Annotated in this window: 45 protein-coding genes and 1 pseudogene (1 of these 46 running past the window's edge); 23 read left to right on the plus strand and 23 right to left on the minus strand. The window is 70.3% G+C overall.

The window, feature by feature from the left end:
- From ACGFYQ_RS37285 to ACGFYQ_RS37295, 3 genes and pseudogenes are all read left to right on the plus strand, one after another.
- Window positions 1–84 (plus strand): annotated as a pseudogene (locus ACGFYQ_RS37285) (transposase); the annotation flags it as partial.
- A gap of 20 nt (window positions 85–104) precedes the next feature.
- Window positions 105–1,070 carry a pirin family protein gene (locus ACGFYQ_RS37290; RefSeq protein WP_393751004.1) on the plus strand — a complete coding sequence of 322 codons (966 nt, stop codon included), beginning with the start codon at window positions 105–107 and terminating at the stop codon, window positions 1,068–1,070.
- A 596-nt stretch (window positions 1,071–1,666) separates the two neighbouring features.
- Window positions 1,667–1,828 carry a hypothetical protein gene (locus ACGFYQ_RS37295; RefSeq protein WP_393751006.1) on the plus strand — a complete coding sequence of 54 codons (162 nt, stop codon included), beginning with the start codon at window positions 1,667–1,669 and terminating at the stop codon, window positions 1,826–1,828.
- A gap of 67 nt (window positions 1,829–1,895) precedes the next feature.
- Here the strand turns inward: ACGFYQ_RS37295 and ACGFYQ_RS37300 are convergent, their stop codons facing one another.
- The 3 genes from ACGFYQ_RS37300 to ACGFYQ_RS37310 all read right to left on the minus strand — a co-directional run bounded on the left by ACGFYQ_RS37300 (window position 1,896) and on the right by ACGFYQ_RS37310 (window position 4,281).
- The gene (locus ACGFYQ_RS37300; RefSeq protein WP_393751008.1) at window positions 1,896–2,714 is read right to left on the minus strand and encodes a hypothetical protein; all 819 of its coding nucleotides are present in this window, start codon (window positions 2,712–2,714) and stop codon (window positions 1,896–1,898) included.
- Window positions 2,711–3,244: a SigE family RNA polymerase sigma factor gene (locus tag ACGFYQ_RS37305; RefSeq protein WP_393751010.1), complete on the minus strand. Its 534-nt coding sequence runs from the start codon at window positions 3,242–3,244 to the stop codon at window positions 2,711–2,713. The genes ACGFYQ_RS37300 and ACGFYQ_RS37305 overlap by 4 nt, the downstream gene beginning before the upstream one ends.
- 125 nt (window positions 3,245–3,369) lie before the next feature.
- On the minus strand, window positions 3,370–4,281 hold the full coding sequence (locus ACGFYQ_RS37310) for an expansin EXLX1 family cellulose-binding protein (protein WP_393751012.1): 912 nt from the start codon (window positions 4,279–4,281) through the stop codon (window positions 3,370–3,372).
- Window positions 4,282–5,096: 815 nt separating this feature from the next.
- Here ACGFYQ_RS37310 and ACGFYQ_RS37315 point away from each other — a divergent pair.
- Window positions 5,097–5,327 (plus strand): hypothetical protein, encoded by a 231-nt coding sequence (locus tag ACGFYQ_RS37315; protein ID WP_393751014.1) that lies wholly within the window; start codon window positions 5,097–5,099, stop codon window positions 5,325–5,327.
- Between the two features lie 64 nt (window positions 5,328–5,391).
- Here the strand turns inward: ACGFYQ_RS37315 and mmsB are convergent, their stop codons facing one another.
- The 3 genes from mmsB to chvE form a co-directional block, all read right to left on the minus strand.
- Window positions 5,392–6,627, minus strand: coding sequence for a multiple monosaccharide ABC transporter permease (gene mmsB, locus ACGFYQ_RS37320; RefSeq protein ID WP_251063969.1), 1,236 nt, complete (start codon window positions 6,625–6,627; stop codon window positions 5,392–5,394).
- A 3-nt stretch (window positions 6,628–6,630) separates the two neighbouring features.
- Entirely contained in the window at window positions 6,631–8,178 is a 1,548-nt protein-coding gene (mmsA, locus tag ACGFYQ_RS37325) for a multiple monosaccharide ABC transporter ATP-binding protein (protein ID WP_393751016.1), read from the minus strand.
- A gap of 101 nt (window positions 8,179–8,279) precedes the next feature.
- Window positions 8,280–9,374 (minus strand): multiple monosaccharide ABC transporter substrate-binding protein, encoded by a 1,095-nt coding sequence (gene chvE, locus ACGFYQ_RS37330; RefSeq protein ID WP_393751018.1) that lies wholly within the window; start codon window positions 9,372–9,374, stop codon window positions 8,280–8,282.
- Between the two features lie 535 nt (window positions 9,375–9,909).
- On the opposite strand from chvE, the gene ACGFYQ_RS37335 reads away from it, so the two are divergent.
- The 3 genes from ACGFYQ_RS37335 to ACGFYQ_RS37345 all read left to right on the plus strand — a co-directional run bounded on the left by ACGFYQ_RS37335 (window position 9,910) and on the right by ACGFYQ_RS37345 (window position 12,744).
- Window positions 9,910–10,353: a transposase gene (locus tag ACGFYQ_RS37335; RefSeq protein ID WP_393751020.1), complete on the plus strand. Its 444-nt coding sequence runs from the start codon at window positions 9,910–9,912 to the stop codon at window positions 10,351–10,353.
- The gene (locus tag ACGFYQ_RS37340; protein ID WP_393751022.1) at window positions 10,319–10,795 is read left to right on the plus strand and encodes a transposase; all 477 of its coding nucleotides are present in this window, start codon (window positions 10,319–10,321) and stop codon (window positions 10,793–10,795) included. The genes ACGFYQ_RS37335 and ACGFYQ_RS37340 overlap by 35 nt, the downstream gene beginning before the upstream one ends.
- Before the next feature lie 518 nt (window positions 10,796–11,313).
- A complete protein-coding gene (locus ACGFYQ_RS37345) occupies window positions 11,314–12,744 on the plus strand; it encodes a non-reducing end alpha-L-arabinofuranosidase family hydrolase (protein ID WP_393751024.1) in 1,431 nt (476 codons plus the stop codon).
- A 213-nt stretch (window positions 12,745–12,957) separates the two neighbouring features.
- Here ACGFYQ_RS37345 and xylA read toward each other — a convergent pair whose 3' ends face one another.
- Window positions 12,958–14,130: a xylose isomerase gene (gene xylA, locus ACGFYQ_RS37350; RefSeq protein WP_393751027.1), complete on the minus strand. Its 1,173-nt coding sequence runs from the start codon at window positions 14,128–14,130 to the stop codon at window positions 12,958–12,960.
- A 93-nt stretch (window positions 14,131–14,223) separates the two neighbouring features.
- On the opposite strand from xylA, the gene xylB reads away from it, so the two are divergent.
- The 3 genes from xylB (at window position 14,224) to ACGFYQ_RS37365 (ending at window position 17,685) form a co-directional block, all read left to right on the plus strand.
- Window positions 14,224–15,654: a xylulokinase gene (xylB, locus tag ACGFYQ_RS37355; protein WP_393751029.1), complete on the plus strand. Its 1,431-nt coding sequence runs from the start codon at window positions 14,224–14,226 to the stop codon at window positions 15,652–15,654.
- Between the two features lie 13 nt (window positions 15,655–15,667).
- Complete coding sequence (locus ACGFYQ_RS37360; protein ID WP_393751031.1) at window positions 15,668–16,879, plus strand: ROK family protein; 1,212 nt, start codon at window positions 15,668–15,670, stop codon at window positions 16,877–16,879.
- A 344-nt stretch (window positions 16,880–17,223) separates the two neighbouring features.
- A complete protein-coding gene (locus ACGFYQ_RS37365; RefSeq protein ID WP_393751033.1) occupies window positions 17,224–17,685 on the plus strand; it encodes a hypothetical protein in 462 nt (153 codons plus the stop codon).
- A gap of 15 nt (window positions 17,686–17,700) precedes the next feature.
- Here the strand turns inward: ACGFYQ_RS37365 and ACGFYQ_RS37370 are convergent, their stop codons facing one another.
- The 9 genes from ACGFYQ_RS37370 to ACGFYQ_RS37410 all read right to left on the minus strand — a co-directional run bounded on the left by ACGFYQ_RS37370 (window position 17,701) and on the right by ACGFYQ_RS37410 (window position 30,057).
- On the minus strand, window positions 17,701–19,776 hold the full coding sequence (locus ACGFYQ_RS37370; protein ID WP_393751035.1) for an ATP-binding protein: 2,076 nt from the start codon (window positions 19,774–19,776) through the stop codon (window positions 17,701–17,703).
- A gap of 539 nt (window positions 19,777–20,315) precedes the next feature.
- On the minus strand, window positions 20,316–20,891 hold the full coding sequence (locus ACGFYQ_RS37375; protein ID WP_365951839.1) for a hypothetical protein: 576 nt from the start codon (window positions 20,889–20,891) through the stop codon (window positions 20,316–20,318).
- Complete coding sequence (locus ACGFYQ_RS37380) at window positions 20,888–22,249, minus strand: hypothetical protein (protein ID WP_393751038.1); 1,362 nt, start codon at window positions 22,247–22,249, stop codon at window positions 20,888–20,890. Before ACGFYQ_RS37380 ends, ACGFYQ_RS37375 begins: the two co-directional genes overlap by 4 nt.
- Entirely contained in the window at window positions 22,246–23,055 is an 810-nt protein-coding gene (locus ACGFYQ_RS37385) for an ABC transporter ATP-binding protein (protein ID WP_393751040.1), read from the minus strand. The genes ACGFYQ_RS37380 and ACGFYQ_RS37385 overlap by 4 nt, the downstream gene beginning before the upstream one ends.
- Window positions 23,056–23,205: 150 nt before the next feature.
- Window positions 23,206–24,024 (minus strand): zf-HC2 domain-containing protein, encoded by an 819-nt coding sequence (locus ACGFYQ_RS37390; RefSeq protein WP_365951840.1) that lies wholly within the window; start codon window positions 24,022–24,024, stop codon window positions 23,206–23,208.
- Window positions 24,021–24,581: an RNA polymerase sigma factor gene (locus ACGFYQ_RS37395; protein ID WP_365951841.1), complete on the minus strand. Its 561-nt coding sequence runs from the start codon at window positions 24,579–24,581 to the stop codon at window positions 24,021–24,023. Before ACGFYQ_RS37395 ends, ACGFYQ_RS37390 begins: the two co-directional genes overlap by 4 nt.
- Window positions 24,582–25,058: 477 nt before the next feature.
- Window positions 25,059–25,970, minus strand: a complete 912-nt coding sequence (locus tag ACGFYQ_RS37400) for a MerR family transcriptional regulator (protein ID WP_393751043.1) — start codon at window positions 25,968–25,970, stop codon at window positions 25,059–25,061.
- Between the two features lie 798 nt (window positions 25,971–26,768).
- Window positions 26,769–28,280, minus strand: coding sequence for an L-arabinose isomerase (gene araA / locus ACGFYQ_RS37405; protein WP_393751045.1), 1,512 nt, complete (start codon window positions 28,278–28,280; stop codon window positions 26,769–26,771).
- An 82-nt stretch (window positions 28,281–28,362) separates the two neighbouring features.
- Entirely contained in the window at window positions 28,363–30,057 is a 1,695-nt protein-coding gene (locus ACGFYQ_RS37410; RefSeq protein WP_393751047.1) for a ribulokinase, read from the minus strand.
- 514 nt (window positions 30,058–30,571) lie between these two features.
- Here ACGFYQ_RS37410 and ACGFYQ_RS37415 point away from each other — a divergent pair.
- From ACGFYQ_RS37415 to ACGFYQ_RS37435, 5 genes are all read left to right on the plus strand, one after another.
- The gene (locus ACGFYQ_RS37415) at window positions 30,572–31,570 is read left to right on the plus strand and encodes an ABC transporter substrate-binding protein (protein ID WP_112447263.1); all 999 of its coding nucleotides are present in this window, start codon (window positions 30,572–30,574) and stop codon (window positions 31,568–31,570) included.
- A gap of 94 nt (window positions 31,571–31,664) precedes the next feature.
- Window positions 31,665–33,224 (plus strand): sugar ABC transporter ATP-binding protein, encoded by a 1,560-nt coding sequence (locus tag ACGFYQ_RS37420; protein ID WP_393751050.1) that lies wholly within the window; start codon window positions 31,665–31,667, stop codon window positions 33,222–33,224.
- On the plus strand, window positions 33,221–34,321 hold the full coding sequence (locus ACGFYQ_RS37425; protein WP_393751052.1) for an ABC transporter permease: 1,101 nt from the start codon (window positions 33,221–33,223) through the stop codon (window positions 34,319–34,321). The genes ACGFYQ_RS37420 and ACGFYQ_RS37425 overlap by 4 nt, the downstream gene beginning before the upstream one ends.
- Window positions 34,318–35,340 (plus strand): galactofuranose ABC transporter, permease protein YjfF, encoded by a 1,023-nt coding sequence (gene yjfF / locus ACGFYQ_RS37430; RefSeq protein WP_393751054.1) that lies wholly within the window; start codon window positions 34,318–34,320, stop codon window positions 35,338–35,340. The genes ACGFYQ_RS37425 and yjfF overlap by 4 nt, the downstream gene beginning before the upstream one ends.
- 104 nt (window positions 35,341–35,444) lie before the next feature.
- Window positions 35,445–36,569 (plus strand): aldose epimerase family protein, encoded by a 1,125-nt coding sequence (locus ACGFYQ_RS37435; RefSeq protein ID WP_393751056.1) that lies wholly within the window; start codon window positions 35,445–35,447, stop codon window positions 36,567–36,569.
- Between the two features lie 145 nt (window positions 36,570–36,714).
- Here the strand turns inward: ACGFYQ_RS37435 and ACGFYQ_RS37440 are convergent, their stop codons facing one another.
- A complete protein-coding gene (locus tag ACGFYQ_RS37440) occupies window positions 36,715–37,791 on the minus strand; it encodes a LacI family DNA-binding transcriptional regulator (protein WP_374777184.1) in 1,077 nt (358 codons plus the stop codon).
- Between the two features lie 321 nt (window positions 37,792–38,112).
- Here ACGFYQ_RS37440 and araD point away from each other — a divergent pair, with 321 nt between their 5' ends.
- Window positions 38,113–38,850, plus strand: a complete 738-nt coding sequence (gene araD, locus ACGFYQ_RS37445) for an L-ribulose-5-phosphate 4-epimerase AraD (RefSeq protein ID WP_308296938.1) — start codon at window positions 38,113–38,115, stop codon at window positions 38,848–38,850.
- A 291-nt stretch (window positions 38,851–39,141) separates the two neighbouring features.
- Window positions 39,142–41,613: a glycoside hydrolase family 9 protein gene (locus ACGFYQ_RS37450; RefSeq protein WP_393751059.1), complete on the plus strand. Its 2,472-nt coding sequence runs from the start codon at window positions 39,142–39,144 to the stop codon at window positions 41,611–41,613.
- A gap of 81 nt (window positions 41,614–41,694) precedes the next feature.
- On the opposite strand, the gene ACGFYQ_RS37455 is transcribed toward ACGFYQ_RS37450, so the two are convergent.
- The 3 genes from ACGFYQ_RS37455 to ACGFYQ_RS37465 all read right to left on the minus strand — a co-directional run bounded on the left by ACGFYQ_RS37455 (window position 41,695) and on the right by ACGFYQ_RS37465 (window position 45,834).
- The gene (locus tag ACGFYQ_RS37455) at window positions 41,695–43,137 is read right to left on the minus strand and encodes an endo-1,4-beta-xylanase (RefSeq protein WP_393751061.1); all 1,443 of its coding nucleotides are present in this window, start codon (window positions 43,135–43,137) and stop codon (window positions 41,695–41,697) included.
- 378 nt (window positions 43,138–43,515) lie between these two features.
- Complete coding sequence (locus ACGFYQ_RS37460) at window positions 43,516–44,760, minus strand: glycoside hydrolase family 6 protein (RefSeq protein WP_393751063.1); 1,245 nt, start codon at window positions 44,758–44,760, stop codon at window positions 43,516–43,518.
- A 102-nt stretch (window positions 44,761–44,862) separates the two neighbouring features.
- Window positions 44,863–45,834 (minus strand): glycoside hydrolase family 6 protein, encoded by a 972-nt coding sequence (locus ACGFYQ_RS37465; protein ID WP_393751065.1) that lies wholly within the window; start codon window positions 45,832–45,834, stop codon window positions 44,863–44,865.
- Window positions 45,835–46,102: 268 nt separating this feature from the next.
- On the opposite strand from ACGFYQ_RS37465, the gene ACGFYQ_RS37470 reads away from it, so the two are divergent.
- Complete coding sequence (locus ACGFYQ_RS37470) at window positions 46,103–47,131, plus strand: LacI family DNA-binding transcriptional regulator (RefSeq protein ID WP_393751067.1); 1,029 nt, start codon at window positions 46,103–46,105, stop codon at window positions 47,129–47,131.
- On the opposite strand, the gene ACGFYQ_RS37475 is transcribed toward ACGFYQ_RS37470, so the two are convergent.
- The 3 genes from ACGFYQ_RS37475 to ACGFYQ_RS37485 are packed head-to-tail and all read right to left on the minus strand — an operon-like array spanning window position 47,128 to window position 51,878.
- A complete protein-coding gene (locus ACGFYQ_RS37475) occupies window positions 47,128–48,639 on the minus strand; it encodes a glycoside hydrolase family 43 protein (RefSeq protein WP_393751069.1) in 1,512 nt (503 codons plus the stop codon). The two genes, ACGFYQ_RS37470 and ACGFYQ_RS37475, sit on opposite strands and share 4 nt — an antisense overlap.
- Window positions 48,636–50,855, minus strand: a complete 2,220-nt coding sequence (locus ACGFYQ_RS37480; protein WP_393751071.1) for a glycoside hydrolase family 3 N-terminal domain-containing protein — start codon at window positions 50,853–50,855, stop codon at window positions 48,636–48,638. The genes ACGFYQ_RS37475 and ACGFYQ_RS37480 overlap by 4 nt, the downstream gene beginning before the upstream one ends.
- A 9-nt stretch (window positions 50,856–50,864) precedes the next feature.
- Window positions 50,865–51,878: a LacI family DNA-binding transcriptional regulator gene (locus ACGFYQ_RS37485; RefSeq protein ID WP_215150146.1), complete on the minus strand. Its 1,014-nt coding sequence runs from the start codon at window positions 51,876–51,878 to the stop codon at window positions 50,865–50,867.
- A 230-nt stretch (window positions 51,879–52,108) separates the two neighbouring features.
- Between ACGFYQ_RS37485 and ACGFYQ_RS37490 the strand changes: the two genes are divergently transcribed.
- The 5 genes in view from ACGFYQ_RS37490 to ACGFYQ_RS37510 are tightly spaced (at most 36 nt apart) and all read left to right on the plus strand, a layout consistent with a single transcriptional unit that may run on beyond the window.
- Complete coding sequence (locus ACGFYQ_RS37490; protein ID WP_393751074.1) at window positions 52,109–53,401, plus strand: extracellular solute-binding protein; 1,293 nt, start codon at window positions 52,109–52,111, stop codon at window positions 53,399–53,401.
- Window positions 53,394–54,383 (plus strand): carbohydrate ABC transporter permease, encoded by a 990-nt coding sequence (locus ACGFYQ_RS37495; RefSeq protein WP_393751076.1) that lies wholly within the window; start codon window positions 53,394–53,396, stop codon window positions 54,381–54,383. Before ACGFYQ_RS37490 ends, ACGFYQ_RS37495 begins: the two co-directional genes overlap by 8 nt.
- On the plus strand, window positions 54,380–55,210 hold the full coding sequence (locus ACGFYQ_RS37500) for a carbohydrate ABC transporter permease (protein WP_393751078.1): 831 nt from the start codon (window positions 54,380–54,382) through the stop codon (window positions 55,208–55,210). The genes ACGFYQ_RS37495 and ACGFYQ_RS37500 overlap by 4 nt, the downstream gene beginning before the upstream one ends.
- Before the next feature lie 36 nt (window positions 55,211–55,246).
- On the plus strand, window positions 55,247–56,620 hold the full coding sequence (locus ACGFYQ_RS37505; RefSeq protein ID WP_393751080.1) for a glycoside hydrolase: 1,374 nt from the start codon (window positions 55,247–55,249) through the stop codon (window positions 56,618–56,620).
- 29 nt (window positions 56,621–56,649) lie between these two features.
- Window positions 56,650–57,671, plus strand: the 5' portion of a protein-coding gene (locus tag ACGFYQ_RS37510; RefSeq protein ID WP_393751082.1) for an endo-1,4-beta-xylanase. The gene runs 31 nt beyond the window's last position; the window shows 1,022 of its 1,053 coding nt (coding positions 1–1,022); it begins with the start codon at window positions 56,650–56,652; its stop codon lies beyond the right edge, outside the window.

Genomic DNA, 57,671 nt, shown 5'->3' on the forward strand with positions numbered 1-57,671 from the left:
ATCCGCCGCTACATCATCTGGCGGAACAAGCACGCCGCCGACGAACGCCTCCAAGAGGTGGTGAACAGGGCGAACGTTGCCTGACGCGGCACTAGGTTGTCCCCATGAGCAATCTCGATCGCCAGCCCGCTCTCTCCGCCTGCGGAGGCCGCGGCTTCGTCGTGGCCGAACCGGTGCGCGAACTCCTCAGCCCGCGCACGGTCAAGCTCGGGGAGTCCACCGAGGTGCGCCGGCTCCTGCCGAACCTGGGCCGCCGCATGGTGGGCGCCTGGTGCTTCGTGGACCACTACGGCCCGGACGACATCGCCGACGAGCCCGGCATGCAGGTCGCCCCGCATCCGCACTCCGGGCTGCAGACCGTGAGCTGGCTCCACGAGGGCGAGGTACTGCACCGCGACAGCGTGGGGAGCCTGGCGACGGTGCGCCCGCGCGAGCTGGGCCTGATGACCTCGGGCCGCGGCATCAGCCACTCGGAGGAGAGCCCGCGCCCGCACGCCCGCTTCCTGCACGGCGCCCAGCTGTGGGTGGCCCTGCCGGACGCCCACCGCGACGTGGAGCCGCACTTCCAGCACCACCCCGAACTCCCGCGGGTGAGCGCCCCGGGCCTGACCGCGACGGTCATCCTGGGCACCCTGGACACGGCGACCTCGCCCGGATCCACGTACTCCCCGATCGTCGGCGCGGACCTGGCCCTCGCGGCGGGCGCCGAGGCCCGTCTGCCACTCGACCCGGACTTCGAGTACGCGGTCCTGTCGATGTCGGGCGAGGCCCACGTCGACGGCGTCCCGGTCCTCCCGGGCTCGATGCTCTACCTCGGCTGCGGCCGCACCGAACTCCCCCTGCGGGCGTCGTCGGACGCGGGCCTGATGCTCCTGGGCGGCGAGCCGTTCGAGGAGGAGATCGTCATGTTCTGGAACTGGATCGGACGGTCCCAAGAGGATATCGCAGGCTTCCGCGAAGACTGGGTGAACGGCACCCGCTACGGCGAGGTCAAGGGCTACGACGGCCCTCCGATTCCGGCCCCCGAACTTCCCCCAACTCGTCTGAAGCCTAGGGGAAGGGTGCGCTGAACTGGGCTGATGACATCAAGGGTACGCCCCGTGTGATGGCTGTCGTTTCGTTCCGCTTCCGAGCTCCGGCGGAAGTCGACGCCATCCAAGGGAAGGATTCTTGATCTTGTTGTCGAGTCTCGTATGGATCAGGGTGTGGTCAGGTCTAGTCGGACCAATGCTGACCCTTTGCTGACTCTACTGACGGGTAGTTAGATTTGGGGGAGGGTCCAGGGCCCTCCTCCTGGCGGGCGCTCGTCACGGCGAGGTGGTCAGACCCAGGCCCCTCGGCTGCTGAGAACGGCTCCAGTTGAGCTCTCCTGAGGGCAAGGGGCGGCTGTCGAAGTGACAGCCGCTGTTTCCGCAGAGCCCTTTGTTTCCTGTCGACAACCTCACGCGCCAAACCTCCCGTGCCGGACCGCCGCGCCGAGGTCCAAGGCAGACCCGCACCGGTGCTGTCCCCAACGGCCCGCGCGGCGGTCGAGGAGCTCGCCCTGGCGGCCGGGGCGAGGTTCACTGCGCGGGCGTGCGTTGACTAGGACGGTACGCGGAGGCCCCCGGCCGGTCGCCGGACTGTCCGGGCTGGGCAGGCCGGATGGCAGGGCTAGGGCAGTTCTGTGTTGGCGGATGCGCCCTCTGCGACCCGCGCCGCCAGGGACGACGACCAGCACCAGTTCGGCGGGATCGCCGTCAATGTCATCAGCGGCGACCCCGACGTGTACGGGCGGGCCTACCTGGACGCCTACGGCCGTGGCGTGGTGTACGGCGACCCGTCCTGATGCTCCAGGCCCGTGGGCGGGCGGCGGTCCGCGCCGTCCACCCACGGGCCCGCGAAGCGGCACGGCCTCATCGTGCCGGGGTGAAGCCGCCCCAGACCGAGAGGGCGCCGCGGGGACCGTCGGCGTCGACGCGGTAGCCGTCGTGCTCGACCTCGCGTGCGCCGGCGGCGTGGTTGTACTGGCCGGCGAAGACATGCTGTCCGGCCGGTACCGTGCGGCCCGGCTTGAGGATCCAGCGGTAGACCACTGCTCCGCCCTCGTTCTGCACGGTGAGGGTGAAATCCTCGGCGGGCAGCGTCCGCCAGCTGCCGGTGCTCTGCACTCCGCCGGTCTGCGTGATGCGCAGTTCCACGGTGAGTGCGGTAAGCGGTTGGGTGGACTTGAGGGTGATGTTGCTCTGAGCCCAGAAGCTGTTGCTGTTCGTCCCCAAGGAGCCGGCCGACGACAGAGGCCCGTCCTGGACGTGCGCGTTGCCTGGCCGGGCCGAGCCCGTGGCGCCTGACGCCGAAGGGCTGGGGCCCGTCGGGGACGAACGGTCCGGCGTGGTCGGGCGGCCGGTGGCGGGCGCCGATGTGGTCGACGGGGTCGGCCGGGGAGTCCCGGACGGCGCGGACGGCGCGGACGGCGCGGCGGGGGTGGCCGGGACATCCGGCCGAACCGGCGGGGACTGGACGATGGCGGCGACGGCGAAGCCGCCGACCGCCAGAGTGCCGGCCGCGGCCAGGGATGCGAGCGCGATCCTGGGCCAGGGCCTCGCGCCCGAAGACTCGCGGTGGCGGACGGCGGCGCCGGACATGCCGCGTTCCACGCGTGCCAGGATCCGGGCACGGTCGGGCTGGTGGGCCTCGGCGGCCGCGCGCAGCCGCCCGGTGAGTTCCTCGTTCAACGGCTCCTCCTCCCCGCCAACAGTTCCCCGGCTGCTCCTGTGCTGCCCAGCATCCGTTCCAGTTCGGCCATCCCCTTCGAGGTCTGGCTCTTCACCGTACCGACCGATATTCCGAGCGCCAGAGCGGTGTCCTTCTCCGACAGGTCGAAGGCGTGCCGCAGGACCACGCATGCCCGCTTCCGGAACGGCAACCGGTCGAGAGCAGTACGCACGTCCACCACGGCGGCCACGTCCGGACCGTCCAACGGCTCCGCACCGCGGGACCAGAACAGGGCGATCCGGCGGCGCTCGCGAACCGCGCTGCGGATCCGTGACCGTGCCAGGTTGGCGACCACGCCACGGGCGTAGGCGAGTGGGTATTCGGCCTGGCGCAGCCGGTCCCAGCGCTGCCACAGTGCGATAAGGGCGTCCGCGGCCAGATCGTCGGCGCCGTCCGCCTCGCCCGTCAGGAGACGGGCGAACCGGGCGAGTTCGGCGTAGTGGCGTTCGAAGAAGTCGTGGAACTCAGCGGACGCGTCATCGAGGACCATGTCCGTTGCCCGCCCCCTCCGCAAATGTGTGCGCTAACATCCGGGCGGCAGCGTACCAGCGCCCGGTTTGACCAGGGCGCGCCGATGCGGCGTACCCGGCTCCGCCACCCCGCCGCGGTGAGGATTCAGTGCGCGGCGAACTGGACCCGGGTCGGTTGTGCGACGTTCGGCAGGAGCGCGGTCCCGTCGACCGTCAACTGCTCTCCGTAGATGTCGGTGATCCTTATCGCGCCGCCGCACCCACCGCCGTCGGCGGAGAGGAAGTAGTTGTAGTCGGTACGGGGCAGTCTCCGCCAGCCCTTGCTGGTGCGTACCTCCAGCCGTGCGACCGGATTCCGGTGGTCGATCACCTGGATGCCGCACCAGTGGGCGCTGGACCCGGTCTTGTACCGGAGGGAGAGGGCGTCGGACGTGCGGGGGCTCAGCAGGCTCCAGGTGATCGGGATACGGCCGACCTTGGGATCGGCCAGTTTCGCGAAGGCCTGTTCGCTGAGGTCCAGTTGCCCGGGTGCGCAGGGCAGTGGGCATTCGTTGGTGATCCGGACGGTGATCGAGGCGCCGCTCGCCGTGCGGACGCGCACGTATGCGCCGCACGCCCTGGACGACTCGTAGTCCGTGGTGTTCATCGCTGCGATCATGAGGTCGTCGGTCGGGCCGAACAAGCAGGCGCCGTTGCCGTCGGCGGCGGCGTAGGAGGTGGCGACGCCCCTGTAGGTGATATCCGGCTGGATACGTCCTGCCGGCGGTGCCGGGGTGGATGCCACCGGTGGGGTTTCCTTCGCCGAAGGCGGTGGCGTCGCCGCGGTGGTCGCCGCGGCGGCCGCGCTCGGGGTTGCCGCGGCCTGCGAGCCGGCCGCCGGGGGTGCTGGGCTCGTCGGGGCCGAGGACGTGGCTCCCGTTTGGGTGGCGGCGGGGGCGGCCACGTCGGCCCCGGCGCCGGCCCCAGCGTCGGCCCCGGCCTTGGGGCCGGGGAGCATGGCTGTTACCAGGCAGAAGAGGACGCCCGCGGCGGTCAGTATCACTGCCGTCCCCAGCATCAGCCTGTGTCTACGCCTGCGCTGCCGCGCGGCCTGCCGTGCAGTCTGCATGTCCGTCCGTTTCGAAGATCTGAGTCGAGGTGCACTGCCTGGTCGCCGCAGGACGCGAAAAGGTTGCCGACGGTGGGAAGCAGGCGCGCGGCGGGTCCTTCAGGGCGGCCGGACAGCGGTGTCCCGAATCGGTCCGCTCACTGAGCAAGGGAGTACGGGGAAACGGGCTGGCGGCGCGGATGCCGCGGGGAGGCTCCGAACGCGCGGCGACAAGCCTTGTTGAACGCCTGGAGGTCGGGAATGCCGACCGACGCGGCGACGGCGGGGACGGAGAGGGTGGTGGCCTGCAGGAAGTGGCGCGGCCGTGACCGCCGGATGAGCGGCTTGCGTGTTCCGCTCCCTCGCGGGCGCGAGCTGGGTGACCCGCCACAAGGCGGCCCACGCCTCCGCCGCGGCCCGTGCCGGGCTATGTGGCCAGGCGGCCAGTGCATGCCGCAACTGGACAGTCAGCCAAGTGAGTTCGGGGCCCGAGTCCTGGATCGCCGGGACGCTGTGCGGAGTTCCACCTGAACCCAGACGGAGGTGGACGTAGAGGTGTGAGGACCGGCCCCGGCAGCGATAGCGGACCTCGGCGCCGGGCGGTACGAGGCTGACCCGGCCGGGGCGGATCGCGTACTCCGTGCCGTCCACCGTCAAATCGGCCTCGTAGTCGTACAGATGGAGCTGCCAGAGATCCGGCAGGGAGAACACGTCCACGTGGCCGGCCGGGCCGTGCACGCCGATGCCGACGGCGGCGAGAGCGGGGGGCTCGTCAAGGTGGGCGAGTGCCGTACGACGGCACGGGCCGCACCTCGCCCACCACGGGCGACAGCGACGAGCCGCCGTACGAGTCGGGGGTGGCGGCGCTCCGGGCGGGCCGGCGGCTGATTCAGGCCGCTCAGCTGATCCCGCCGCACCCGGGTCATGAGTACGACGTCTCCTTCCTCAAGCACGAGTTCTTCTTCGAGCGGATCGTCGACGCGCGAGCGGAGCCGCGGGAGGCGTGCTCCAGGTAGGCGAGGCACTCCCTCCTCGTGCGGGCGGTGGCACCGAGGAGGGGCAGGGCAGGGCAGGGCCGGGTCAGGCTCCGGCCTTGCGCTTGTTGTAGACGTCGAAGCCGACGGCCGCCAGCAGTACCAGGCCCTTGATCACCTGCTGGTAGTCGGTACCCACGCCGACCAGCGACATGCCGTTGTTCAGTACGCCCAGCACCAGACCGCCCGTGAGCGCGCCGATGACGGTTCCCACACCGCCGCTCGCGGAGGCGCCGCCGATGAAGGCGGCGGCGATCGCCTCCAGCTCGAAGTTGATGCCGGCCTGCGGGGTACCCGCGTTGAGTCGCGCGGCGAAGACCATCCCGGCCAGGGCCGCGAGGACGCCCATGTTCACGAAGGCCAGGAAGACGACCCGCTTGCTCTTCACCCCGGACAGCCTCGCCGCCGCCTCGTTTCCGCCGATGGCGTAGGTGTGCCGGCCGAGGATCGAGTTGCGCATCACGTATCCGAAGCCGACCAGCAGGACGCCGAGGATCAGCAGAACGATCGGCACCCCGTGGTAGCTGGCCAGCAGCAGCGTGAAGGCCACCACGGCCGCGGTGATCGCGCCGAGCTTCACCAGGAAGAGCCCGGCCGGGAGGGGTTCCAGCCCGTACGAGGCGGCCCGCCGCCGTCCGCGCACCTCCTGCAGGATCGCGACGGCCAGCACCACGAAGCCCAGCAGCAGGGTGAGGTTGTGGTAATTGGTGTGGGGGCCGACCGCGGGGAGGAAGCCGCTGCTGATGTTCTGGAAGCCCTTGGGGAACGGCGCCACCGACTGTCCCTGCAGGAGGATCTGGGTCCCACCGCGGAACAGCAGCATGCCGGCCAGCGTGACGATGAACGAGGGGATTCCGAGATAGGCGATCCAGAAGCCCTGCCAGGCTCCGGCGAGAGCCCCGATCAGCAGCGCGGCCACCAGCGCCACGGGCCACGGCGCGTGGTGTTTGACCATCATCACCGCGGCGGCCGCCCCGACGAAGGCGGCGAGCGACCCGACCGACAGGTCGATGTGCCCGGCGATGATGACGATCATCATGCCGATGGCCAGGATGAGGATGTAGCCGTTCTGCTGGATCAGGTTGGTGATGTTGAGCGGCTGGAGCAGGATGCCGTCCGTCCAGAACTGGAACAGCAGCACGATCAGCGCCAGCGCGAGCAGCATCCCGTACTGGCGCAGGTTGCCGCGCAGGGCTCGGGCCAGTACGGCACCGGCTGACGGTCGTTGGCCGCTCTGCGGTGTGCGGGGCGTGGTGTCTGGGGTGGTCTTGGTCTGGGCCATGCCTCACACCTGCTTGTCGGGGTATGCCGCGCTCATGGTCATGAGCCGCATGAGGGATTCCTGGGTGGCTTCCGCGCGGTTGACCTCACCGGTGATCCGGCCTTCCGCCATGGTGTAGATCCGGTCGCACAGGCCCAGGAGTTCGGGGAGTTCGGAGGAGATGACGAGTACCGTCTTGCCCTGGGCGGCGAGTTCGGCGATGACGGTGTAGATCTCCGCCTTTGCGCCGATGTCGATGCCCCGGGTGGGTTCGTCGAGTATCAGCACGTCCGGCTCGGCGAAGATCCACTTGCTGAGGACGACCTTCTGCTGGTTGCCGCCGCTGAGTTTGCCGGTCTCCGCGAACACCGAGGGGGCCTTGATGTTCATGGTCCGCCGGAACGATTCGGCGATCCGCGCCTCCTCGTGCCTGTCGACCCAGCCCCGCCGGGCGACCTTGCCGAGGGCGCTCAGCGAGATGTTCCGGCTGATGTCGTCGTTGAGGTTGAGGCCGAGCTGCTTGCGGTCCTCGGTCACGTACGCAATGCCGTGCCCGATCGCCTCCGGCACCGTCCGGGTACGGATCTCCCGGCCGTCCAGCCGCACCCGGCCGCCGGTCCACCGCCCGTACGAGCGGCCGAAGACGCTCATGGCCAGTTCGGTGCGGCCGGCGCCCATGAGGCCGGCGATGCCGACGATCTCGCCTCGACGGACGTTGAGCGAGACGCCGTCGACCACCTTGCGCCGGTGGTCGATCGGGTGCTGGACGCTCCAGTCCTCGATCTCGAAGGCGACCTCGCCGATCTCGGGGGCGCGCTCGGGGTAGCGGTGTTCCAGGTCGCGGCCGACCATGCTGCGGATGATCCGCTCCTCGGAGATGCCCTCGGGGCCGATCGCGATGGTCTCGATGGTCCGTCCGTCGCGCAGGATGGTGACGGCATCGGCGACCCGGGCGATCTCGTTCAGTTTGTGCGAGATGAGGACGCAGGAGATGCCCTGTGCCTTGAGTTCGAGGATCAGGTCGAGCAGCTGGCGGCTGTCCTCGTCGTTCAGGGCGGCCGTCGGCTCGTCCAGGATGAGCAGCTTCACCTTCTTGGCGAGCGCCTTGGCGATCTCGACCAACTGCTGTTTGCCCACGCCGAGATCGGCGATCCTGGTGTGCGGGCTCTCGTCGAGTCCGACCTGCCGGATCAGTGCGGCGGCGTGGGTCAGCGTCTTGTGCCAGCTGATGACGCCCCGGGTGGCGTGCTCGTTGCCGAGGAAGATGTTCTCGGCGATGGACAGGTAGGGCACCAGCGCGAGTTCCTGGTGGATGATCACGATGCCGCGCTGCTCGCTGGCCCGGATGTCCCGGAACCGGCAGGGCTCGCCCTCGAAGTAGATCTCGCCCTCGTAGCCGCCGTGGGGGTGGACCCCGCTGAGCACCTTCATCAGCGTGGACTTGCCGGCGCCGTTCTCGCCGCAGACGGCGTGCACCTCACCGGCGGCGACGGTCAGGTTGACCTCGGAGAGGGCCTTGACACCGGGAAACGTCTTGCTGATCGACCGCATCTCGAGAACGGGTCGGGCCATGGTTGTGCATCCGTATCGTCGGGGCGGTGCGGCGGCGGCCGGTCTCCCGGGCGTCGCACCGCCGTTTCGTCGTCGCCGACCCGTCGGTCGGGCTCCGCGGGCTACTTCAGCTGGTCCGCGGTGTACTGGCCGCTGTCCACCAGGACCTTCTGGTAGTTCTCCTTGTCGACGCTGACGGGCTGGAGCAGCTGCGCCGGTACGGTCTTGACGCCGTTGTTGTACTGGCCGGTGTCGTTGACCTCGGGCTTGCCGCCCGTCAGTAGCGCGTCGCCCATCTGGACTGCTGCCTTGGCCAGTTGGCGGGTGTCCTTGTAGACGGTCTGGGTCTGCTCGCCCGCGATGATCGACTTCACCGAGGCCAGCTCGCCGTCCTGGCCCGTGACGACGGGAAGGGGCTGGCCGGCGCCGTAGCCGACGCCCTTGAGCGAGGAGATGATGCCGATCGAGATGCCGTCGTACGGCGAGAGCACGGCGTCGACGCGTGCGGCGGTGTACGACTTGCTCAGCAGGTTGTCCATCCGGGACTGGGCGAGGCCGCCGTCCCAGCGCAGTGTGGCGATCTGATTGAAGGAGGTCTGGCCGCTCTGCACGACCAGCTTCTTGTCGTCGATGTACGGCTTCAGGACGCTCATCGCACCGTTGAAGAAGAAGGTGGCGTTGTTGTCGTCCGGTGAGCCGGCGAACAGCTCGATGTTGAACGGGCCCTTGCCGTCCTTGAGGCCGAGCTTGTCGACGATGTAACTGCCCTGGAGGACGCCGACCTTGTGGTTGTCGAAGGTCGCGTAGTAGTCGACGTTCTCGGTGCCGCGGATCAGCCGGTCGTAGGAGATGACGGGGACGTGGGCGTCGGCGGCCTTCTGCAGCACGTTGGTGAGCGAGGAACCGTCGATGGCGGCGATCACCAGCAGCTTGGCGCCCTTTGTGATCATGTTCTCCACCTGGGAGACCTGGTTCTCCACGACGTTGTCGCCGTACTGGAGATCGGTCTTGTAACCCTTGGCCTGGAACTCCTTGACCATGTTGTTGCCGTCATTGATCCAGCGCTCCGACGACTTGGTCGGCATCGCGATGCCGACGAGGCCGCCTTTGGCCTCCCCGCCACCCCCGCCCTCGCCTGCTCCGTTGGCGCTCTGGCCGCAGGCTGCCAGCGACAGCGTCAGGCCCAGGGTGACAAGGCCGGCTGAAAGCTTCCGCACAGTTCCTCCAGTGATGTTCCGCGACCGGCACGGTGCGACCCGGTTGGGAGAAGCCGGAAGCGGTCGAGCGGGGCCGGCCGGGAGTCGTTTCCTCGCACTGTGTGAAGTCCGGGTTCGCGGCGGCTCCGGCCTGGCGATACCTGAGTGTTAACGCTCACAAGTGGTCCGTCAAGGGTCTGTTCGGATCGCTGTCGGGGCATACGTCCGGCGTGCGGGAGCGGATGCGCGCGGAAATTCCGGGAGCTGGACCACCGGCCCGACCCCGCTGCCCGTGTTCTGGTCACCCGCAGCTCGCACACCCTCGGCGTGGTCGGCTTCGACTCGACCCCGCCGTTCGACCAGGGCCTGGAAGACGTCGACGTGATCGCGTACCGGATCTCCGCCGTCAGTGCGGCGGCCCGGCGCGCCAGTTCTGTGCCCCACGCCGCGGTCGGTTCCAGCAGCCGGCCGAGGGTCCCATGGCGTCGCGACTCGGTCGCTTGTAAGACGACGTCGGCTGCGGGAAGAGTGTGACGACGAGCTGGCGGAGGGAATCGTGCCCGAGCTGTCCCGCCGCGTCATGAACGACGAGACAGAACTGCCCGGTCTCCTCCTCAACCACGGCCAGCCCGTCGCATACCTCACAGGCCGGGCCGACCACCAGGCGCCCACCACCTACCGGGGCGAGGACGAGACCGACGCCCGCGACGCCTTCATCATCGCGGACCAGGCCCGCGTTCGCCGCGGCGTGAGCATGTTCCGGCCCGGCGACGACATTGCTCTCGACCTGCGGGTTCTCACTGCACGGCGTCTGGGCGTGGTCCACGACCGGAGCCGCCGGATCAACCGCCTGCGGGCCCAGCTCCTGGAGTTCTTCCCTGTACTGGAACGGGCCCTGGACCTGACGAAGAAGGGCCCCCGCCATCTTGCTGACCGCCTACCGGACCCCGGCCGCGATCCGCCGCATGGGTGTCAGGCGGCTGGAGGCATGGCTCCGTAACCGTAAGGTCGGCGGGGCGGCCGCGCTCGCAGCCCGGGCCGTGGAAGCTGCCCAGAACCAGATGACCGCCCTGCGAGGCGAAGAGCTGGGCACCGAGCTCGTCGCCCGCTCGGTAGCCGCCCACAGCGACGAAGTGGCCGAACTCGACGGCCGAATCGAAACCCGGTTCCGCCGGCACCAGGACGCCGAGGTCATCCTCGCGATGCCCGGCATGGGACGCACTCTTGGAGCGGAGTTCGTCGCCGCGACCGGCGGTGAACTCACCGCCTTCGCCGGCCCCGACCGCCTGACCGCGTTTGCCCGCCTGGCACCCGTCCCCTGGGACTCCGGGACGGTCGGCGGGAACCTGCGCGGACGCCGCCGCTACCACCGCGGCCTCCAGCGGGACCTCTACCTCTCCGCGCAGGTCAGCGTATTCTTCTGCCCGGTCTCCAAGGCGTAATGCGACCGGAAGGGGAAGGAAGGCAAGGGGCACAGCGAGCAGTTCTCACCCTCGCTCGGCGCCGCGGCAATGTCCTCTGGGTCATGATCCGCGACCACGCGCCCTTCCAGGCCGCCCCAGTCCGCGGCCAGAGCCGTTTGGCTTCAGGTGGGCAGTGCGGTCCCGTTACGGATCGAGGTCGACTTGCTGGGCCTCGACTTCATCAGGTCCCCTTGCGGTTGACCGTCCTGATGTTGTTTCAGTGATCCGACGGATTCTTGCAGAAGATCTTGACAGTCGCTCAGGCCCCTGGTCTCCTGCCTCCAACGCCCATGTGCGAGCTGCAAATTGTTAGCGCTAACAATCCTCCGGCGTCCCCCACCACCCTCAGGGGCCACACCTTGTCGCCGCTCCGCCGCTCCGCCGCTCCGCCGCTCCGCCGCTCCGCCGCGCCGTGCGGCCGGATCCGCAGGTGCCGAGGGCAGGTCGCCCCTGCCCAAACCGTGTGACAGCTCATCCGGTCACAAAGGAGATCTCAAATGCGCAGACAAAGTTCCAGCCGCAGCCGCCTGTCCGCGGTGCTCGCCGCCGCGGTCGCGGCCCTGGCCGCGCTGGCGGCGCTGCTCGTCGCCGGCCCGGCTCAGGCGGCCACCACCAGCGACTTGCGCGGTGTTGCTTCCGGCCGCTGTCTCGATGTGGCGGGCTTCAGTCAGTCCGACGGCGCAAACGTGCACATCTGGGACTGCCACGGTGGAATCAACCAGCAGTGGACGTTGACGGACAGCAGCCAGCTGACCGTGTACGGCAACAAGTGCCTGGATGTCCGGGGCGGCGCCACCACGTCCGGGACCCCGGTGCAGATCTGGACGTGCAACGGCAGTGAGAACCAGCAGTGGCGGGTGAACTCCGACGGCACGATCGTCGGCGTGCGGTCCGGGCTGTGTCTAGAGGTCTCGGGCTGGGGCACGGCCAACGGCACGGGGGTGCAGACCTGGTCGTGCCACGGTGGCAGCAACCAGAAGTGGACCGGCCTGTCCGGGGTGAGCAACGCGTGTGCTCTTCCGTCGGCCTACCGGTGGACCTCGACGGGTCCGCTGGCGCAGCCGGCGAACGGGCAGCTGGCGCTGAAGGACTTCTCCACCACCACGTACAACGGCAAGCACCTGGTCTACGCGACCACCTCCAACGGAACGGCGTGGGGCTCGACGGCGTTCAGCCCCTTCACGAACTGGTCGGACATGGGGGCGGCCACCCAGACCAGGATGAACGAACCCGCGGTGGCGCCCGAACTGTTCTACTTCGCGCCCAAGGACGTCTGGGTGATGGTGTCCCAGTGGAGTCAGTGGCCGCTCTACTACCGCACCTCCAGCGACCCCACCAACCCCAACGGCTGGTCCGCCGCGCAGCCGCTGTTCACCGGCAGCCTGCCCGTGGGACCCGGGGACCGGAGGGACGCCCCGATCGACCCGACCATGATCGCCGATGACCAGAACATGTACCTGTTCTTCGCCGCCGACAACGGCAAGATCTACCGGGCGAGCATGCCGATCGGGAACTTCCCGGGCAACTTCGGCTCCTCGTACACGACGGTCATGAGCGACGCGACGGACCTTCTGTTCGAAGCGCCGGAGGTCTACAAGGTCCAGGGCCGGAACCAGTACCTCATGATCGTTGAGGCGCAGGGTTCGAACCGCTACTTCCGCTCGTTCACCGCCTCCAGCCTGAACGGTCCGTGGACCGTCCAGGCCGGCAGCGAGAGCAGCCCCTTCGCGGGTCAGGCCAACAGCGGTTCCACCTGGGCCAAGGGCGTCAGCCACGGTGACCTGGTCCGCAACAACCCCGACCAGACCATGACCATCGATCCCTGCAACCTGCAGTTCCTCTATCAGGGCCTCCCCACCACCACACCGGAGAACACCGACTACCTGAAGCTGCCGTACCGGCCGGGTCTGCTCACCCTGCAGCGCTGACCCGCCTGAACCACGGCGCTCGCGATGTGGTGCGTTCCGCCGACGTGCAGCCGAGCGGTTCATGGCGTGGGCAGCTCCACCTGCTGACCCATGCTCACCGCACCGAGGAACCCCAGCCGCGCATCGGCTGGGGTTCCTCATCCTGTACCGGCGGCCAAGGCGTAGCGGAGCCGGGCCGTGGAACGCCACGGCCCGGCTCCGGGGCGCTGCGGCTCAGCGGGCGCCGAGGAGGTGTTCGAGGGCGAGCTGGTCCAGCTGCTCGAAGGCCATGCCGCGGCGGGCGGCGGCGTCGACGTCGAACTCGTCGAAGGCGGACGGGTCGGCCAGCAGCCCGGCCAGGCCGTCCGCGGCGGTCGGGAGGGCCAGTTCGGGCAGCCGGGAGGCGGCGAGCGCGGCCCGGACCTCCGGATCGGACCGGAAGGCGCGGGCACGCTCCGCCAGGAGCAGGTAGTTGCGCATGCAGCCGGCCGCCGAAGCCCAGACGCCGGCGGAGTCCTCGGTGCGCGGCGGCTTGAAGTCGAAGTGACGGGGGCCGTCGTAGCCGGCCGACTCCAGCAGGTCGACCAGCCAGAAGGCCTGGCGCAGGTCGCCCGCACCGAAGCGCAGGTCCTGGTCGTACTTGATGCCCGTCTGGCCGTTGAGGTCGATGTGGAACAGCTTGTCGTGCCACAGGGCCTGGGCGATGCCGTGCGGGAAGTTCAGCCCGGCCATCTGCTCGTGGCCGACCTCCGGGTTGAGGCCGACCCGCTCGGGCCGCTCCAGCTCGTTGATGAACGCCAGGGCGTGGCCGATGGTGGGCAGCAGGATGTCGCCGCGCGGCTCGTTGGGCTTGGGTTCGATCGCGAAGCGCAGGTCGTATCCCTGGTTCTCGACGTACTCGCCCAGCAGGTCGAAGGCCTCCTTCAGTCGGTCGAGGGCGGAGCGCACGTCCTTGGCCGCGCCCGACTCCGCGCCTTCGCGGCCGCCCCAGGCGACGTAGACCGAGGCGCCGAGTTCCACGGCCAGGTCGATGTTGCGGATCGTCTTGCGGAGCGCGTACCGACGCACGTCCCGGTCGTTGGCGGTGAAGGCGCCGTCCTTGAACACCGGGTGGGTGAAGAGGTTCGTCGTAGCCATCGGCACCTTCAGCCCGGCCGTGTCGAGTGCGGTGCGGAAGCGCTTGACCGCCTGCTCGCGGGCGGCCTCGCCGGCGCCGAAGGGGATCAGGTCGTCGTCGTGGAACGTGACGCCGTAGGCGCCGAGCCCGGCCAGCCGCTCCACGCTCTCGACGGGGTCGAGGGCGGGTCGGGTGGCGTCGCCGAAGGGGTCCCGGCCCTGCCAGCCGACGGTCCACAGGCCGAAGGTGAACCTGTGCGCGGGGGTGGGGACGAGCGGGTCGCTGGTCATGAGGCGCTCCGGATCTGGGCCGAGGGCTATTTGTAATGGCGAAAAACAAATTAGTATGCGGACACGCCAGAAGGAACCCCACCGGAGGAACGCATGTCTGCTCAGCGTGTCGTGATCGGTGTCGACAGCTCGACCCAGGCCACCAAGGCCCTCGCCGTCGACCTGGACACCGGCGCCGTCCTGGGCGAGGGCCGCGCCGCTCACGCCGTCAGCGCGGGCGCCGGACGCGAGAGCGACCCCGAACAGTGGTGGCGGGCGCTCGGCGAGGCCATGGCGGGCACCGGCTGGGCGGATCGCGCCGCCGCCTGCTCGATCGCCGGCCAGCAGCACGGCCTGGTCACCCTCGACGCGGCCGGACGGCCGGTGCGCCCGGCGCTGCTCTGGAACGACGTCCGCTCCGCCCCGCAGGCCGCCGAACTCGCAGCCGCGTTCGGTGCGGCAGAGCTCGCCCGCCGCACCGGAAGCGTCCCCACGGCCGCCTTCACGGCCGCCAAGTGGGCCTGGCTGCACACGAACGAGCGCGCCGCCGCCGACCGCGTCGCGGCCGTCCGGCTTCCCCACGACTTCCTGACGGAGCGCCTGACCGGTGAGGCGGTGACGGACCGCGGAGACGCGTCGGGAACCGGCTGGTGGGGCCCGGACGGCTACGACACCGACGTCCTCGGCCGGATCGGCCTCGACCCCGGGCTGCTGCCGCAGGTCCTCCCGCCGGGAGCCCGGGCGGGCGTCGTCCGAGCCGGGATGCCGCTGCGCAGGGGCGCACTGGTGGCGACCGGGACCGGTGACAACATGGCCGCCGCCCTCGGCCTGGGCCTGACCCCCGGACGTCCGGTGCTGAGCCTCGGTACCTCCGGCACCGTCTACGCCGTCGGCCGGACCCGGCCCACCGACCCGGGCGGAACCGTCGCAGGCTTCGCCGATGCCCTCGACGGCTGGCTGCCGCTCGCCTGCACGCTCAACTGCACCCTCGCCGTCGACCGCTTCGCCGCCCTCGTCGGCCGCGACCGGGAGGACGTCGAGGGAGGCGGCACGGCGGTGGTGCTTCCCTACCTGGACGGCGAGCGCACCCCCGACCTCCCGGGTGCTTCCGGCCTGGTCCACGGCCTGCGCCACGACACGACGCCGGGCCAGCTGCTCCAGGCCGCCTACGACGGCGCCGCCCACGCCCTGCTCGCGGCCCTGGACGACGTGCTGCGCGCCGGAGGCGAGAGCCCCGCCCCCGGCGAACCACTCCTGCTGATCGGCGGCGGAGCCCGCGGCAGGGCCTGGCAGAGGACCGTCCTGCGACTGTCCGGGCGAGCGGTCCAGGTGCCCGAGGCCCGGGAACTGGTCGCGCTCGGGGCCGCCGCCCAGGCCGCCGCACTGCTCACCGGTGAGCCTGCCGATGCCGTCGCCCGGCGCTGGCGGACCGCCGAGGGCCGGGTACTGGAGCCCGTACCCCGTGACGAAGGCACGCTCGAACGGATCACCAGTACGCTGCGGCGGGCGCGGGCCTTGCAGGAGGTCCCGCCGGGAGAGCGATAGGAGGGTCGGGCCGATGACGGGGACCGGCAGGGGGAGCGGGGGCGCGGAGGCCGCGCCCGCCTCGCAGCAGGGGATGCGCCGGCGGAACCTCGCGGTGGTGATCGGCGTGGTCGCCGCGCACGGCCCGCTCTCCCGGGCGGACGTGGCCGGGCACACGGGCCTGACCAGGCCGGCCGTCTCCTCCATGGCCGACGAGCTCATCGGTCGAGGAGCGCTGACCGAGACGGAGACCGCGCCCAGCGGACGGGTCGGCCGCCCCGGACGGGCGCTGGCCCTGAACGATCGGGGTCCCGCGGGCCTCGGCCTGGAGATCGGCGTCACCCATCTCGCCGCGTGCGTCGTGGACCTGCGCGGTGAACCCCGGGTCTGGCGTCGCGTGGAGCGGGCCAACGCGGGCCGGCCGGCCGGAGAGGTGCTGGCGGAGGCCGCCGCGCTGGGCGCCGAGGCGGAGTCCGAGGCCGCGGCCCTCGGCCTGCGCGTCGAGGGCCGCGTCCTGGCCGTGCCGGGGGTGGTGCCGAACGAGCCGGGCGGACTGGTCGCGAACGCTCCCAACCTCGGCTGGCAAGCCGTCCGCCCCGCCGACCACTGGCCCGACCCCGACACCGCGCCCGAGCCGGAGAACGAAGCCAACCTCGGGGCGCTGGCAGAGCAGTGGTACCGGGGAAACCCCGCCGAGACCTTCGTACACGTCTCCGCCGAGGCCGGAATCGGTGCCGCACTGGTCATCGGCGGGCAGCTGTTCCGGGGCGCCCGCGGCTTCGCGGGCGAACTCGGCCACCTGCCCGTCCACCCGGAGGGCGCCCGTTGCGCCTGCGGGGCGCGCGGTTGCCTGGAGCAGTACGCGGGCGAAGCGGCCGTGCTGCGCGAGGCCGGGCTGGGGCGCGTCGGCGACCCGGTGGCCCTGCTGGCCGAGCGGGCGGGAGCCGGGGACGCGGCGACCCTGCGCGCCCTGGACCGCGCAGGACGGGCCCTGGGCCTCGCCCTCACCTCGGCGGTGAACCTGATCGACCCGGACGGCCTCGTTCTGGGCGGCGCCTACGCCGAACTCGCCGACTGGCTCCTCCCGTCCATACGCGCCGAACTGGCCGCCCGGATCACCGTCCGGCCCTGGACCCCGGAGGCGGTACGACCCTCCGCCCTGGGGCGCCGCGGACCGGTGCTGGGCGCGGCCTGGTCGACCGTCCGACAGATCATCGCCGATCCCACCCGCCTGCCTGCCCGCTAGTGCTCTGACCGCATGGGTTCGCAACGACGACCAGTACCGGTGGGGCTGGACCGGCACGGCCATCTCCGGCGATCCGCGCGTCCACGGCTGCTCAGGGGTGGCGCGGAGCGACTTCCTGCTCGTGGACCTGTTCCGGGCGCCGCTGGGCGTGCAGGCCCCGGGACCGTGACGGTCCGGGGCCTCGTGCGGTGCACTGCCTCCCGGCCGTGCCCGGCGTGACGGGTCCGGGCATGAGTGGGCCGCAGTGGACTCCCCTTGGGCCCTCGGATGGACACGTTCCCCGACCATGATCGGGAACACGCGGTGCGCATCAGGTGCACCGACATGTCTGCCTTGGAGGTCCGATGGCAAGCAAGGCGATACGCAGGTCCGGCAACACGGTGTTGGCGCTGCTGATGGCGGCCGGGGCCGTCGCGGTGATGCCGGGTACCGCGGCAGCAACCAGCGGCGGCGGGTGTGGGACGAGCCGGCTGGTCGGCTCCGTGCCGGATCCGAGCAGCCCCGTCCCGCGCCAGCTGCGTACCATCCTCGACGTCCGCACCTGCATCAGTGCCCGTGGGGCCAGCGTGTACCCGGACGCTTACGTCACCCCGGTCATGCAGCAGGCTCCGTGCTCTCTGCAGATCTCGTACGTCGGACCGAACGGCAACAGCAACCGGGAGACACCCCGCTACGCCTCGGGCCGCATCGTGTACCAGCAGCCGGCCGGCGGGGTACGCGGCACGTACCGCACGGTGCTCCACCTGAACTGCATGTTCGCCGACAAGGACAGGGCGGAGAGCCCGGATTTGCACCTGGCCTGGTAGGCCGGGCACGCGGCTTCAGGGATGGGCCCTGCGGCAGAGCTCGCGAACCCACAGGTGGTCGCTCACCTGGTGCAGGGCTTTCGTCAGGTGGCGCCGGTAGGTTCCGAACGGCAGTCCCAGACGCAGCGCGGCGGACTGTCTGGTGCGTGCCGAGTCGATGAACGTCGTCGTCAGCAGGGCGTGGAAGGGCTCGGTGCCCGGGTTCTCGCGCAGTGCGTCGACGGCGTCCATCAGCCCGTGCCGCACCCGGGCCGCGGGGTCTGCTTCCTCGTATCCGGCGAGCAGTGCGCTGCGGGTGAGCGGGTTGGCTTGGAGCGCCGCCGGTCGGTGCCAGTTCCTGAAGGCGTCGTGGAGGGCACGCTCGAACTCGGTGCGGCTCAGTGCAGCCGGCTCACCGGTGTCGGGCGTGTCCCGTCCCGCGTGCGGATCCGTCCCGTCGAGTTCGAGCCGTCCGATGACGGTGAGCCATTGCCGCAGGGGCATGGCGCGCCAGTCGTGGGCGTACAGGATGGGTACGCGGTCGTCGGTGCGGGGTGCAGAAGCAAGCGGATGCTGGTCGAGGTGGGTGAAGAACGGGCGCCACCACTGCGTACCGGCCAGGGCGACGTAGGACCAGGCCAGGTTCTTCGAGTGCAGGATCTGGGCGAGCACCCGGTGCAGCAGCATGTCCGTGATCGGCGACGGCCCCTGCTGACCATCGGGTGGGACGAGGAAGCGCGCGACGGCGAGGTGCTCGCCGTCGCGCAGCGGTGCGGTCGCGCGGCAGTGCTCCCACACCGTCGCGAGGACCGGGTCGGCGGACGTCTCCGGCCCATCGGGCTTCCGCAGCTCCAGCCATGCTGCGAAAGCCACGGGCTCGCCGGTGTCGGTCCGGCGCAGCACCCGGAAGGCGTGTGGGCGGCGGGCGAGCCAGAACCCGGCCGCAGCCGCCGCCTGAGAGCCTTCGGCGCGCTCGGTGAGCCCGAGCAGTGCTTCGCGATCCCGGGAGTGGTAGTGGTCCTCATGGACGGAATCCGCTTCCTGCCACGTCACAAAGCGCCCCATGAAGCCACCCGGCCGGTGAAGGTGTGTCAGAGCCATGGCTGCGGGGAGGGCGGAAGGGCCCCTGGCTGTGAGGGCGCGGGAGACCACATGGGTGCGTACCCGCTCATGCATGTCCGCGTACCCCTGCGGGTCTCGCCACCTCATGTCGGCGTCGAGGACCGCGCGCACCGCGTCGTGCGGAGACAGCCCGCTCGGACCGGAGTCGATGTAGGGCTGTCGGCGAAGCCAGTCGAAGAGCGGCGCCGGCGCCGTGCCGGGCAGGACCTCCCTCAGCAAATCCTCCGTGGTCGCCCGCGTGTGGGCGCACACCTGAAGGGCCCGGAGGTGATCCGGACAGGGCACGTCGCCGACGAGGTGATCGCGCAGTCTCCGGACGAGATCGTGGGGCGGGTGCCACATCGCCGGGTGTGTCGGGCCGTAGGCGGCGGTCGCAGCGGCCAGCCGCAGTGCCAGGGGGTGCCCGCCGGCGAAGTCGAGCACTTTCTCGTGCAGTTCCGGCCGCACTCCTTCGGAGTGCAGCAGCTCTGCGGCAGAGTCCGCGGCCAGTTCCGCAAGCCGGACGACGCGCAGGGCCCGCCGCCAGCCGGAGTCGGCGGCCCACCGGTCGGCCGGTGCGCGCCGGGCCGTCATGACGACGAGAGTGCCCCTCGGAAGCAGCGGGAGGAAGCGGTGGGGAAACTCTTCCTCCCATGCCTCGCACTGGTCGGCGTCGTCCACCAGCAGGACGGCTCGCTCGTGCATGCGGACCTGGTCCGCCCACACCCCCCAGAGCACGGGCCAGCAGGTGGTCCTTCGCAGACCGACGCGGACCACAGGCCTTTCCGCCGCCTCGGCCTCGTCCTCGAACCGCTGCAGCAACGTCGACTTCCCGATCCCGCCCGGGCCGTGCAGGCACAGAACCGCCAGCGTGTCGGCATCGTCGGGACGGCCGCCAAGAGCCTCTCGGAACAACCCGATCTCTGCCTCGCGTCCCACGAACAGTCCCCGACGTGCGGCACGCAGCCGGCCGTACAGCTGCGCCCCTTCGAGGCTCGGGTCGTCGGACATCTGTATCTCCCATGCCTGTGTATCGGTTGGTCAGTGGAGGGGAAAGCGAGGGGAAAGGTTCACGTGGCGGTTGCGGTCTGTGGGCGTTGCCTTGGCTCTCCCTCGGCACGGCGGCTCCATGGCGATCACTGGGCGCTGAGCGGGTTCGAGGGCGACTGGTGGTATGGCAGCCTGGTGCGGCCTCTGAGCGTCGTGGGCCCGGCCAGGCGGCGCCTTGGCTCTCGGCCCGGATCCGTACACCGGTACGGCTGGGTGGTTGGAGGATTCCTCGGCCTCGCCGGTGACGAGAAGTACCTGCCGTGTCGCGCCGCGGATCCGGGCCAGGTTTCGGGGCCCGCCAGTTGCCCGGGCACCACCGCGCCGGTCGCCTACCTTCGGGTGGATGACTGCAGACACCGCACCTGTGCGGTGCCCGGCGTGGCGGACGCGGGCGCGGGCACGTTGTCTCCCGCACGGCGGCTGCCGTACGGGCATCGACGGCACCGCTGGCGGATCCGCACACGATCACGGCCGTGCCCCGATCCGGTGGCCCGGTCCGGCTACCGTCTCGGTCCCGCGACAGCGTAGGCCGCGGTGCCGGCAACCGTGAGGACCAGGGCCGTCCAGGTGCCCGCCGCCGTGCCGGGCGGCAGCAGCATCCAGGTCGCCACCTGCATCGGCACACCTGTCGGGGGCGGGGCGAAGAACGAGAACGAGAGCCAGGTGAACGGCAGCGTCCAGGCGTACTGGCCGCCCAAGAGCGCCGCGCCCAGGGCGACCAGTCCCATCATGCCCGCGCTGTCCCGGACGACGAACGCGGTGGTGGCCATGTCCTCGCCCATTGTCTGCACGGTCAGCAGCACCGTGCCGACGACCGCGCCGATGAGCAGCACGTGTGCTGCTCTTCGGGGCACCCAGCGGATCGCGGCCGTCCGGTCCAGCGCGAGGTCCTGCCCGCTGAGCCCGATCGAGGCTGCCATCGCCCCCGTAGCGAGGATGAGCACGGGCAGGCGCGGATCACCGGGTCCCTCGCCCCCGTCCCGGAGCAGTGCCCACACCGCCACCGCGCTGATCACCACTGCGGCGAGTGACGCGGGTACCTGACGCGAGCGTGCGTACAGCGTCAGCCATCTCATCGGGACGCACCGCCGTTCAGTGCATCGAACGCGTCGCCCTTGCAGGAGAGCGCGGCGGCGCGCATCGCGTTGATCCGCGAGAGCTGCTCGGCCCGCGGCAGCGCCTTGAGTTCCGTCCACACCGGGCGGGCCGCGGCGTCGACCTCGCGGCGCAAACTTGCTGACCCTGTGCCGGGCAGCGACCTGAGGTCCCCGAGGACCCAGCCCACGGCGACGGTCTGCGCGAATTCATCATTCCCGAAGCTGCTCCAGCCGACGGGGGTGCACCCTGGCACCATGCCCTTGGCGATCAGGGCCCAGGTCAGCTCCTCGCCCTTCGCTGCGGCGATGATGTTGTCGTCGAAGTCGAAGAGCACGGTCTTGCCGGACCACTGCGGCGTGGAGCCGTCCGGCAGTACGGCGGTGTTCTCCCGGACCGAGACCGGCGCCTGCCCGCCCAGGGCGCCGTGCAGCAGGCGCAGCGCCTCCTTACCGGGACCCGCGAGGTCGGCGAGTCGCGCCTGGTGCGTCTTGGTCACGCACACCGGACCGTCGCACACCAGCTCCGCGGCGGCCTTGTCGAGGACATACATCCGGCGCGGGTCGGAGGGGAGGACGAGCAGGGCGATCGCCGCGCCGGCCAGGACGGGCGTCAGGGCGATCAGCCGGGCGCGCGGGGTCGCGGCGACCAGCAGCGCGAAGCCGGTCGCGGCCATGCCGAGCAGCCAGATCGTCTGCCCGACGTGCACGGAGGCGGAGAGCGTGACGAGTACCTCGCGCACCTCCTGCACCGCCGGTGACAGCAGCGAGACCCGGTTCGGCTCCGTGCCCAACGACATGTGCATGAGGGCCGTGAACACGAAGGCGCCCATGGCCAGCGCGGGCGGGGTGAGCGCGGACGGCAGGGCGCGCCCGGCCCCCATGCCCAGCACGGCTCCCGCGACGAGAGAGAGTGCCCCCACCAGCGAGATCGGCAGCCATCCGACGTGCGTGTACTCGGTGTTGGGGAGCACCTGGACCGCGCCCACGAGGACGAGGAGCGCAAAGGCCGAGGCCAGCGTGATCGCCGTCGCGCCCGCCAGCGTGGCCGCGCGGTGCCAGGCGGGACGCGATGTGGTCGTCAGCAGCTCGGACACCTTCGAGCGGTGGTCGCGCAGGCCCTGCAGCGCCCCGAGCCCCACGGCCAGCGGCCACAGGTAGCCCAGCAGGGCGCGGGTCCACAGGGCCATGGACGTCCACTGGGCCGTCCACGCCGTGGTGCCCCTCCACCACGCGGCGTCCACCAGGTACAGGAACGCCAGCGCCGTCGCCAGGACCACGACGCCGGCCCACGGCGCGATGGAGCGCTTCAGCTCGATACGCAGGACGCGGACGTTCACCAGGTGCCCCTTGTCTGCTCGGGGGTCAGGAGCAGCGCCGAGTAGCCGCGCTCCAGGGGGCTGTCGCCCACGTGCTCGGGGCCGCCCGCCGCGGCCAGCTCGTCCGGGGTGCCCTGGAAGACCAGCCGGCCCTCGGCGAAGAGCACCACGTCGGTGCAGGCGGCGGCTACGTCCTCCACCAGATGGGTGGAGACCACCACGCACGTGTCCGTGCCGAGCTGCTGAAGCAGCTCGCGGAAGCGCAGCCGCTGCGCCGGGTCCAGGCCGACCGTCGGCTCGTCCAGCAGCAGGATCGTCGGGTCGTTGACGATGGCCTGTGCGATGCCGACCCTGCGCACCATGCCGCCCGACAGGGCCTTCATTTTCTCGTCGGCGCGGTCCGCCAGACCCACCCGCTCCACGGCGCGCTGCACCGCCCCGGGGATGTCCGCCTTGGGCACCTCCTTCAGCCACGCCATGTACTCGACGAACTCGCGCACCGTGAAGCGCTTGTAGTAGCCGAACTCCTGCGGCAGGTATCCGATCCGGCGGCGCAGCGCACGGTGCTCGCCCATGCCGCCCGCGGACTCGCCGAGCAGCTCCAGGGTGCCCTCGGTGGGGCTCAGCACGGTGGCCAGCGTCCGGATGAGGGTGGTCTTGCCCGCCCCGTTGGGGCCGAGCAGACCGTGTACGCCGATGCCGAGCTTCAGGTCGAGCCCGTCGACCGCCATCCGGTTCCTGCCGACTCTGACCTTCAGCCCGATGGCCTGGATCTCCCAGGCGTAGGCCGTCGGTGCGATGTCAGCCGCGCTCACCGCGGTCATCATGTGGTGTTCCTTACGTTGTTGGTGGGTTGATTCCGGTCACTCGTAGGACCGGGAGATCCAGGCATGCCGGTGTGGCTGTGGTGTTTCAGCCACTCATTGGGATGCGCGCGACAAGATCGCCAGGTAAGGACACACTGGCGAGGCCGATGGTCATCGATGGGCTCCCAGCACGGAGTACGCGCCCCTGCGGGCGATCACGACACCGATGCCGAGCGCGAGGATCAGCCCCCACACGGGCAGACCGTCCGTCTGCAGGGCGAAGGTCGTACGGCTGGCGGCCAGGGTGGGCGCCACGACTACGGCGGCCCACACCGCCACCAGCGCAACGGCCGCACGGGTCACGCCGACGACACCGCCGAGCGCCAGGGTCGTCGAGGTGAAGGCCAGACAGGGCAGCAGCCACTGCGCGGCCGTCATCCCCGTCACCCAGCCGGCCGCCAGCAGCGCGGGGACGACCACGGCGAGCACGGAGGCGGTGCGCCGCAGCACCAGGTACAGCCCGGCCCTGGGCGCCGAGGCCGTCAGCTCGTACGCCGGGTCGAGCCCGCGCGACCACGACGCCGCGACGCCGAGCACGGGCAGGACCGGGGAGAGCAGAAGTACCAGTGACACCTCGCTGGATCCGGTGCCGACCAGGTCGAGCAGGAGAGCGAGCAGTGTCACGCTCACGACCATGGCCAGCCACGGCACCATCACCGGCGTCATCCACGCCGACAGCCACGCCGACCAGCGCCGCCGGCGCGGCATCGTGGCGGTGGCGGCCAACTGGGGGCCGAGGCCGGACCACACCGTGTCGACCAGTGCCGCCACGGCGGACGCCTGCGCCGTAACGGCGGCCGACAGCCGGTCACGGCACACCCGGCACGCCTCCAGGTGGGCCTCCAGAGCCCACAACTCGTCGGCGGCGATGTCCGTGTCGCCGCGCGCGTAACCGTCGATGATCCGCATCGACGCATGCTCCACGCTCATACCAGCGCCCTCCGCATCGCAATCCTGGCCCGGCGGGCACGGGTCTTGACCGTGCCCTCCGGCAGCCCGAGCAGGACCGCGGTCTCCCGGACGGACAGCCCGTCGAGCACCATGGCCTGCAGTACCTGCCTGAGCTCCGGCGCGAGGCGCCGCAGCGCGTCGCCGACGTCACCGCCGACGGTTGGTCCGAGCGCCTCCTCCTCGGCGGCAGGCGCCGCGTCGGGGAGAGCGGCGGCCAGCGGCGGCTCCGCGTGGTGGGCCCTACGCCGGAAGGCGTCGACGAGGCGCCGCGCCGCGATCGTCCACAGCCAGCCGACGGCCGTCCCGCCCACCGACGCCCCCGCGAACGCACCCGCCGCGCGCCACACCGCCAGATACGTCTCCTGCATGACCTCGGCGACGATCTGCTCGTCCGCGCAGCGGCGGCGCAGCCGCACCGCCATCCACGGCGACGTACGCCGGTACAACTCCTCGAACGCGGCACGGTCGCCCTTGGCCACCAGCCGGACGAGACGCTCCTCGTCCAACTCGTGCAGCACTGCTCTGACTGATCTCACACCTCCTAGACGCCCGAGCCGGGCCGCAGGTTTTCCCACCGACGTGATCCCGGCCACATGTGGGAAAACCCGTGGGTTCCACTCACCTGAAGTTTCGCCGCTATGCAGCGGTAGCTTCGCTGGTCTGGACGGTCTCGCGGAATAGGGCGGGGGGAGAGCTCGGAGTACCGGATCGACTCGCCCTCGCAGTGGCCGGACAGCATGATGACCAGGGCCCGGTCGCTGCCGTGCTCGAAGATGCCGTCTCTGGTGATCCAGCGGCTCCAGCCGCGGGCCTCGCCCAGGGCTCGGGCCGTCTGCGGGGCCCGGACAAGCCAAGGGTTGGCCAGGTCAGCGTGCCGTTCCCGGTCGAACCGGTGAAAGTCCCGGACCGTGGTGAAGAGCGGCAGCTGCACCCAGCCCGTGATCACACGAGGCGGATCGGGAACCGGTGGTCGCTTCGCTTCAACCCACGCGGGGCAGGGGCGGTACGGCCGGTCAGGCTTGATCCGCGGCACGCAGGGCTCGCGCCAGCCACTCCAGCTCCTCGGACGCGTCGGGAGACGAATACTGTCCGCGCACGCGGGCAACGAGCCTGCGGTAACGCTCCGCCCCTGCCTCGATCCCGGCTTCCAGGCACAACAGCACGGCGGCCCGATCGGCGTCGCCGAACAGCTCGGACAGCACTTCGGCCGCTGCCGGTCCCTCGGGGGCGATCCCGCGCTTTCTCACCTCCGCGACGGTCTGCACGACCTGCCTGGCCCACCAGATGGACGCCCCGGGGGCACGACTCTGCCCGGGGACGGGGGTACTCAGCTCCAGCATGGTGCGCATCCGGGCTCGGAAGCCGGGGTCCCGCACCAGCTCGGCCAGTTCGATCCAGGCGTCGACCTGCTCGGGTGTGGGGTCGTCGGGCAGTTCGATGCTGAAGGTGCGCATGCGGTCACGCAGGCGCGGGCCGACGTCGAGACCGCCGAACACCTCCTCCTTGAACTCGTCGATGATCTGCTTGCGTTCGGCGGCGGAAAGCCGTGCCAACCGGTTCATCAGTGCTGTCTCCTCAGCGGTCGAACCACGTTTCGATACGGTGGACAGGACGGCCCGGCTCACCTTGAGGGAGCGGATCTGCGCGTCGAGCGCGGCCACGTGCGCGTCGGCGACCTCGGCGACCGTGGTGCGGCCGCTCAGGACGCGGCACACGTCCTCGAGCCCGAGGCCCAGCTCCCGCAGGGTGCGGACCAGCTCGACGCGGGCCACGGACTCGGCGTCGTACAGCCGGTAGCCGCTCGCGGAGCGGCCCACGGGCGGCACCGCTCCCTCGTCCGACCAGAAGCGCAGGGTGCGCACCGGAAGGCCGGTGCGGTGCGCGAGCTGGCCGATGGTGAGCACGTCGGGGCGTTCGTCTTCCATGGGCGAGATCCTGGACCCTCCAGCCGCTGGAGACTCAAGCGCCCGGGCGCGCGAGCCGGTGGATCTTGACGTCGAGGGGCTTTCCGCCGCTTGCCGTGGCGGTCATGCAGGTCCACAGGAGCTCGTGAGGACCTGGCACACGACGGGGCTCAGCGAAGGCGCATCAGCCCCGAGCCGCGGCTTGAGATCGCCACTCGAACGGTCCACCGCATACGTGCTGAGCAGGGCCTTCAGCCGGTCTCGGGCTGTCGAAGATCTCCACCCCATGTAGCTGGGCGGACACCGACCAGTCCCGCAGGATGCGCGTGTACGTACCCCATGACGAGGGCGCCGGGCAGTTTTCCGTCGGCCGCAGGCGAAGCCACTGGTTCGCGGCCGCTGTCGCCCGCAGCCCTTGCTCGTCCTCGAAGAGCAGGTCGTCGTCGACGAGGAAGGCCACGAGCCACGACAGTTAAGCGTGAAAAACGGCTGCCTCTCCTCCGCGCGGGTGCATCCGACGGAATCGGCCGGTCACGTCGTGCGCGTGTCCGGGCAAGCGGCGACACCCGTTCGACGAGACCGGCCTGACGGTGCACAAGTTGCGCGCCGGGGGAATCCCTCGTTGGCGCGCTTGATGCGGCGCCACTGGTTCTGGAGGTACATCGACTGCGCCTGAAGGATCAGTACGGGCCCGGGCCTGTGCTCAGGTGGTGGAAGACGCCCGCTGAGGCTCGGCGGCTCAAGGCAGGGGCGGGGATCGATCGTCGAGGCCGGTCGGCCGGCGCCCGGCTGCGCGGACCGGGCTGGCCTTCAACTGGTTCACAGTCCCAGTGCCAGCCGGTAGTACGCCTGGTTCCAGCGGAGATCGCGCCGGAACTGCTTCGGGGTGGTGGTCTCGTCGATGAGGACGAGTTCCAGGCGGAGCATTTCCGCCAGGTCGTCGAGGTGGTCGGAGGCCAGGGCGGTGCTGAGGACGGTGTGGTGCGGTCCTCCGGCCGTCAGCCAGGATTCTGTGGAGGTCCGCAGGTCGGGGCGGGGCCGCCAGACCGCGCGGGCGACGGGCAGTGCGGGCAGCGGGTGAGGGGATGCCACCACGTCGATGTCATTGGCGATCAGGCGGAAGCGGTCGCCGAGGTCGGCGAGCCCGACCACCACGGCCGGGCCGGGTGCCGCGTCGAACACCAGCCGCACCGGGTCCTCCCGCCCGCCGATGCCGAGGGGGTGGATCTCGCAGCTGGGCCTGGCGGCCGCGATGGTGGGGCAGACTTCCAGCATGTGTGCGCCGAGGATGAGCTCGTTGCCGGGTGTCAGGTCGTAGGTGTAGTCCTCCATGAAGGAGGTGCCGCCCGGGAGGCCGGCGGCAGCCACCTTGAGGGCGCGCAGCAGGACGGCGGTCTTCCAGTCGCCCTCTCCTCCGAAGCCGTACCCCTGGGCCATGAGCCGCTGGACCGCGAGGCCGGGCAGCTGGCGCAGTCCGCCCAGGTCCTCGAAGTTGGTGGTGAAGGCCCCGAAGCCGCCCGTTTGGAGGAAGGTGCGCAGGCCGGCTTCGATGCGGGCCGCGTAACGCAGCGCGTCGTGCCGTTCGCCGCCCGGTCGCAGTTCCGGCGCCAGGTCGTACAGGTCGGCGTACTCCTCGACGAGGGAAGCCACGTCGGTCTCGTCCGCGCTGTCGACGACCTTCACCAGGTCGTTGACGCCGTAGGTGTTGACGGAGACGCCCAAGCGCAGCTGGGCCTCGACCTTGTCGCCCTCGGTGACGGCCACGTCGCGCATGTTGTCGCCGAAGCGGGCGACCTTGAGGGTGGCCAGTTCGGATCGTGCGGCGGCCGCCCGCGCCCAGATCGCGACGCGTGCGCTCGTCTCGGGATCGGTGACATGGCCGGCCACCGTTTTGCGGGGTACGCCCAGACGGGTCTGGATGTGCCCGAACTCGCGGTCTCCGTGGGCGGCTTGGTTGAGGTTCATGAAGTCCATGTCGATGGTGTCCCAGGGCAGGGCCACGTTCGACTGGGTGTGGAGGTGCAGCAACGGCTTGCGCAGCGCGTCCAGTCCGGCGATCCACATCTTGGCCGGCGAGAAGGTGTGCATCCAGGCGATCAGCCCGATGCACCGGTCGTCGGCGTTCGCGTCGAGGCACACCCGGCGGATGGCGTCGGCGTCGGTCAGTACCGGCTTCCACACCACGCGCGCGGGAATGCCGGAGGCGTCGGCCAGCGCGGCGGCGATCTGCAGCGACTGTTCGGCGACCTGCTTCAGCGTCTCCTCCCCGTACAGGCCTTGGCTGCCGGTGAGGAACCAGATTTCCTGGGCGGGGAATGTTCGGCTGGGCACATGGACTCCTGAAGGTGACGTCCCGCAACGGTGGTGAGGGCGGCGGGCGGGTGGAATGCGGGAACGGACAACGGGGCGGGGGTCAGCCCGCGGTGTGGGTCGTGTCGCGGATGTGCCTGAGGCGGTGCAGCAGGCCACCCGTGGCGAAGTGGTCGTGCAGGAGCCGGTATTCGGCGAAGAGGGCGTCGTACGCCTCGGCCCGGGTGGCGTCGGGCAGGTAGACGGCCGGCAGCCGGCGGCCCATGGCGGCGGTGGCCGTCCGTACGTCGCCGTGCGCGCCGGCGGCTACGGCGGCGTGGATGGCCGACCCGAGGGCGGGGCCCTGGTCGGACGCGGCCAGGGAGACGGGGCGGCGCAGCACGTCGGAGTAGATCTGCATCAGCAGTTCGTTCTTGGCCAGTCCGCCGGCGACGATGAACTCGTGGACCGGTACGCCGCCTGCTTCCAGGGCCTCCACGATGACGCGGGTGCCGAACGCGGTGGCTTCGAGCAGTGCGCGGTAGACGTCCTCGGGGCGGGTCGCGAGGGTGAGACCCACGATGACTCCGGAGAGGTGGTGGTCGACGAGGACCGAACGGTTGCCGTTGAGCCAGTCGAGGGCGACCAGTCCGTGTCCGCCGACCGGCTGGCCGGCGGCCTTCCGGGTCAGCAGGGTGTGCAGGGCCTCGCCGCGCTCGGCGGACTCGGCGAGGTAGTCCGACGGGACGCCTTGGTCCAGCACCCAGGCGAAGATGTCGCCGACCGCACTCTGGCCGGCCTCGTAGCCGTAGGTTCCCTCGACGATCCCGCCGGCCACGACACCGCAGATGCCGGGGACGTCGGCGAGGACGGGGGAGTTCACGACGTGGCAGGTGGAGGTCCCCATGATGGCGAGCAGTTGTCCGTCCTCGACTGCCTGGGCCGCCGCCGCGGTGACATGGGCGTCGACGTTGCCCGCGGCCACGGCGATGCCGGGGCGCAGCCCTGTCCACGCTGCCGCCTCCGTACTGAGCGAGCCCACTCGTGATCCCAGAGCGGAGAGGGGGAATTCGAGACGGGTGCGTGCGAAGTCGGCGAACCGGGGGTTCAGCGCGGCCAGGTACTCCTCGCTCGGGTAGGCGCCGTCCTGGTGGATGCCCTTGTATCCGGCGGTGCAGGCGTTGCGGGACTCGGTTCCGGTGAGCTGCCACACGATCCAGTCGGCGGCCTCGATCCACCGCGCGCAGCAGTCGTAGACGAGCGGGTCTTCTTCCAGGACCTGGAGCGCCTTCGCGAACTGCCACTCGGCGGAGATCCGGCCGCCGTAGCGGGCGATCCACTTCTCCCCGCGGGCGTGGGCGAGTTCGTTGATGCGGTCGGCATGGGACTGGGCGGCGTGGTGCTTCCACAGCTTGGGCCACGCGTGGGGCCGTCCGGCGAGCTCGGTCTCGGCGAGGGGAGTCCCGTCGGCCAGCGTGGGCAGGACGGTGCAGGCGGTGAAGTCGGTGGCGATGCCGATCACCGCGGCGGGATCGATCCCGGCCGCCGCCAGGGCCTGCGGGACGGCGCGACGCAGTACGTCCCGCCAGTCCTGGGGGTGTTGCAGGGCCCAGTCCGGAGGCAGCGGCGCACCGCCTTGCGGCAGGTACCGGTCGATGACGCCGTGCCGGTAGGGGTGGACCGCCGCGGCCAGCTCCTGACCGTCGCGAACCCGCACCACCACGGCGCGGCCCGACAGGGTGCCGAAGTCGACACCGACCGTGTACTGCTCCGATTCCTCGGAAGGAGGGGCGGGCGCGAGGAGATGGGGTGACGTCAACAGAGTGCCTTTCGAAGGAGCCGTGGGCGGCACGCGGCGCGGCCCGGCAGCCGGAGATGCCGTCCCGACCATCCTGGCGGTCGGCGGAGGATCCGATGAGCTTGCAGTGTGAGCGCTAACAATGTCGATAGGCAAGGGGTCTGCGTGGATCATGTGGGAGACCCTCATGGTGCGGCGGCCTTCGTATACGGGGCCGCGGCTCGATATGCCTTTGGTGCGAGGCGGGTTGAGGACTCCGATTCGGGTAGGCGGGGTCGATGGTCGCGCGAACGGATGGAGTCAGCGTTGTTGTCGCACGTGACGGGGTAACGGACAGGTAACGCGCGCAAAGGGGTTGAGAACCCGGCTTGTTAGCGCTCACAATGCGACGGCGCCCCCTCAAGGGCATCCCGCTCCTGTCGCCCCGCCCCCGCCCCCGCCCCCGGCCCCCGCCCCGGCCCCGCCACGCCCATGACCACGGGCGCAGCCCGGCACCGGCCGAGCCTCATCCGTAGCCCCCGAAAGGACACCCGTCATGGCTCGCAGAGCAGCCCTCGTCCTCACCGTCGCCCTTCTCGCCTCCTCGGCGCTGACCGCCTGCTCGACCGAGGGTCCCGCCTCCGCCCCGGCCTCCGGGGCCAAGACGGGCTCCGGCGGCACGATCACCATGGGCTTCGCCCAGGTCGGCGCCGAGAGCGGTTGGCGTACCGCCAACACCAAGTCCGTCCAGGAGGCGGCGAAGAAGGCCGGGATCGAACTCAAGTTCTCCGACGCGCAGCAGAAGCAGGAGAACCAGATCAAGGCGATCCGCACCTTCATCCAGCAGAAGGTCGATGTGATCGCCTTCTCGCCGGTCGTGGAGTCCGGCTGGGACACGGTGCTCAAGGAGGCCAAGGACGCGGGCATCCCGGTCATCCTCACCGACCGGGCCGTGGACACCAAGGACACCTCCCTCTACAAGACCTTCCTGGGCTCGGACTTCGTCAAGGAGGGCAAGTCCGCGGGCGAGTGGCTGACCGGCGCGTACGCGAACGAACAGGGCCCGGTCAACATCGTCGAGCTCCAGGGCACCACGGGCTCAGCACCCGCCAACGACCGCAAGGCCGGCTTCGCCGATGCCATCCGTGCCGACGGCAAGTTCAAGATCGTCGCCTCGCAGACGGGCGACTTCACCCGCGCCAAGGGCAAGGAGGTCATGCAGGCGTTCCTGAAGTCCCAGAAGGACATCGACGTCCTCTACGCCCACAACGACGACATGGCCCTCGGCGCCATCCAGGCCATCGAGGAGTCCGGCAAGAAGCCCGGTACGGACATCAAGGTGATCTCGGTGGACGGAATCAAGGACGCCTTCGTCGCCATGACCGAGGGCAAGATCAACGTCGTGGTGGAGTGCAACCCGATGCTCGGCGACCAGCTGATGGAGCTGGCCAAGAAGGTCGTGGCGGGGGAGAGCGTGCCGACCCGGGTCGAGACCCAGGAGGGCGTCTTCCCGCAGGACAAGGCCGCGGCCGCCCTGCCGTCCCGGAACTACTGACGCGACAGGTTTTGGTGCCGGAGGAGGCCCGGCTCCGGTGCCTCCTTCACCCTCCGGAGCCCGCTCCACCACCCCACACATGAGAGGAGGGCGGATGATGCATCCGTCCACCCCGCCGGCCACGGGCGCCGGCGGCCCGCGGCCGGTCCTGGAAGCCCACGACATCCGCAAGCGGTTCCCGGGCGTGCTCGCCCTCGACGGAGTCGCCCTGCGGCTCTTCCCCGGTGAGGTGCACGCCCTGATGGGCGAGAACGGCGCCGGGAAGTCCACCTTGATCAAGGTGCTCACCGGTGTCCACCCCGCCGACGGCGGCGCCATCCTCGTGGGCGGCCGGCCCCACGCGTTCACGGACCCCCTCCAGGCGCAACAGGCCGGAATCAGCACCGTTTACCAGGAGGTCAACCTCTGCCCGAACATCTCGGTAGCCGAGAACATCCTCATCGGGCGCGAACCGCGCCGGTTCGGTCTCATCCACTGGTCCGCGATGCGGCAGCGGGCGGCAGAGCTGCTGACGGAACTCGACCTTGATCTGGACGTCACCAGTCTGCTCGATTCGCACTCCCTGGCGGTGCAGCAACTGGTCGCCATCGTCCGGGCGGTGGACGTCTCGGCGAAGGTGCTCGTGCTGGACGAACCCACCTCCAGCCTGGATCGCGAGGAGGTCGCCCAGCTCTTCACCCTGGTGCGGCGCCTGCGGGACCGCGGTGTGGCCATCCTGTTCGTCACGCACTTCCTCGACCAGGTGTTCGATCTCTGCGACCGCGTCACGATCCTGCGCAACGGGCGCCTGGAGGGCGAGTACCCCATCGGCGATCTCACCCCGGTGACGCTGGTGCAGCGCATGATCGGCGGAGAACTGGCCACCCTCGACCAGTTGTCCGGTCGTGCCCACGAGGAGGCGGCCGAACGGGCGGCCGGCGAGCCGTTCCTCCAGGCCCGACAGCTGACCCGTACGGGCTCGATCGAACCGTACGACCTTGACATCCATCCCGGCGAGGTCATCGGACTGGCCGGCCTCCTGGGCTCGGGCCGCACCGAGGTGGCGCGCCTCCTGTTCGGCGCGGACAGCGCGGACGCCGGAGAAGTGAGCATCGAGGGCGAGAAGGTGGTCCTGCGCAGCCCCCGCCACGCCATCGCCCGGGGCATCGCGTTCTGTTCCGAGAACCGCAAGTCCGAGGGACTGGTGGGCGAGCTCACGGTCCGCGAGAACATCGTCCTCGCCCTGCAGGCCGCCCGCGGCTGGACCAGGCCGCTGGCCCGTGCGAAGCAGGACGAACTGGCGCGGCACTGGACAGAGGCCCTGGACATCCGCCCCGCCGACCCCGAAGCGCAGGTGCGCCACCTCAGCGGAGGCAACCAGCAGAAGGTCCTCCTCGCCCGCTGGCTGCTGACCGCACCCCGGCTCCTGATCCTCGACGAACCCACCCGGGGCATCGACATCGGGGCCAAGGCGGAGATCCAGAAACTCGTGGCCCGCCTGGCGGGCGAAGGCACCGCCGTGCTGTTCATCTCGGCGGAACTCGAAGAGGTCCTGCGCCTGAGCCACCGCATCGCCGTGCTCCGCGACCACCGCATGGTGGCCACCCTCGCGAACGACGACACCGTCACGCCCGAACGCCTCCTCACCACCATCGCCACCGGAACGGACTCATGACCACCCAGCCCGCCAAGTCCGAGGCGGCCGCCGCGATCGGGAGACGGCTGGCCGGCCACCGCCTGCTGTGGCCCGCGCTCATCCTGCTCGCCCTGCTCCTCGGCAACCTCGCGTTCCACCACGACTTCTTCTCCGTCCGCGTACGCGACGGCCATCTCTACGGCAGCCTCATCGACATCCTCCAGTTCGGTGCGCCACTCATCCTGGTGGCGCTCGGCATGACCCTGGTCATCGCCACCCGCGGGATCGACCTCTCGGTGGGTTCCACCGTCGCCATCGCCGGCGCCCTCGCCTGCGGGCACATCTCCACCGCCGCGCATGCCGGCAGCGTCGCCACTCTGCTCACGGCCGTCGCCCTCGCGCTCGGCGTCGCCCTCGTGCTGGGCCTGGCCAACGGCTTCCTGGTGTCCGGGCTGGGGGTGCAGCCCATCGTGGCCACCTTGATCCTCATGGTCGCGGGCCGCGGCGTCGCCCAGCTGATCACGGACGGCCAGATCGTCACGGTGACCAGCGCCCCCTACAAAATGATCGGCGGGGGCTACTGGCTGACCTTCCCGTTCGCCGTCCTCCTGGCGGCCGCCCTCGTCGCGCTCACCGCCCTCGTCACCCGCCGCAGCGCACTCGGCATGCTGATCGAGTCCGTCGGCGGCAACCCCGCCGCCAGCCGCCTGGTCGGCATCCGCGCCGGCGGCCTGCTCGCCCTGGTCTACGTCTTCAGCGCCCTGTGCGCCGCCGTCGCCGGACTGATGATCAGCTCCAACGTCTCCAGCGCCGACGGCAACAACGCCGGCCTGTGGATCGAGCTCGACGCGATCCTCGCCGTCGTCGTCGGCGGCACCGCACTGACCGGAGGACGCTTCTCCCTCGGCGGCACCGTCCTGGGCGCCCTGATCATCCAGACCCTGTCGACCACCGTCTACACCCTCGGCGTCCCACCCGAGACCACCCTCGTCTTCAAGGCCTTCGTCGTCATCGTCGTCTGCCTCGTGCAGGCCCCGGTCTTCCGGGCGAAGGTCCTGCGCCGCCGCAGGACGACCACTCCCCGATCCCACACCACGGCGGGCGCCGCCCCGCTGCAGCAGGAGGTACGCGCATGAGTACCGGCATCGCGAGCGCCGCCGCGCACCTCACCCGCCCCTTCGCGACCGCGTCCCCGCGCACCCGCACCCGTATCCCACTGATCGTCACGGCCGTCCTGCTGGCCGTCATGTTCAGCGTCGGATCGGTGCGCTACGAGGGCTTCCTCTCGGCGCAAGTCGTACTGAACCTGCTGATCGACAACGGATTCCTCCTGGTCGTCGCGGTCGGGGCGACCTTCGTCATCCTCACCGGCGGCATCGATCTGTCCGTCGGCTCCATGGTGGCCCTGTCGACCATGCTCACCGCCTGGCTGGTCGAGTCGCACGGCTGGCCCCTGGCCACCGTCATCCCCCTGGTCCTGCTCGTCGGCGCCGGGAGCGGGACGCTCATGGGCTGGATCATCCACACCTTCGAGATCCAGCCGTTCATCGTCACCCTGGCCGGCATGTTCCTCGCCCGCGGGCTCTGCTACACGATCAGCACCGAATCCATCACGATCAGCGACCCCACGACGGCGGGAATCGCGCAGACCCGGCTGTACGGCCCGGGAGGACTGTTCGTCTCGATCCCGGTGGTCATCGCCCTGGCCGTGCTGGTGATCGCCTTCGTCGTCCTGCACCACACGCGCTTCGGCCGCAACGTGTACGCGCTGGGCGGCAACGAGTCCTCCGCTCGGCTGATGGGTCTTCCGACGGGCTCCACCAAGATCGCCGCATACGCCGTCAGCGGCCTGTGCTCCGCACTCGGCGGCCTGTTGCTGACCTTCTACATGCTCTCCGGCTACGCCCTCCACGCCATGGGCATGGAACTCGACGCGATCGCCGCCACCGTGATCGGCGGCACGCTGCTGACCGGAGGCTCCGGCTTCGTCCTGGGCACCGCCCTCGGCGTGCTCGTCCTCGGCACGATCCAGACGGTGGTCAACTTCCAGGGCACGCTCAGCTCCTGGTGGACCCGGATCGTCATCGGTGCCCTGCTGCTCGTGTTCATCGTGCTGCAACGCCTGATGAGCGGCCGCCGCCCCGCCGCCGACTGACTCCGGCTCCGCAGCCCACCCGCCCGTGCCACCGCGTTCGCGTGCCGCGATCACAGCTTGGTCCCGGCGCGCATCCGGTGGACCGACTTCCAGGGAATGCCGTCATGGAACACGCATACGAATCTGTCGACCAGGCCGCCGAGCCCAGGCAGACGGCCGCCTGTCCGCGGACGGCCCGCCCCCTGCGTCTGGACGATGGCGGAACGGGGGAGAGGTGGCGGTTCGGCTTCCCCGGCAGGGCCCGTGCCGAGGTCCACACGCGCGGCGCCCGGCTCCGTTCACTGATCCTGCCGGACCGCTGGGGCCACACCGCTGACGTGGTGCTCGCGCCCCGCGACCCCGCCGCCTGCGAGGGTTCCGCACGCTACTTCGGTGCGACGGTGGGCCGTTACGCCAACCGCATCGCACGCGGCGGGCTCGTAGTCGACGGCGTCACCCACCGGCTCGCCACCCAGGAGACCGGGCACACATTGCACGGTGGTCCCGACGGGTTCGACCAGCGCCTGTGGCGGTGCGAACCCTTCCACTCGGCGCACCGCACCGGTGTCCGTCTGTTCCTGCACAGCCCCGACGGCGACCAGGGATTCCCCGGTGCCCTGAACGTGCGCCTCACCTACACGCTGGACCGCGACGACAACCTGACGATGTCGTACCAGGCGGTCGCCGACGCCCCGACGATCGTCAACCTCACCAACCACGCCTACTGGAACCTCGAAGGGGAGGGGCGCGGCAACGTCCTGGCCCACCACCTCCAGGTCGCGGCCCCCCTCTACACCCCCGTCGACGCCGAGTTGATCCCCGACGGCTCCCACCGCCCGGTCAGCGACACCCCGTTCGACCTCCGCCGGCACCGGCGTCTCTCCGACGCCTTGACCCATACGGAGGCGCAACTGGCCCTCGCCGGCGGAGGCTTCGATCACAACTGGGTCCTCGACGACGCCCGGCGAGACAGTCCTCGTAAGGCCGCTGTGCTGTACGCCCCCGCATCCGGCCGCCGCATGGAGGTGCGCACCACGGAACCGGGCATCCAGGTCTACACCGCGCAAGGCCTGACCGGTGACATCACGGGCAAGGCAGGCAGGCCGTACCACGCCTACGCGGGGGTCGCGCTGGAGACCCAGCACTTCCCGGACTCCCCGAACCGCCCCGACTACCCGACGGTCGTCCTGCGCCCGGGCGAGCTGTACCGGTCGACCACGATCCACAGTTTCACCACGGTCGCCGCCTGAGAGGGGCGGCGGCGGCCGTAGCCGCTGTCCGGTGCCGGGGGGCACCGGACAGCGGCTTTGGTGCCTGCGCCCGGTTTCCCGCGTACGAAGGTGCCCCCGGGGCCCGGCCTCCTGCGAGAGGGGTCAACCGCCGGGCACGTGGGGGTCATTCGCCGGGGGGAGCGATCCTGCGGGCCGTGCTGGCGCGCACGATGAGCTCGGGCGCCACCACCAGGTGGGTCGACTCGTCGGTCCTGCCCTCGATGTGGTCCAGGAGCAGCCCGATGCTGTCGCGGCCGAGCGAGGCGAAGTCCTGGCGGATCGTCGTCAGCGGGGGCGGGAAGAACTCCGCCTCGGGGATGTCGTCGAAGCCGGCGACCGCCACGTCCTCGGGCGTCCGCAGGCCCGCTTCCCGCAGGGCCCGTAGGACACCGAGGGCCATCTGGTCGTTGGCGACGAACACCGCGGTGAGGCCGGCTCCCTGCCCTCGTGATGCCAGGACCCGCCCCGCCAGCTGCTGGCCGGCCTGGTATCCCGACAGTGGACTCCAGTCGCCTCGCAGCACGGGCGGCACCTCGGCGCCGGCATCGCGCAGCGCGTCCTCCCACCCCTGTGTGCGGGCCTCGCTCTCGAGCCAGTCGGGGGGGCCCGCCACGTGCCACACCGTGGCGTGGCCCGACGCGAGAAGGTGCTCCGTGATCATGCGGGCGCCGAGGTTCTGGTCCAGCGACACCCCCGGCAGGTCGAGGGTGTGGCCGCCTTCCACGGTGACCACGGGGCACGGTGCCTCCAATGCCGCCAGGGCGCGCACCGCGGCGCGTTGCGGAGTGACGGCGACGATGCCCTCCACGCCCCATCCGGCGAGGTGCTGCATGGCTTCGGCGAGAGCCGTCTGCGTGGCGGTCCGAAGCGTGACGGCGGACGTCAGGTAGCCGCGGTCCCGAGCGGCCTCCTGCACTCCCGCCACGGTGCTGGCGGGGCCGTGCAGAGTGGTGTTCACCGCGATGACGCCCAGCGTGTGGGTCCGGCGGGTGGCCAGAGCCCTGGCCGCCGAATTGCGGCGGTACCCCAGCTGCTCGATGACCTGAGTCACCGCGGCCCGGGTCTTGGCGCTGACGTTCGGGTGGTCGCTGAGCACCCGCGAAACGGTCTGATGGGACACGCCGGCGACGCGCGCGACGTCCGTCATCGTGGGCGCTCGCGAGACGTCTGGGAGCTGGGTCAACTCTCTTCCTTTCCTCATCGAGCGGCCTTCCCTCAAGGTACCGAACCAGCCGCGGCCCGCACACATCTCGGACCGACCGGAGGATTGTCGACCAGGTGTAGATGTTTGCGTTCACATTATGCAGCGTTGATCGCATGCTGTGGGCAGGAATCTCCTCGTACCTCTTGAGATTGCTGCTTGTTAGCGCTCACAATCTGATCGGGGCGGCCGAGGTGGGCCAGCCGCGATGTGCTGCGGCCCCGATCAGTCCAGTCCACTCATGCGCGACCGCGGGGGAGCCTGCCGGGCAGCGGTCCCGGAGAAACCCGCCGCGCATGCCGGAGAGATGGTGAGAGCGTAGTGAGCGAGACCTTCCTGGGGGACCTCCGTCGTGAGGTCCTCGCGGCCAACCTGCGCATCCCGGAGGCCGGTCTGGCCACCCTCACCTGGGGAAACGTCAGCGGAGTGGACCGAGACGCGGGCGTCTTCGTCATCAAGCCGTCCGGCGTCTCCTACGCCGACCTCACCGAGGAGGACCTGGTGGTGGTGGCGCTGGAGGACGGGCGGGTCGTCGGGGGACGCCTCAGGCCGTCCACCGACACCGAAACCCATCGGTGCCTCTACCGGGCCTTCCCCTCCATCGGCGGCGTCACCCACACGCACTCGACGCACGCCGTCGCCTTCGCTCAGGCGCGCCGCCCGATCCCCGTACTCGGCACGACGCACGCCGACACCTTCAACGGGCCCGTTCCCGTGACGGAGGACCTCACCGCCGAGCAGTGCGCGCGGGACTACGAGTACAACACCGGACAGGTGATCGTCGCCCGGCTCGACGGGGACCCCCGGCTGGCCGACGAGGTCCCCGGAGCACTCGTTTCACGACACGGACCCTTCACCTGGGGTGCCACCGCGAAGGCGGCGCTGGAGAACGCCATCGTCTGCGAGGCCGTGGCGGAGATGGCGCTGCACACGCTGGCGCTGGGGTCCCGCCTCGGGGAAGCCTCCGAACCGCCGAAGCATCTGCTGGAGCGGCACTTCACCCGTAAGCACGGACCGGACGCCTACTACGGCAACGTCCCGCACACCCCGAGCGTCTGAAGCCGCGCACCGTCTCGCCGTTACCCGCTGCGGCGGCGCGGGACGGATCGCTTGCGTCGACCCTGTGCCGGGGCGCGACTTTGCCCGGGAGCCGGCCGCCTGGCCGGCGCCGCCTCTGATCGGCGATTTCGCGCCACCGGTTCAACGTGCGCCGAAGCTGTGGTGGTAGTTGGCCTGTTCTCGGATGAAGGACGGTCAACCGCCGTCCCAGGCAGGTGACTTGACGTCCTCGTCAGGCGCTTGGCTTGATTGGGAGCGCTCCCACTCCGAGCCCCCGAGGAAGGCTTTACCGTGCCTCCTGTCACCTCCGCCCGCGGCGTGCCACGTCGCGCGGCCGCTGCGCTCGCCGGCCTCGCGCTGGCCGTCGGCGGCCTGTCCACGACCGCCCTGACCGTTCCGGTCGCGGCTGCCGCCACCGTGGCGGCCGCTGCCGACACGCCTGTACGGGTCAACCAGCTCGGCTACCTGCCCGACGGCCCCAAGCGGGCCACCGTGGCCAGCTCCGCGACCGCCCCGCTCGCCTGGCAACTGCGCGACGCCTCCGGCACGGTGGTCGCCTCGGGTGCCACAGCGGTGCGCGGGGCCGATCAGGCGTCCGGCCAGTCCACGCACCTGGTGGACTTCGGTGCGTACACCGGCACAGGGGCTGGCTTCACCCTGGTCGTCGACGGCCGGACCAGCCACCCCTTCGACATCTCCGCATCGCTGTACGACGGACTGCGCGCCGACAGCATGTCGTTCTTCTACCAGCAACGCAGCGGTATCGCGATCGACGCGGCCCTGGCGGGCGGCAGCGCCTACGCCCGCCCCGCCGGGCACCTGGGCGTCGCCCCGAACAAGGGCGACACCAGCGTCCCCTGCCAGGCCGGGGTGTGCGACTACCAACTGGACGTGCGCGGCGGCTGGTACGACGCGGGCGATCAAGGCAAGTACGTGGTCAACGGGGGCATTTCCGTCTGGGAAATGGTCAACTCCTTCGAACGGGCCAGCCGTTCGGGCGGCGACGCGGCGCTCGGAGACGCGACGCTGCGGGTGCCGGAGCGTGGCAACGGGACGCCGGATGTGCTGGACGAGGCACGCTGGGAGCTGGAGTTCCTGCTGCGGATGCAGGTTCCGGCCGGGAAGCCGATGGCCGGGATGGCCTTTCACAAGATGCACGACGCCAAGTGGACCGCTCTGCCGACCCGGCCCGAACTCGATTCCGAGCAACGTGAGCTGCACAAGCAGTCGACCGCCGCGACGCTGAATCTGGCGGCCTCGGCCGCGCAATGTGCACGGGTGTACGCGCCGTACGACGCCGCGTTCGCCGCGCGCTGCCTGGACGCGGCCCGCCGCGCCTGGACGGCCGCCAAGGCCAACCCGAACGTGCTTGCTCTCGCGACCGACAACACCGGCGGCGGTGCGTACGAGGACGCAGACGTCTCCGACGAGTTCTACTGGGCGGCGGCGGAACTCCTGGCCACCACCGGCGAGTCACAGTACCGGGACTCCGTCACCTCCTCTGCGCACCACCCCAAGCCCGTCGACGGGTTCTGGTGGGGCGGCACCGCGACGCTCGGCCGGATCACCCTCGCCACCGTCCCCGGGGCGGCCCTGCCCGCCGACGACGTGGCCCGGCTGCGCGGCCTGCTGACCACGGCCGCCGATGGCCACCTGACCACCATGGCCGGACAGGGCTACGCGGTGCCGCTTCCCGCCACCGCGTACGTCTGGGGCTCCAACAGCTCCGTCACCAACAACGCGATGGTGCTGGCCGTCGCATACGAGCTCACCGGACAACAACGCTACCGGGCCGGAGCGTTGGAGTCCCTGGACTACCTGCTCGGCCGGAACGCACTCGACCTCTCCTACGTCACCGGGTACGGGGACCGCTACTCCGAGAACCAGCACCACCGGTTCTGGGCGCATCAGAACGACGCCTCGCTGCCGCACCCGCCGGCCGGTTCCTTCGCGGGCGGGCCGAACGCGGGGCTGGAGGACCCGGTGGCCAAGGAGAAGCTCGCGGGCTGCGCACCGGCGGCGTGCTACGTGGACGACATCGGCTCGTACTCCACCAACGAGGTGGCCATCAACTGGAACGCCTCGCTGGCCTGGCTGGCGGCTTTCGCGGCTGAGCGGCGCAGCGTCCCGGCGGTGCCCGTGGTCCAGGTGGCACCGGCGCCTGTGACGGTCCCGGAGGGAGGCTCGGCGCCGGTGGGCGTGCGGCTCTCGGCCGCGCCCGCGCAGAACGTGACGGTGACGGTGGCCCGGAACTCGGGCGACGAGGATCTGTCGGCAGCCGCGACCTTGGTGTTCACCCCGGCCGACTGGGCGACGGCGCGGCAGGTTTCGGTCCTCGCCGCGCAGGACCCCGACGCGTCGTCGGGCAGCGCGACGTTCGCGGTCGGTGGTCCTGGCGTGCAGTCGGCGACGTTCACGGCGACGGAGGCGGACGACGACGCTTCGGCGGCCTCCTGCGCGGTGGCGTACCGGATCGACAACGCCTGGGGCAACGGCTTCACGGCGACGGTGACGGTGAAGAACACCGGAACCTCGGCGGTATCCGGGTGGACCATCGGCTGGAGCTTCGCAGGTGACCAGCGGATCACCAACGCCTGGAACGCCACGGTGAGCCAGTCGGGCAGCACGGTCACCGCCCGGGACACCGGATGGAACGGAGCACTGGCACCCGGCGGCAGCGTGAGCTTCGGCTTCCAGGCGACGTATTCGGGTACCAACGCGATGCCGGCGCGCTACACGCTCAACGGTGCACTCTGCTCCTGAACGATCGTCACGCCCCGCCCACCCGGCGACGGACGACGGAGTGGAGCCAGGATCGTCCTGGCGCCACTCCATGGCAGGTCGTCAGGTACGGGTCCAGCGCTGGTTGCTGCCGCCCGAGCAGGAGTAGAGCTGGATCAGGGTGCCGTTGGCGGTGTTGTTGCCGGTGGCGTCGAGACAGAGGCCGGACTGGACTCCGACGATGGATCCGTCGGAGTTGAGGCGCCACTTCTGGTTGTCGCCACCCCAGCAGCTGTAGATCTGGACCTTGGTGCCGTTGCCGGTGCCGGCGGCGTCCAGGCACTTGTCGCCGTAGACCCTGAGCTCGCCTGCGGCGGTGTACGACCACTGCTGCTTGGTGCGGTTGTTGCAGTCCCACAGGTTGACCTGGGTGCCGTCGGTGGTGCCGGCACCGGGCACGTCCAGGCAGCGTCCTGAACCGACGCCCTTGATCTGCCCGGACCCGGGCGTGGGGGTCGGAGTGGGGGTGGAGGAACCGGCGTTGAGTGCGTTGAGCACGGAGGTGTAGGCGGGCTTCTTGTTGCCGTTGCCGTCGAACAGCAGCGGCGTTTGCTCCGATCGCCAGGAGTCGGTGTCGCGCACGCCCCAGACGGTGATGCCGAGGCAGCGCGGGACGGCCAGGCAGTCGTTGGTCACGTTGGCGTAGGTCGTGCCCGAGGCGCCCTGGATGTCGAGTTCGGTGACGGCCACGTCGACGCCGAGGGCTGCAAAACTCTGCAGGGTGGTGCGGAAGTTGCTGTTGTAGGGGCTGTCGCTGTTGAAGTGCGACTGGAAGCCGACGCAGTCGATCGGCACGCCGCGCTGCTTGAAGTCCCGGACCATGGTGTACATGGCCTGGGTCTTGGCCCAGGTCCAGTTCTCCACGTTGTAGTCGTTGTAGCAGAGCTTGGCGGCCGGGTCGGCGGCGCGCGCGGTGCGGAAGGCGACCTCGATCCAGTCGTTGCCGGTGCGCTGCAGGTTGGAGTTGCGCCGGGCTCCCGAAGTGCCGTCCTCGAAGGCCTCGTTCACGACGTCCCACTGGACGATCTTGCCCTTGTAGTGTGCCATCACGCCGTTGATGTGGTTGGTCATCGCCTGCCGCAGCGTGCTGCCGCTGAGGTTCTGCATCCAGCCGGGCTGCTGGGAGTGCCAGGCCAGGGTGTGGCCGCGTACCTGCTTGCCGTTCTGCACCGCCCAGTTGTAGACGCGGTCACCGGCGGCGAAGTTGAACTGGCCCTGCTGGGGTTCGGTGGCGTCGATCTTCATCTCGTTCTCGGGCGTCACCGAGTTGAACTCGCGGCCGGCGATCGTCATGTACGCCGAGTCGCCCAGCCTGCCCGAGGCGATGGCGGTTCCGAAGTACCGGCCGCTCTGCGCCGCCGCGCCGCCGAGCGTGCTCTCGGCGGCGTGTGAGGCCGGCGGCGCCACCAGCGCGGCGGCCGTACCGAGGACGCCGACGACCAGGGCCGCACACAGGCCGCCTATTTTCCGGCGGACGGTGGATGGGGGAATGGCTTGTGAGCCCATGAATGAGCCTCCAGAAAGAAATCACGGAAGGGTTGAATCGCGGCATTGTGAATCCGCGTGAACGACGCCCGCGTCCATGGGAAAGGGACGCTCATGAGCGCGTAATGATCCGAGGACGGTGCCCGGAACCGGACACGGACGGGCCACACCGCCTCGACCATCAGTCTGGAAACCCCGCCGAAACAAGTCAAGAGTTTCGAAATCATTTCGGGAATCTGTCTCGTGTGGGCGCTTGGTAGTCCTTTTCATTGAGTGGTCCCTCATCGAAAGTATTTCGATGAGGGACCACTCAAGCGGGATCTGTAGCGGAAAGCCGTAAACGAGCATTTCCTTCAGTCGGCATCGCCGGGAATGGCAGCCTGGTCACGGCGGCCTCGGTCAGTGCACGACCGTGTTGAACCCCAGTGCGGGGTTTGCGTTGCGGACGAGGGACTTGGCCTGCTCCGGCCACCACGCGCCGGCCGCGGGATCGACGATGCCGTACTCCGGGTCGATGGTGCCGCCCGGGATGCCGCGGTTGCACTGGCCGTCGGACTGGCCGACGGTCTTGATCCACAGGTAGGCGTCGACGAGCGGGACGCTGGTGTTCGCGGTCGGCCGGGCGCCGATGCCGCGCCCGGGAGCGTTGCACCAGGTCTGAGGGTCGCCGCTGTACTTGCCTGCGGGCGGGGTCCAGGCGCCCCGGCCGTTGCGGCTGGTGTCGACGACCAGGTGGGTGAGCTCCTGCGCGGGCGGGGTACCGACGTTCTGCTGGAACCAGCGGTCGGTCCAGTGCCACGTGGACGGATCGTCCACGTTCACGGAGTTTCCCGGCTGCCCGTCGTTCGGTGCTGCGGGTGAGTAGTACTGGCTCGCGCACCAGTCGGCGTGCCCCCTGGCCCAGTCCGGGCCCTTGGTGGCGAACCACAGACACTGGGAGACCCAGGTGCCGTAGTGGGTGGACAGGTCGGTGGCCAGATAGTTGGAGACGTTCAGCGAGAAGCCCTGGGTACGGGTGACGCCGGCCTGGAGGAGGCGTTGTGCGATATCGCCGACGCTGCGCCAATGGCTGTTGCCGGCGTCCAGGTAGACGACGCTGTTCGGCTGCCGCTCCAGGGCGTCGATCGCATGGTTGAGGTCGGCGAAGCGTCCTGTGGTGATCGCGCCGGTGGGGTCGCTGTCGGGACCGCAGTCGGAGGGGAGGTTGGCCAGCCCGTCCGGTTCGAGGATGACGACGGCCTTGCTCCGGCCGAGCCCCCGGGCGAAGGCGCTGATCCAGGCCTGGTACTCGGCGTCCGACTGCGCACCGCCGGAGGAGTACTGGGAGCAGTCGCGCAGCGGGATGTTGTAGGCCACCAGGACGGGAACCGTCCGGGTTCGCTCGGCTCGGCGCACCAGGTCGCGTACCCGGGACTCGACCTGCTCCGGGGTGCCGTCGGTGAACCAGGCGGCTTCCGGCCAACTGGCCAGCTTCGCCATGGACTTGGCGCCCTCGAAGTCCCGGTGGAGGAGGTCGGTGACGGCCTGGTGGGCTGCGTCGCCGTCGGGGTCGACGTAGAAGCGGGTGTTCGTCGGAAGCGTGTGGGAGACCGGCGCGGAGCTCGCCTCGGCAGATGTCGGGGCGAGGGCGCCCAGGAGCAGCATGAGTGTGCTCGCTGTCAGGACTAATCGGTGCAGAGGGATGCGCACGGGGTTCCTTCGGTTGGGGGTTGGCCTTCGGTGAGGGGAGGGGGAAGGGGGATCGGCTCAGTAGCCGTAGATCATCTTGTAGGCGACCTCCGGCAGGAACTGTCCGGCCGAGGAGCCGGCGCCGGCGCCGCAGTTGCCGTCGGACTCGCCGGGGACCTTGATCCACAGCAGCATCTCGGCGCCGCCGCCGCGCTGGCTGGGAGTGCCGATCCGGCGGCCGGCGGGGTTGCACCACTGGCCGTTGGAACCGTTGCCGTTGCGGCTGGTGTCGACGACGAACGGCTTGGTGTAGCCGTAGGAGCCCAGGGTGGAGTTGACCGCGTTGCCGTAGGAGGTGTTCTGGTCGGTGGTGAAGTAGTTGGAGACGTTCAGCACGAAGCCGCGTGCCCCGCTGACGCCGGCGGCGGCGAGCTGCTGCGCCATGGTCGAGGCGCCGATCCAGCCGGGGTTGCCGGCGTCGAGGTAGACCCAGGTGTTGGGTGCCTTGGCGTTGAACTGGGCGATCGCGTTCTTCAGCATGGCGTTGCGCTCGGCGATCTGGCCGGCCGTCATGCAGCTCTCGTGGCCGAGCGCGTCGGGTTCGAGGACGACGACGGCCGGGCGGTTGCCGATGCCACTGGCGAAGGCGGCGATCCAGGCGTCGTACGCGGCCCGGCTCCCGGCGCCGCCGCCGGAGTGACCGGCGCAGATGTCCCGGTTGGGGATGTTGTACGCGACCAGGATCGGCAACTTGTCGTAGGAGTCCGCGCGGCCGGCGTAGGCGCCGGTGGCCGCGCCGATGTCGCCGCTCCAGTTGCCGAACCAGCGGGCTGCCGGGGTGTTGGCGATGGACGTACGGATCGCCGCCGCCCGCCCGTCGCCGGGGTTCGCGTTGCTCCACCGCAGGGCGGAGTTGTCGGGGTCGGCGTAGAAGCCGCTGGTCATGGTGGTCGGGTCGGCGGCGTACGCCGGGCCGGCGTTGATCAGGGCCAGGCCCGCGGTGAGGGCTGCGGCCAGCAGGGCGGATGCAGCTCGGACGGACTTGCGCATGGTTCTTCCTCCGATGGGTGGGGAAGTGGAAGCGCTTCCAATTTTGAGATGGGTCGGACCGCGCTGATGGGATGATTGGGTTCGTCGCCAGGGTGTGTCAAGTGGTTGAACTCACAACTGCCGCCATGGCCGGTATTGCCGTGATGGGTTGGAAGCGCTACCAAAACGAGACCAAGGGCGACATCCGCGTGCAGGTCCGAAGTCGGGGCGGCGCATGGAATCATGGCCGCTGTTCGCCGTCCGCGTGAGCCCGAGGAGCAGTTCTTCCATGGAGCCGTCACCCAAGCGCATGCCGACTCTCGACGAGGTGGCCGCACGAGCCGGCGTGTCGCGCACGGCGGCCTCCCGGGTGATCAACAACGCCCCGCATGTCAGCCGCGCCAAGCGGGAGGCCGTCCAACGGGCGGTGCGCGAGCTGGATTTCGTGCCCAATCCGTCCGCGCAGGCCCTGGCGAGCCGCAGGGTCGGAGCGGTGGTCCTGGCGGTCTCCAGTGACGAACCGGGGCTGTTCGCGGACCCGTTCTTCGCCGAGGTCGTCGTCGGCGTCAGCGCGGCGCTGGAGCAGACCGAACTGGAACTGATCCTGCTGCTGGCCAACACCCCGCGCGGCCGGGAGAGGTTCGAGCGGTTGCTCCGCTCCCGCCGGGCCGACGGCGTCATGCTGATGGCGCTGCGGGGCGACGATCCGCTGGGACGCCTGGGAGAGGAGGTCGATCTCCCCGTCGTCTTCGGCGGGCTCCCGCTCACCGGCGAGCCCACGTGGTACGTGGACGCCGACAACCGGGGCGGTGCCCGACTGGCCGCCGAGCACTTCGCGCGCACGGGCCGCCGACGGCCCGTCATGATCACCGGCCAGGTGGACGCCAGGGCCGCAGTCGCGCGGGAGCAGGGGTTCACCGAGGGTCTGGTCTTGTCCGGCCTGCCGCTTCTCGGGGTCGAGCCCGGGCAGTTCACCGAGGACGGCGGCGCGGAAGCGATGGAGCGACTGCTCCGGGCGCACCCCGATCCCGACGCGGTGTTCGCGGCCTCCGACGCGATGGCCATCGGCGCTCTGCGCACCTTGCGGGAACGGGGGCTGCGGGTGCCCGAGGACGTCGCGCTGATCGGCTTCAACGACCTGGCGAGCGCCCGGCACACCAGCCCGCCGCTGACCACGGTCCATCAGCCGGTGCGGGCGCTGGGCCAGGAGATGGCCAGGATGCTGGTCAGTGCCATCGAAGGACACCGCCCCACCCCGCTGATCCTCCCGACCCGCCTGACCGTGCGCGAGTCCGCCCCCGATCTGCCGACGGCCTAGTGTCCAGGCGGTTCCAGCCGGCCCGGGTACGTGATGTCGAACCACGTGAAGTGGGCTTGGCTGGTGGAGGGGCGGCCGTTGGAGGTGGCGTAGAGGCCCAGCTGGACACTGGTGAACAGCGGGGTGAGGAAGGTGGCTTCGATGGTGGCCAGATCCTCCCAGACACCGTTCGGAGCCGCGTGGGCGAAGGTGTGGCTGAAGCCGCGGATGCGGACCCCCAGACGAACGGGGCCCGGGGGGACGGGAACGCCGGCCAGGACCTCGGGCCCGTGGCGGAGGCTGAGTCCCTCCGCGGTGCGAAGGAAGAGGAGATGGGCGTCGTCGTCGAGGACTACGGCGAGGCCTGCCTCTTCGTCCGGTGCGGCGGGGGCGAAGTGCAGTTCGGTGGAGACGTCGCAGTCGGGCTGTTCCTGTGGGCGGGCCAGAAGGGACGGGGTGGTGCGTTCGCCGAGGCGGTCGGGGCGGAGCTGGAGTCGGAGCCCGTCACCGGTGGCCCAGAACCGTGCGGGTGGGGTGCGCAGGGTGCTCCAGTCGGCGGAGAGGGTGGCGAAGCCGTCGTGGAGGGGGCGGCGAAGGTCGTTGTGGACGACGGGGGAGAAGACCGGCCAGCCCTCTTCCCAGGTGATCCGGCTGAGGAAGGTCTCGCGGCCGAGGGCGGAACCCGGGCGGACGCCCAGGAGGACGGCCCGCCAGTCGCCGCACGGGGTTTGCACGAGGTCGGCGTGCCCGGTGCAGGTGACCGGCCCCTCGGCGGGTGGGAGCACCGGGTTGCCGGGGGCGCCCTCGTAGGGGCCGGTCACGCGGTCGGCGCGGGCGGCCACCACGCTGTGGTCCACATCGGTGCCGCCCTCGGCGGTGAGGAGCAGATAGCTGCCGCCGGTCTTGTAGAGGTGCGGGGCTTCCGACCAGCGGGCGCCCGGGTGGCTTCCCGACCACAGGACGTGCTCGGGTCCCGTCAGCCGTCGTTCCTGGGGAAGGTATTCGCGCATCCAGATCTCGGTGTGGCCCGCGGCTTCGTCCACGACTCGTGCGGCGGTGAACCAGGCCCGGCCGTTGCCGTCGCCGTCCCCGTTGCCGTCTCCGTGCGCATCGCCGCCGTCCGGCCCGTCGTCGAAGAACAGCGACGGGTCGAACCCCTCGCCGTCCAGCCAGTTCGGCTGCGACCACGGCCCCGCCGGGTCGGTCGCCGTGACGACGAAATGGCCGGGGCCGTCCATCAGCGTGCAGACGAGATGGAAGACCCCGTCATGGTGCCGGATCGTCGGTGCGAACAGCCCCCGTGAGGGCTCGCACCCGTCGAGATCGAGCTGAGAAGCCCGGTCGAGCGCGGAGCCGATGCGCCGCCAGTTCACGAGATCGCGGCTGTGGAACACGGGAAGGCCCGGGAACCATTCGAAGCTGGACGTCACCAGGTAGTAGTCCGCGCCCACTCGGCAGACGGACGGGTCGGGCCGGAACCCGGGCAGCACGGGATCACCGAAGACGGGATCATCGAACGACGTGGTCATGGAACCGGGACGATCTGGACCGGCACGGACAGCACCCGGTCGGCCGCCGGGTGGCGTACGGGGCCCTCCAGAGTGAAGGAGCCCTGGAGCGGAAGATCGCCGCTGGACCGTCCGACGGCCACGCCGATCTCCCCGGGCTCCACTCTTCTGCGCAGGTCGAGCCCGGTGAACGAGGTCCGGTCGGCGTGGACGGAGAAGGTGATCCGGGCGGCCGCGCCCGGCTGCAGCTCGACCCTGCCGAATCCCGCGAGCCACCGCTGCGGCCGGACGACGGACGCCACGGGGTCCGAGAGGTACAGCTGCACCACCTCCGTCCCCGCCACCTCGCCGACGTTGCGTACGGTGACCGAGACGGAGACGGCCCCGTCCGTCGCGGCCACGGGATCCACCGACAGTTCCGAGCAGCCGAAGCTGGTCCAGCTCAGCCCGTGTCCGAAGGGGAACAGCGGGGTCGGGTCCACCGAACTCCAGTCGGTGTGCCCGCCGAGCCTCGCGTGCAGGTAGGTGCCGGGCTGGCCGCCGACCTGGCGGGGGATGGAGACGGGCAGCCGCCCGGACGGTTCCGCGGCCCCGCTGATGATCCGGGCCAGCGCCGTCCCGCCCTCCTCGCCGGGGAAGAAGGCCTGCACCACGGCCGATGCGCGCTCGGCCAGTGTGCCGAGCGCGTAGGGCCGTCCGGAGACGAGGACCAGAACGGTCGGCACCCCGGAGTCCAGAACGGTGGAGGCGAGTGCGGCCTGGTCGCCGGGCAGGTCGAGGGTCTCGGCGTCGCAGCCCTCTCCGGAGGTGCCCCGGCCGAACATGCCGGCCCGGTCCCCGAGCACCGTGACGTTCACGTCCGGATCGTCCGCGGTGACCGTGAACCCGGCAGCGGTGAGCGCGTCGCCGAGCGTCGGGATCTCCAGCCCGAGGTCGCCGGGCAGCGCGACGTGGTTGGGGAAGGAGTAGCAGCCGAGGAAGGACTGGGGGTCGTCGGCGTACGGCCCGCTGATCGCCACGCGGCACGGCCGCAGCGGCAGGATGCCGTCGTTGGCGAGCAGCACGGTGGACCGTTCGGCCATGAGCCTGGCCAGTGCCCGGTTCTCCGGCGGGTCGAGGTCGACCGGCTCGGCCTTGACGGGTTCCCAGTCGGGGTCGAGCAGGCCGAGTTCGGCCTTCTGCAGCAGGACCCGTTCCGCGGCCCGGTCGATGAGCTCCTCGGGCACTACTCCCGACCGGACGAGTTCGGTCAGCGGCTCGCCGTAGCAGCGGGCCGTGGGCAGCTCGACGTCGATTCCGGCGGTCAGCGCCAGCGCGCCGGCCGCGCCCCGCGATCCGGTGACGCCGTGCCGGGTCTCCAGGAAGGAGACGGCGTAGTAGTCGGCGACGACCACACCGCTGAAGCCGAGTTCACCCCTGAGCAGCTCGGTCAGCACCCGTTCGTCGGCGGCCACCGGGACGCCGTCCACGTCGGTGTAGCTGTTCATCACCGACCGGGCCCCTCCCTCGCGCAGCGCCCGTACGAAGGGCTCGACCAGTACGTCGGCGAACTCGCGCGGCCCCGAGGAGACGGGGGCCATGTTCCGGCCACCGCGCGAGGCCGAGTACCCGGCGAAGTGCTTGAGCGTCGCCACGATCCCGGCGCCTTCCAAGCCCTGCACGTAGGCGGTGCCGATCGCTCCGACGAGATAGGGGTCCTCGCCGATGCACTCCTCGGTCCTGCCCCACCGGTAGTCGCGGACCACGTCGAGCACCGGAGCCAGCCCTTGGTGTACGCCGACCCGCCGCATCCCCGCGCCGATGGCGGCGGCCATCTGGCGCACGAGTCCGGGATCGAAGGACGCACCCCAGGCCAGCGGCCCGGGGAAGACCGTTGCCCCGAACGTCATGAACCCGGTCAGGCACTCCTCGTGAGCGACCGCCGGGATCCCGAACCGGCCGGATCCGGTCACCTGCCGCTGGAGCGAGGCGAGCCGCTCCATTCCGGCCTCCGCGGTGATCGGCGCGGTCCCGTACACCCGGGTGAGCTGGCCGAGTCCGTGGGCGACGATGTCGTCGAGGCCGGGCGCGGACTCGCCGGAATCGTCCTCCATCGGCGCGACCGGTGTGCCCGGATTCGAGGGCAGTGCCCAGAAGCCGGTGAGCTGACCCGCCTTCTCTTCCAGCGTCATCCGTTTCAGCAGATCGGCGACCCGTACGGACGCGGGTATGAGGGGGTCACGCCAGGGCTCGGTCAAGGAGTTCTCCTAGAGACGGGGCGGGGCGGTGGAGAGCCGGACCTTGAGCTCGGTCGAGAGCTCCATCCGGGGGCTGACCAGGGGCTGTCCGTCCAGGAGCTGGAAAAGTGTGCGGGCGGCGAGCCGGCCCATCTCCTCCAGCGGCTGGCGCACCGTCGTCAGCGGCGGTGACAGCCACTCGCACATCGGCAGGTCGTCGAAGCCGACCACGCTGAGGTCCTGGGGGATGCTCAGCCCGCCCTGCCGGGCGGCTTCGTAGACGCCCATCGCCTGCTGGTCGCTACCGGCGAAGACGGCGGTCGGCGGCTCGGGGAGGGCGAGCAGTTCCCGGGCGCGCTGGAACCCGCCCTCGTGCTGGAAGTCGCCGAACCGGATCAGGTCGCGGTCGACCTCGATCCCGGCCCGCTCCAGCGCGGCGCGGTACCCGTCGATGCGGGCCTGGCTGCAGAGCATCTCCTTGCGCCCGCCGATCGCGGCGATCCGGCGGTGCCCCAGCTCCAGCAGGTGCTCCGTGGCGGCGAGGCCGCCCGCCCAGTTGGTCGCGCCGATGCTCGGCACACCGTTGCCCGGCAGGTCGATCGGGTCGATGACCACCAGCGCCACCCCGGCCTGTTCGACCTGGGCACGCTGGGCTTGGGTGACCGAGGCGGTGACGAGGATGACGCCGTCGCTGTGGTGCAGGACCGGCAGCGCGGCCCAGCTCGACGGCGTGGCCTCGCCCGGCGGGACGAGCGACACGACGGTGCCGACGCTCCGCTGGGCGCACTCGGCCTCGACGCCGCGCAGTATCTCCACCGCCCACGCGCTGTCCAGACCGCCGATGATCAGGTCGACCAGGCCTGACCTGCGGGCCCTGGCCTGCCCACCGGGGTGGAGGTAGTTGTGGGAGCGCAGCAGGCCCTCGATCCGTTCGCGTGTCGAGGGTGCTACATCGGAGCGGCCGTTGACCACTTTCGACACGGTGGCCTGAGAGACCCCTGCCTCCGCGGCGATGAGGGCCAGGGTCGGACGCTGCTCGCTCAACTTCTCTCCTCTGCGCGAACGTCTTGGGCTGACGACAGGTATCGCAAACTTTCGAAGAGTTTCCGGTCGGCGCGACCAGGTTGTCAAGCTCCAAGTGCGATGAGGTAGAGGGGAATTCAGTAAGAAGGCTTGACCGGGGGGCCGCGCGTTCCTAGTTTGTGGCAGCAGCGAATCGAGGATGTTGCGAAAAAGTTTCGAAATCGAACCGCATTCCCCACCCCGGAGGTCCCATGGCCAGCACACCCCCGAGCCGACGCAGCTTCCTGGCGCTCTCGGGCCTGACCGCTCTGTCCGTCTCGCTGACCGCGGCCTGCGGCGCAGGGGACTCCGGCTCGGGGCCGGCGGCCGACGGCAAGGTGACGTTCGCGTGGTGGAACATCGCCACGACGGAACCGGGCAAGTCCCTGTTCCCGCAGATCTCCTCGGCGTTCACGGCCGCCCACCCGAACATCACGATCAAGACGACCTCGTTGGAGAACGAGGCGTTCAAGTCCAAGCTGACCGCCACCACCTCTTCGGGCAAGCTCCCCGACGTCTTCCAGACCTGGGGCGGCGGCGTGCTGCGGCAGCAGGTCGACGCGGGGCTGGTCGAGGACCTCACCGACGTGTTCGGCTGGTCGTCCGAGCTCACCCCGGTCTCGCTGCAGGCCTATCAGTTCGAGGACCGGACCTACGGGGTGCCCTACGACGTCGGCATGGTCGGCTTCTGGTACAACAAGAAGCTCTTCGCCAAGGCCGGGATCACCGCTCCGCCGGCCACCTGGGCCGAGCTCTTGGAAGACGTCAAGAAGCTCAAGGCGGCGGGCGTCACTCCGATCGCCCTCGCGGGCAAGGAGAAATGGCCCGGCCACTACTACTGGGCCTACCTCGCGATGCGCGTCGCAGGCCTCCCCGCGCTGCAGCAGGCCGCGACCACCAAGGACTTCACCGGCGCCGGCTTCGTCCAGGCAGGCACCCACCTCAAGGAGCTGGTCGACCTCCAGCCGTTCCAGACGGCCTTCCTCGGCGCCGGCTACGCCACACCCGGAGGCCAGGCCGCGACCATGGGCAACGGCAAGGCCGCCATGGAGCTGATGGGGCAGTGGGGGCCATCGGTGCAGAAGGACGCGGGCGCCGATCTCGGAGCGGACCTGGGCTTCTTCCCCTTCCCGACGGTCGACGGCGGGGTCGGTCAAGCCACCGACGTGTTCGGCGGTGGCGGTGGCTTCGCGCTGCGCAAGGGCGCGCCGAAGGAGGCGCTGGACTTCCTGAAGTTCTTCGTCCTGGAGAACGAGTCCAAGCTGCTCGCCTCCAACGGCTACCTGCCGGTGGTCAAGGGCGCGGAGAGTCAGCTCGCCGACCCCAACAGGAAGTCGGTGGCCGAGAGCCTGGTCAAGGCGACGGGCTTCCAGCTCTTCCTCGACCAGGCCTACCCGCCGGCGGTCGGCCAGGAGGTCAACGACAGCGTCGCCGACCTCATCGCGGGCAAGAAGACGCCCGAGCAGGTCACCAAGTCGATAACCGAGGCTGCGAAGGGTGCCTAGCTCCGTGTCCACCCTGACCAAGGAGCGGACGCAGGCCGCCGGGCCGGTGGGCCCGCCCGCCCCGGCACGGTCGCCCCTGCGCGGTTTCGCGGGCTGGGCGTCGGTCGCCTGGTTCCTCGTCCCGGCTCTGGTCCTCTTCCTCGTCTTCGTCCTCGCCCCCATCGCGGTTGCCGTCTACACCGGCTTCTTCAAGTGGGGCGGGGTCGGCCCCCTGGACGAGTTCGTCGGCTTCGAGCACTACACCAACCTCTTCGGCGATCAGGTCTTCCTCGGCGATCTGGAGCGCGGGCTGTACCTGATCGCGCTGTCGATCACGGTGCAGTTGCCGTTCGCACTGTTCACCGCCGTCCTGCTCAACCAGAGGCTGCGCGGCCGGGCCGTCTACCGGATGCTGTTCTTCGCGCCGTACATCCTGTCCGAAGTGGTCACGGCGGTCCTCTTCACGATGATCTTCCTTCCCGGTGGCGGCATGGCCGACCATCTCGCGGGCGCCCTCGGCCTGGAGGGGCTGCAGGGCAAATGGCTCGCGGACCCCTCGACGGTCATGCCGACCCTGTTCGTCGTCATGACCTGGAAGTACTTCGGGTTCCACATGATGCTCTTCCTCGCCGGGCTGCAAAGCATCCCGGGCGAGATCCTCGAGGCCGCCTCCATCGACGGCGCCGGCGCCTGGCAGCGCTTCCGGCACGTGACGCTGCCGTTGCTCGGCCCGACGATCCGGATCAGCGTCTTCCTTTCGGTCATCGGTGCCATCCAGCTCTTCGACCTCGTCTGGGTCATGACCGCGGGCGGGCCCAACCACTCCTCCGAGACGATGGCGATCTCGATGTTCCAGTTCGGGTTCAAGCGCTACCAGGTCGGCTACGCCAGTGCGATCAGCGTGGTGCTGTTCATGATCAGCCTGGTCTTCTCCCTCTTCTACCAGCGCTACGTACTGCGCCGTGACCTGAGCGGGGCCGTCACCTCGGGAGGTGGCCGATGAACGCACGCAGAACGGCACGCGGCCTGTCGCTGCACGCCGTGGTCTGGCTGATCGGCGCGTTCGTCGTCGTGCCGCTGGTCTACGCGGTGATCTCCGGGTTCAAGAGCACCGGCGAGCTGACGACCAACCCGTTCGGGCTGCCGGAGCACTGGAAGACCGGCAATTACACCGGCATCCTCAGCGGCGGAATGTTCTGGCGGCAGATCGCCAACAGCGCGGGCATCGCGATCGGCACGACGTGCTGCACGGTGGCGGCGTCCGCGATGGCGGCGTTCGTACTGGCCCGCTACGCCTTCCGGGGCAGGGAGCTGTTCTACACGCTGTTCACGATCGGGCTGATGTTCCCGTTCGCGGTGGCCGTCCTGCCGCTGTTCCTGCTGCTGCGCAACTTCGACCTGCTCGACAACCCGCTCGGAGTGATCCTCCCGCAGGCGGCCTTCGGGCTCCCCATGACGATCATCATTCTGCGCGGGTTCTTCCGGACCATCCCGGCAGAGGTCGAGGAGGCGGCCGTCATGGACGGCTGCGGCAAGTTCCGTTTCTTCTGGAAGATCCTGCTGCCGATGGCACGTCCGGCGCTCGGCACGGTCTCGGTGCTCGCGATCGTCGCGAGCTGGAACAACTTCTTCCTGCCGCTGCTGGTGTTCAACGACCCTCAATGGCAGACGATCCCGGTCGGCGTCCAGCAGTTCCAGGGTCAGTACTCGACCGACTACGCGCTCGTCCTCGCCTACATCGTGCTCGCGATGGTCCCCGCCCTCGCCTTCTATGCCGTCGCCGAACGGCAGTTGATCGGCGGACTCACAGCGGGCGCCACCAAGGGCTGAACCGTCCCGCATGACCTCCACCCCCGAGGAGACGTCGTGAAACGCCTGAACGCATTGACAGCAATATTGTTAGCGCTAACAACACAGGCCGGGGCCGCCCCCGCGCGCACCGGCATCGACTTCCGCGCCGAGCTCCAGCCCATAGACGGATTCGGCTTCTCGATGGCCTTCCAGCGGGCCGACCTGCTCCACGGCGCACGCGGCCTCAGCCCAGCCAAGCAGCGCGAGGTGCTCGACCTGCTGCTCAGCAGGGACAAGGGCGCGGGCCTTTCGATCCTGCGCCTGGGCATCGGGTCGTCGACCGACAGGGTCTACGACCACATGCCCACGATCCTGCCGGCCGATCCCGGCGGGCCTGAGGCCACGCTGAAGTACGCATGGGACGGCTGGGACGGCGGCCAGGTCTGGCTCGCCAAGGAGGCCAAGCACTACGGCGTCACGCGGTTCTTCGCCGACGCCTGGAGTGCCCCGGCCTTCATGAAGACCAACAGAAGCGAGAACGACGGCGGCGAGCTGCGGCCCGAATGGCGTCAGGCCTACGCGAACTACCTCGTCCAGTACGCGAAGTTCTACCGGCAGGAAGGCATCGGGATCACCGACTTGGGGTTCACCAACGAACCCGACTGGACGGCGACCTACGCCTCGATGCGGTTCACCCCGCAGCAGGCCGTCGACTTCCTCAAGGTGCTCGGGCCGACCGTCCGCGCGTCCGGACTGAAGACCGGGGTGGTCTGCTGCGACGCCGCGGGCTGGGACCGACAGGTCGCCTACACCGAAGCCATCGAGGCGGACCCCGCGGCCGGCAAGGCCGTGCGGACCATCACCGGCCACCGCTACAGCGGTCCGACCGAGGTGGCACAGCCGACCGACAAGCGCGTGTGGATGTCGGAATGGTCGCCGGACGGCGCCACCTGGAACGAGAACTGGGACGACGGCAGCGGCTACGACGGTCTCACCGTCGCGGCCGACATCCAGAACACCCTGACCGTCGGCAACGCCAATGCCTACGTCTACTGGACCGGCGCGTCCCTCGGCGCGACCCGAGGGCTCATCCAGCTCGCCGACCCCGGTGACGGCTACCGGGTGTCCAAGCGGTACTGGGCGCTGGCCGCCTTCAGCCGGTTCATCCGCCCCGGCGCCGTCCGCGTGCCGGTCACGAACGCCGGCCCGGCACTGCAGATCACGGCCTTCCGCAACACCGACGGCAGCCGCGTGATCGAGATCCTCAACACCGCGACCACCGAAAGCTCCGCCGAGTTCTCCCTCCGCGGCGGGCACGACCGCCGCCCCGACGGCTACGTCACCGACGAGACCCGCTCGATTACCCCGGCCGACATCGTCTCCACGCACGGCACGACCCTCAAGGCGACGCTCGCCCCACGCGCGCTGACCACGATCGTCCTCGACTGAACCGCTCGTAGCCGGAGGAGTAGTCCGTCATGCCCATTCCCAGGTCCACGTCCCGGATCCTCACCGCTCTGTCCGCCGCCGTCTGCCTGGCGGCCGGTCTCGCCGCCGCGCCCGCAGCCGCCGAGCCCCGTCCCAGGACGCTCGGCGAACTGGCCAAGAAGCACCACAAGTACTTCGGCTCCGCCACCGACAACCCCGAGTTCACCGACGCCGCCTATCTGAAGCTCCTCGGCAGCGAATTCGGGCAGACCACCCCCGGCAACGCCATGAAGTGGTACGTCACCGAGCCCGAGCGCGGCGTCTTCGACTTCACCGACGCCGACGAGGTCGTCGCGTTCGCCAAGGCCCACCGCCAGAAGGTCCGCGGCCACACCCTCATCTGGCACAACCAACTCCCCGCCTGGCTCACCGATCGCACCTGGGCCGCCGACGAACTGCGCGCCGTCCTCAAGAACCACATCCAGACGGAAGTCCGGCACTTCAAGGGCCAGGTGATCCACTGGGACGTCGTCAACGAGGCCTTCAACGAGGACGGCACCTACCGCGAATCGCTCTTCTACAAGACGCTCGGCCCCGGCTACATCGCCGACGCCCTGCGCTGGGCCCACGAGGCCGACCGGCACGCCAAGCTGTACCTCAACGACTACAACGTCGACGGGATCGGCCCCAAGAGCGATGCCTACTACACCCTGATCAAGCAGTTGAAGGCCGACGGCGTCCCGGTGGAGGGCTTCGGCATCCAGGGCCATCTGGCGCTCCAGTACGGCTTCCCCGCCGACGTCCGGCAGAACATGCAGCGCTTCGCCGACCTCGGGGTCGAGGTGGCGATCACCGAGCTCGACATCCGGATGGCCCTCCCCGCGACCCCTTCGATGCTCGCCACCCAGGCCACCTGGTACGCCGACTACGTCAAGGCCTGCCTGGCGGTCAGGAAATGCGTCGGCATCACCATCTGGGACTACACGGACAAGTACTCGTGGATCCCCTCCGTCTTCCCCGGCGAGGGCGCGGCGCTGCCCTACGACGAGAACCTGCTGCCCAAGCCCGCCTA

Origin of the sequence: Streptomyces sp. NPDC048258 (genome assembly GCF_043201995.1) — a bacterium.
In the GTDB taxonomy this organism is placed as follows: domain Bacteria; phylum Actinomycetota; class Actinomycetes; order Streptomycetales; family Streptomycetaceae; genus Streptomyces.

What these genes read in the sequence shown, in the direction of transcription:
- ACGFYQ_RS37290 (WP_393751004.1), top strand. Translation starts at nt 105, where the DNA reads ATGAGCAATCTCGATCGCCAGCCCGCTCTCTCCGCCTGCGGAGGCCGC.
- ACGFYQ_RS37305 (WP_393751010.1), bottom strand. Translation starts at nt 3,244, where the DNA reads ATGGTCCTCGATGACGCGTCCGCTGAGTTCCACGACTTCTTCGAACGC.
- ACGFYQ_RS37310 (WP_393751012.1), bottom strand. Translation starts at nt 4,281, where the DNA reads ATGCTGGGGACGGCAGTGATACTGACCGCCGCGGGCGTCCTCTTCTGC.
- mmsB (WP_251063969.1), bottom strand. Translation starts at nt 6,627, where the DNA reads ATGGCCCAGACCAAGACCACCCCAGACACCACGCCCCGCACACCGCAG.
- mmsA (WP_393751016.1), bottom strand. Translation starts at nt 8,178, where the DNA reads ATGGCCCGACCCGTTCTCGAGATGCGGTCGATCAGCAAGACGTTTCCC.
- ACGFYQ_RS37340 (WP_393751022.1), top strand. Translation starts at nt 10,319, where the DNA reads ATGGGTGTCAGGCGGCTGGAGGCATGGCTCCGTAACCGTAAGGTCGGC.
- ACGFYQ_RS37345 (WP_393751024.1), top strand. Translation starts at nt 11,314, where the DNA reads ATGCGCAGACAAAGTTCCAGCCGCAGCCGCCTGTCCGCGGTGCTCGCC.
- xylA (WP_393751027.1), bottom strand. Translation starts at nt 14,130, where the DNA reads ATGACCAGCGACCCGCTCGTCCCCACCCCCGCGCACAGGTTCACCTTC.
- xylB (WP_393751029.1), top strand. Translation starts at nt 14,224, where the DNA reads ATGTCTGCTCAGCGTGTCGTGATCGGTGTCGACAGCTCGACCCAGGCC.
- ACGFYQ_RS37360 (WP_393751031.1), top strand. Translation starts at nt 15,668, where the DNA reads ATGACGGGGACCGGCAGGGGGAGCGGGGGCGCGGAGGCCGCGCCCGCC.
- ACGFYQ_RS37365 (WP_393751033.1), top strand. Translation starts at nt 17,224, where the DNA reads ATGGCAAGCAAGGCGATACGCAGGTCCGGCAACACGGTGTTGGCGCTG.
- ACGFYQ_RS37370 (WP_393751035.1), bottom strand. Translation starts at nt 19,776, where the DNA reads ATGTCCGACGACCCGAGCCTCGAAGGGGCGCAGCTGTACGGCCGGCTG.
- ACGFYQ_RS37375 (WP_365951839.1), bottom strand. Translation starts at nt 20,891, where the DNA reads ATGAGATGGCTGACGCTGTACGCACGCTCGCGTCAGGTACCCGCGTCA.
- ACGFYQ_RS37385 (WP_393751040.1), bottom strand. Translation starts at nt 23,055, where the DNA reads ATGATGACCGCGGTGAGCGCGGCTGACATCGCACCGACGGCCTACGCC.
- ACGFYQ_RS37390 (WP_365951840.1), bottom strand. Translation starts at nt 24,024, where the DNA reads ATGAGCGTGGAGCATGCGTCGATGCGGATCATCGACGGTTACGCGCGC.
- ACGFYQ_RS37400 (WP_393751043.1), bottom strand. Translation starts at nt 25,970, where the DNA reads ATGGAAGACGAACGCCCCGACGTGCTCACCATCGGCCAGCTCGCGCAC.
- ACGFYQ_RS37415 (WP_112447263.1), top strand. Translation starts at nt 30,572, where the DNA reads ATGGCTCGCAGAGCAGCCCTCGTCCTCACCGTCGCCCTTCTCGCCTCC.
- ACGFYQ_RS37420 (WP_393751050.1), top strand. Translation starts at nt 31,665, where the DNA reads ATGATGCATCCGTCCACCCCGCCGGCCACGGGCGCCGGCGGCCCGCGG.
- ACGFYQ_RS37425 (WP_393751052.1), top strand. Translation starts at nt 33,221, where the DNA reads ATGACCACCCAGCCCGCCAAGTCCGAGGCGGCCGCCGCGATCGGGAGA.
- yjfF (WP_393751054.1), top strand. Translation starts at nt 34,318, where the DNA reads ATGAGTACCGGCATCGCGAGCGCCGCCGCGCACCTCACCCGCCCCTTC.
- ACGFYQ_RS37435 (WP_393751056.1), top strand. Translation starts at nt 35,445, where the DNA reads ATGGAACACGCATACGAATCTGTCGACCAGGCCGCCGAGCCCAGGCAG.
- ACGFYQ_RS37440 (WP_374777184.1), bottom strand. Translation starts at nt 37,791, where the DNA reads ATGAGGAAAGGAAGAGAGTTGACCCAGCTCCCAGACGTCTCGCGAGCG.
- ACGFYQ_RS37455 (WP_393751061.1), bottom strand. Translation starts at nt 43,137, where the DNA reads ATGGGCTCACAAGCCATTCCCCCATCCACCGTCCGCCGGAAAATAGGC.
- ACGFYQ_RS37460 (WP_393751063.1), bottom strand. Translation starts at nt 44,760, where the DNA reads ATGCTGCTCCTGGGCGCCCTCGCCCCGACATCTGCCGAGGCGAGCTCC.
- ACGFYQ_RS37465 (WP_393751065.1), bottom strand. Translation starts at nt 45,834, where the DNA reads ATGCGCAAGTCCGTCCGAGCTGCATCCGCCCTGCTGGCCGCAGCCCTC.
- ACGFYQ_RS37470 (WP_393751067.1), top strand. Translation starts at nt 46,103, where the DNA reads ATGGAGCCGTCACCCAAGCGCATGCCGACTCTCGACGAGGTGGCCGCA.
- ACGFYQ_RS37475 (WP_393751069.1), bottom strand. Translation starts at nt 48,639, where the DNA reads ATGACCACGTCGTTCGATGATCCCGTCTTCGGTGATCCCGTGCTGCCC.
- ACGFYQ_RS37490 (WP_393751074.1), top strand. Translation starts at nt 52,109, where the DNA reads ATGGCCAGCACACCCCCGAGCCGACGCAGCTTCCTGGCGCTCTCGGGC.
- ACGFYQ_RS37500 (WP_393751078.1), top strand. Translation starts at nt 54,380, where the DNA reads ATGAACGCACGCAGAACGGCACGCGGCCTGTCGCTGCACGCCGTGGTC.